Origin of the sequence: Pseudomonas sp. B2M1-30, assembly GCF_025447575.1 — a bacterium.
Classification (GTDB): Bacteria; Pseudomonadota; Gammaproteobacteria; order Pseudomonadales; family Pseudomonadaceae; genus Aquipseudomonas; species Aquipseudomonas botevensis.
Window position 1 is genome coordinate 1 of record NZ_JAOEJT010000002.1, and the last position, 56,774, is coordinate 56,774.

General features: G+C 62.1%; 53 protein-coding genes and 1 pseudogene (1 of these 54 running past the window's edge). 31 read left to right on the forward strand and 23 right to left on the reverse strand.

Annotated features, from left to right (window positions below):
- The coding region (locus tag N8H74_RS03655; RefSeq protein WP_262146248.1) for an aldose 1-epimerase family protein at positions 1-381 on the forward strand (381 nt) is incomplete at its 5' end.
- A gap of 1 nt (position 382) precedes the next feature.
- Here the strand turns inward: N8H74_RS03655 and N8H74_RS29325 are convergent.
- The 6 genes and pseudogenes from N8H74_RS29325 to N8H74_RS03685 all read right to left on the reverse strand — a co-directional run.
- Positions 383-481, reverse strand: a pseudogene (locus N8H74_RS29325) (hypothetical protein); the annotation flags it as partial.
- 65 nt (positions 482-546) lie between these two features.
- Positions 547-1,821 (reverse strand): FAD-dependent oxidoreductase, encoded by a 1,275-nt coding sequence (locus N8H74_RS03665; protein ID WP_262146249.1) that lies wholly within the window; start codon positions 1,819-1,821, stop codon positions 547-549.
- Positions 1,818-3,401 carry an aldehyde dehydrogenase (NADP(+)) gene (locus tag N8H74_RS03670; protein WP_262146250.1) on the reverse strand — a complete coding sequence of 528 codons (1,584 nt, stop codon included), beginning with the start codon at positions 3,399-3,401 and terminating at the stop codon, positions 1,818-1,820. Before N8H74_RS03670 ends, N8H74_RS03665 begins: the two co-directional genes overlap by 4 nt.
- Positions 3,402-3,499: 98 nt before the next feature.
- Positions 3,500-4,447, reverse strand: coding sequence for a dihydrodipicolinate synthase family protein (locus tag N8H74_RS03675; protein ID WP_262146251.1), 948 nt, complete (start codon positions 4,445-4,447; stop codon positions 3,500-3,502).
- A gap of 55 nt (positions 4,448-4,502) precedes the next feature.
- On the reverse strand, positions 4,503-5,429 hold the full coding sequence (locus N8H74_RS03680; RefSeq protein ID WP_262146258.1) for a 4-hydroxyproline epimerase: 927 nt from the start codon (positions 5,427-5,429) through the stop codon (positions 4,503-4,505).
- 22 nt (positions 5,430-5,451) lie between these two features.
- Positions 5,452-7,083, reverse strand: coding sequence for an APC family permease (locus N8H74_RS03685; RefSeq protein WP_262146259.1), 1,632 nt, complete (start codon positions 7,081-7,083; stop codon positions 5,452-5,454).
- Positions 7,084-7,316: 233 nt separating this feature from the next.
- Between N8H74_RS03685 and N8H74_RS03690 the strand changes: the two genes are divergently transcribed.
- From N8H74_RS03690 to N8H74_RS03700, 3 genes are all read left to right on the forward strand, one after another.
- Positions 7,317-8,087, forward strand: coding sequence for an AraC family transcriptional regulator (locus N8H74_RS03690; RefSeq protein ID WP_262146260.1), 771 nt, complete (start codon positions 7,317-7,319; stop codon positions 8,085-8,087).
- 51 nt (positions 8,088-8,138) lie between these two features.
- Complete coding sequence (locus N8H74_RS03695; RefSeq protein WP_262146261.1) at positions 8,139-8,414, forward strand: hypothetical protein; 276 nt, start codon at positions 8,139-8,141, stop codon at positions 8,412-8,414.
- Positions 8,415-8,493: 79 nt separating this feature from the next.
- Positions 8,494-9,417 (forward strand): bifunctional helix-turn-helix transcriptional regulator/GNAT family N-acetyltransferase, encoded by a 924-nt coding sequence (locus tag N8H74_RS03700; protein WP_262146262.1) that lies wholly within the window; start codon positions 8,494-8,496, stop codon positions 9,415-9,417.
- Between the two features lie 39 nt (positions 9,418-9,456).
- Here N8H74_RS03700 and N8H74_RS03705 read toward each other — a convergent pair whose 3' ends face one another.
- The 12 genes from N8H74_RS03705 to N8H74_RS03760 form a co-directional block, all read right to left on the reverse strand.
- Positions 9,457-10,212, reverse strand: a complete 756-nt coding sequence (locus N8H74_RS03705; RefSeq protein WP_217833360.1) for an ABC transporter ATP-binding protein — start codon at positions 10,210-10,212, stop codon at positions 9,457-9,459.
- Complete coding sequence (locus N8H74_RS03710) at positions 10,206-11,267, reverse strand: iron ABC transporter permease (RefSeq protein ID WP_217833359.1); 1,062 nt, start codon at positions 11,265-11,267, stop codon at positions 10,206-10,208. Before N8H74_RS03710 ends, N8H74_RS03705 begins: the two co-directional genes overlap by 7 nt.
- A complete protein-coding gene (locus N8H74_RS03715) occupies positions 11,264-12,451 on the reverse strand; it encodes an ABC transporter substrate-binding protein (protein WP_262146263.1) in 1,188 nt (395 codons plus the stop codon). The genes N8H74_RS03710 and N8H74_RS03715 overlap by 4 nt, the downstream gene beginning before the upstream one ends.
- Before the next feature lie 64 nt (positions 12,452-12,515).
- Complete coding sequence (locus N8H74_RS03720) at positions 12,516-14,930, reverse strand: TonB-dependent receptor (protein ID WP_262146264.1); 2,415 nt, start codon at positions 14,928-14,930, stop codon at positions 12,516-12,518.
- A 91-nt stretch (positions 14,931-15,021) separates the two neighbouring features.
- A complete protein-coding gene (locus tag N8H74_RS03725; protein WP_217833356.1) occupies positions 15,022-15,999 on the reverse strand; it encodes a FecR domain-containing protein in 978 nt (325 codons plus the stop codon).
- Entirely contained in the window at positions 16,000-16,515 is a 516-nt protein-coding gene (locus tag N8H74_RS03730) for a sigma-70 family RNA polymerase sigma factor (protein ID WP_217833355.1), read from the reverse strand. It lies immediately after the preceding gene.
- 84 nt (positions 16,516-16,599) lie between these two features.
- Positions 16,600-17,784 carry an aminotransferase class V-fold PLP-dependent enzyme gene (locus N8H74_RS03735; RefSeq protein WP_262146265.1) on the reverse strand — a complete coding sequence of 395 codons (1,185 nt, stop codon included), beginning with the start codon at positions 17,782-17,784 and terminating at the stop codon, positions 16,600-16,602.
- Between the two features lie 15 nt (positions 17,785-17,799).
- Positions 17,800-19,044, reverse strand: coding sequence for an MFS transporter (locus tag N8H74_RS03740; protein ID WP_262146266.1), 1,245 nt, complete (start codon positions 19,042-19,044; stop codon positions 17,800-17,802).
- A gap of 13 nt (positions 19,045-19,057) precedes the next feature.
- On the reverse strand, positions 19,058-20,911 hold the full coding sequence (locus N8H74_RS03745) for an IucA/IucC family protein (protein ID WP_262146268.1): 1,854 nt from the start codon (positions 20,909-20,911) through the stop codon (positions 19,058-19,060).
- A 47-nt stretch (positions 20,912-20,958) separates the two neighbouring features.
- A complete protein-coding gene (locus tag N8H74_RS03750) occupies positions 20,959-22,107 on the reverse strand; it encodes an NAD/NADP octopine/nopaline dehydrogenase family protein (protein ID WP_262146269.1) in 1,149 nt (382 codons plus the stop codon).
- A 28-nt stretch (positions 22,108-22,135) separates the two neighbouring features.
- Positions 22,136-23,179 (reverse strand): cysteine synthase family protein, encoded by a 1,044-nt coding sequence (locus tag N8H74_RS03755; RefSeq protein ID WP_262146271.1) that lies wholly within the window; start codon positions 23,177-23,179, stop codon positions 22,136-22,138.
- Positions 23,180-23,194: 15 nt separating this feature from the next.
- Positions 23,195-24,589: a Y4yA family PLP-dependent enzyme gene (locus N8H74_RS03760; protein ID WP_262146273.1), complete on the reverse strand. Its 1,395-nt coding sequence runs from the start codon at positions 24,587-24,589 to the stop codon at positions 23,195-23,197.
- Between the two features lie 295 nt (positions 24,590-24,884).
- On the opposite strand from N8H74_RS03760, the gene N8H74_RS03765 reads away from it, so the two are divergent.
- From N8H74_RS03765 to N8H74_RS03865, 21 genes are all read left to right on the forward strand, one after another.
- Entirely contained in the window at positions 24,885-25,109 is a 225-nt protein-coding gene (locus N8H74_RS03765) for a hypothetical protein (RefSeq protein WP_217833340.1), read from the forward strand.
- Between the two features lie 87 nt (positions 25,110-25,196).
- On the forward strand, positions 25,197-26,084 hold the full coding sequence (locus tag N8H74_RS03770) for a CoA ester lyase (protein WP_262146275.1): 888 nt from the start codon (positions 25,197-25,199) through the stop codon (positions 26,082-26,084).
- A 15-nt stretch (positions 26,085-26,099) separates the two neighbouring features.
- Positions 26,100-26,501, forward strand: coding sequence for a ParB N-terminal domain-containing protein (locus tag N8H74_RS03775; protein WP_217833336.1), 402 nt, complete (start codon positions 26,100-26,102; stop codon positions 26,499-26,501).
- A 170-nt stretch (positions 26,502-26,671) separates the two neighbouring features.
- Positions 26,672-28,876 carry a TonB-dependent siderophore receptor gene (locus N8H74_RS03780; RefSeq protein WP_262146277.1) on the forward strand — a complete coding sequence of 735 codons (2,205 nt, stop codon included), beginning with the start codon at positions 26,672-26,674 and terminating at the stop codon, positions 28,874-28,876.
- Between the two features lie 117 nt (positions 28,877-28,993).
- Positions 28,994-29,371, forward strand: a complete 378-nt coding sequence (locus tag N8H74_RS03785) for a fe2+ zn2+ uptake regulation protein (RefSeq protein WP_217833332.1) — start codon at positions 28,994-28,996, stop codon at positions 29,369-29,371.
- Between the two features lie 182 nt (positions 29,372-29,553).
- Positions 29,554-30,510 carry an AraC family transcriptional regulator gene (locus tag N8H74_RS03790; protein WP_262146278.1) on the forward strand — a complete coding sequence of 319 codons (957 nt, stop codon included), beginning with the start codon at positions 29,554-29,556 and terminating at the stop codon, positions 30,508-30,510.
- Positions 30,511-30,642: 132 nt separating this feature from the next.
- Positions 30,643-32,001, forward strand: coding sequence for a benzoate 1,2-dioxygenase large subunit (gene benA, locus N8H74_RS03795; protein ID WP_262146279.1), 1,359 nt, complete (start codon positions 30,643-30,645; stop codon positions 31,999-32,001).
- On the forward strand, positions 31,998-32,486 hold the full coding sequence (benB, locus tag N8H74_RS03800) for a benzoate 1,2-dioxygenase small subunit (protein WP_217833325.1): 489 nt from the start codon (positions 31,998-32,000) through the stop codon (positions 32,484-32,486). Before benA ends, benB begins: the two co-directional genes overlap by 4 nt.
- A 55-nt stretch (positions 32,487-32,541) precedes the next feature.
- Complete coding sequence (gene benC, locus N8H74_RS03805) at positions 32,542-33,555, forward strand: benzoate 1,2-dioxygenase electron transfer component BenC (protein WP_262146280.1); 1,014 nt, start codon at positions 32,542-32,544, stop codon at positions 33,553-33,555.
- A 52-nt stretch (positions 33,556-33,607) separates the two neighbouring features.
- Positions 33,608-34,369: a 1,6-dihydroxycyclohexa-2,4-diene-1-carboxylate dehydrogenase gene (locus N8H74_RS03810; RefSeq protein WP_262146281.1), complete on the forward strand. Its 762-nt coding sequence runs from the start codon at positions 33,608-33,610 to the stop codon at positions 34,367-34,369.
- A 69-nt stretch (positions 34,370-34,438) separates the two neighbouring features.
- Positions 34,439-35,776, forward strand: coding sequence for a hypothetical protein (locus N8H74_RS03815; protein ID WP_262146282.1), 1,338 nt, complete (start codon positions 34,439-34,441; stop codon positions 35,774-35,776).
- A 250-nt stretch (positions 35,777-36,026) separates the two neighbouring features.
- Positions 36,027-37,079 carry an isopenicillin N synthase family oxygenase gene (locus tag N8H74_RS03820; protein WP_262146283.1) on the forward strand — a complete coding sequence of 351 codons (1,053 nt, stop codon included), beginning with the start codon at positions 36,027-36,029 and terminating at the stop codon, positions 37,077-37,079.
- Positions 37,080-37,105: 26 nt separating this feature from the next.
- A complete protein-coding gene (locus N8H74_RS03825; protein WP_262146284.1) occupies positions 37,106-37,915 on the forward strand; it encodes a MetQ/NlpA family ABC transporter substrate-binding protein in 810 nt (269 codons plus the stop codon).
- The gene (locus tag N8H74_RS03830) at positions 37,912-38,712 is read left to right on the forward strand and encodes an ATP-binding cassette domain-containing protein (protein WP_262146285.1); all 801 of its coding nucleotides are present in this window, start codon (positions 37,912-37,914) and stop codon (positions 38,710-38,712) included. The genes N8H74_RS03825 and N8H74_RS03830 overlap by 4 nt, the downstream gene beginning before the upstream one ends.
- Positions 38,709-39,380: a methionine ABC transporter permease gene (locus tag N8H74_RS03835; RefSeq protein ID WP_279309263.1), complete on the forward strand. Its 672-nt coding sequence runs from the start codon at positions 38,709-38,711 to the stop codon at positions 39,378-39,380. The genes N8H74_RS03830 and N8H74_RS03835 overlap by 4 nt, the downstream gene beginning before the upstream one ends.
- A gap of 8 nt (positions 39,381-39,388) precedes the next feature.
- Positions 39,389-40,945 carry a sugar ABC transporter ATP-binding protein gene (locus tag N8H74_RS03840; protein WP_262146286.1) on the forward strand — a complete coding sequence of 519 codons (1,557 nt, stop codon included), beginning with the start codon at positions 39,389-39,391 and terminating at the stop codon, positions 40,943-40,945.
- Entirely contained in the window at positions 40,938-41,963 is a 1,026-nt protein-coding gene (locus N8H74_RS03845) for an ABC transporter permease (RefSeq protein ID WP_262146287.1), read from the forward strand. Before N8H74_RS03840 ends, N8H74_RS03845 begins: the two co-directional genes overlap by 8 nt.
- A 25-nt stretch (positions 41,964-41,988) precedes the next feature.
- A complete protein-coding gene (locus N8H74_RS03850; RefSeq protein WP_262146288.1) occupies positions 41,989-43,044 on the forward strand; it encodes a substrate-binding domain-containing protein in 1,056 nt (351 codons plus the stop codon).
- Positions 43,045-43,071: 27 nt separating this feature from the next.
- Complete coding sequence (locus N8H74_RS03855; RefSeq protein WP_262146289.1) at positions 43,072-43,737, forward strand: sulfite oxidase-like oxidoreductase; 666 nt, start codon at positions 43,072-43,074, stop codon at positions 43,735-43,737.
- Positions 43,738-44,131: 394 nt separating this feature from the next.
- Positions 44,132-46,519, forward strand: a complete 2,388-nt coding sequence (locus N8H74_RS03860) for a TonB-dependent receptor (RefSeq protein WP_262146291.1) — start codon at positions 44,132-44,134, stop codon at positions 46,517-46,519.
- A gap of 41 nt (positions 46,520-46,560) precedes the next feature.
- A complete protein-coding gene (locus tag N8H74_RS03865) occupies positions 46,561-47,988 on the forward strand; it encodes an APC family permease (RefSeq protein WP_262146292.1) in 1,428 nt (475 codons plus the stop codon).
- 66 nt (positions 47,989-48,054) lie between these two features.
- Here N8H74_RS03865 and N8H74_RS03870 read toward each other — a convergent pair whose 3' ends face one another.
- Positions 48,055-48,513: a DUF3574 domain-containing protein gene (locus N8H74_RS03870; RefSeq protein ID WP_262146294.1), complete on the reverse strand. Its 459-nt coding sequence runs from the start codon at positions 48,511-48,513 to the stop codon at positions 48,055-48,057.
- 397 nt (positions 48,514-48,910) lie between these two features.
- Here N8H74_RS03870 and N8H74_RS03875 point away from each other — a divergent pair, with 397 nt between their 5' ends.
- Positions 48,911-49,420 carry a hypothetical protein gene (locus N8H74_RS03875; RefSeq protein ID WP_217829641.1) on the forward strand — a complete coding sequence of 170 codons (510 nt, stop codon included), beginning with the start codon at positions 48,911-48,913 and terminating at the stop codon, positions 49,418-49,420.
- A gap of 69 nt (positions 49,421-49,489) precedes the next feature.
- On the opposite strand, the gene N8H74_RS03880 is transcribed toward N8H74_RS03875, so the two are convergent.
- The 3 genes from N8H74_RS03880 to N8H74_RS03890 all read right to left on the reverse strand — a co-directional run bounded on the left by N8H74_RS03880 (position 49,490) and on the right by N8H74_RS03890 (position 51,334).
- A complete protein-coding gene (locus N8H74_RS03880) occupies positions 49,490-50,080 on the reverse strand; it encodes an XRE family transcriptional regulator (RefSeq protein ID WP_262146696.1) in 591 nt (196 codons plus the stop codon).
- A gap of 53 nt (positions 50,081-50,133) precedes the next feature.
- Complete coding sequence (locus N8H74_RS03885; protein ID WP_217829642.1) at positions 50,134-50,295, reverse strand: hypothetical protein; 162 nt, start codon at positions 50,293-50,295, stop codon at positions 50,134-50,136.
- A gap of 127 nt (positions 50,296-50,422) precedes the next feature.
- Positions 50,423-51,334 carry an AraC family transcriptional regulator gene (locus N8H74_RS03890; RefSeq protein ID WP_262146295.1) on the reverse strand — a complete coding sequence of 304 codons (912 nt, stop codon included), beginning with the start codon at positions 51,332-51,334 and terminating at the stop codon, positions 50,423-50,425.
- Between the two features lie 103 nt (positions 51,335-51,437).
- On the opposite strand from N8H74_RS03890, the gene N8H74_RS03895 reads away from it, so the two are divergent.
- From N8H74_RS03895 to N8H74_RS03915, 5 genes are all read left to right on the forward strand, one after another.
- Positions 51,438-51,983: a carboxymuconolactone decarboxylase family protein gene (locus N8H74_RS03895; protein WP_262146296.1), complete on the forward strand. Its 546-nt coding sequence runs from the start codon at positions 51,438-51,440 to the stop codon at positions 51,981-51,983.
- 69 nt (positions 51,984-52,052) lie between these two features.
- Positions 52,053-53,123: an acyl-CoA dehydrogenase family protein gene (locus tag N8H74_RS03900; RefSeq protein ID WP_262146297.1), complete on the forward strand. Its 1,071-nt coding sequence runs from the start codon at positions 52,053-52,055 to the stop codon at positions 53,121-53,123.
- Entirely contained in the window at positions 53,120-53,956 is an 837-nt protein-coding gene (locus N8H74_RS03905; RefSeq protein WP_262146298.1) for an ABC transporter ATP-binding protein, read from the forward strand. The genes N8H74_RS03900 and N8H74_RS03905 overlap by 4 nt, the downstream gene beginning before the upstream one ends.
- Positions 53,922-55,121 carry an ABC transporter substrate-binding protein gene (locus tag N8H74_RS03910; RefSeq protein ID WP_262146300.1) on the forward strand — a complete coding sequence of 400 codons (1,200 nt, stop codon included), beginning with the start codon at positions 53,922-53,924 and terminating at the stop codon, positions 55,119-55,121. Before N8H74_RS03905 ends, N8H74_RS03910 begins: the two co-directional genes overlap by 35 nt.
- Positions 55,121-55,885: an ABC transporter permease gene (locus N8H74_RS03915; RefSeq protein ID WP_217829648.1), complete on the forward strand. Its 765-nt coding sequence runs from the start codon at positions 55,121-55,123 to the stop codon at positions 55,883-55,885. Before N8H74_RS03910 ends, N8H74_RS03915 begins: the two co-directional genes overlap by 1 nt.
- A gap of 70 nt (positions 55,886-55,955) precedes the next feature.
- Here the strand turns inward: N8H74_RS03915 and N8H74_RS03920 are convergent, their stop codons facing one another.
- Positions 55,956-56,774, reverse strand: the 3' portion of a protein-coding gene (locus N8H74_RS03920) for an NAD(P)-dependent alcohol dehydrogenase (RefSeq protein WP_262146301.1). 213 nt of this gene lie beyond the right edge of the window; only the last 819 of its 1,032 coding nucleotides appear in the window; the start codon falls outside the window, past its right edge; it ends in the stop codon at positions 55,956-55,958.

The window sequence follows — 56,774 nt, forward strand, 5'->3', positions numbered from 1 at the left end:
AACGTAGTGCCGTACGCCGATGCCAAAGGCGATACGTTGACCGTGTTGCATAACAAGGCCGGCAGCCTGGGCGTTTCGGTTGGCTTTAATACTCAGACACTGCCCGTGTTTTCCCTATGGAAAAACACGGATACCCAAGGCCAGGGTTATGTGACGGGGCTGGAACCGGGGACAAGTTTTTCCTACAACCGCCGTTATCAGCGGCCACTGAACCTGGTACCGACAATCGGACCGAAGGAACACAAGCAGTTCCGCATCCGCTACAGCTTGTTGGCGGATAAGGCGGCTGTAGATAAGGCCTTGAAGCAGGTGAGCGAGATTCAGGGTGGACGGGAGACTGAGGTGCGACAGACGCCATTGGTTGATCTGACCAAGGGGTGACATCGGCCAAATGTCCGCGTCTGATCCCGTCGGCCAGCTCAAGATCCGCCGGCGTGCGCGCGATCTTGAGCCGTCGATGGGCTGATCGCAACGACAGGGACTATCCGCTCCTAGCCTAAAGCAGCCAATCCCCAACGGCTGCTTTCAATCAGAAAAAATTACCTCTCAAAAGCGATCCAGGTTGTAGGCCTGGATCGCCGGCAGCCCGCCAACCCGATTACCAGCATCTGGCATCACCATCCCCCCAACCATCTCCGCAGTCACCGCCCCCTGCGTCAGCCCCAAATGCTGATGCCCAAACGCCAATAGCACCTTCCCCTCACAAACCCGATCAATCACCGGCAATGAATCCGGCAGCGAAGGCCGGAACCCCATCCACGTCGTAGCCCCGTCCACATTCAAATCCCTGCGAAACAACCCCTTGCTCAACCGATGCAACTGCCACGCTCGTTCCATGCTCGGCGGCCGCTCCAGCCCTGCAAATTCCACCGTCCCGGCCAGCCGCAACCCTTCAGTCATCGGCGTCATGATGAATTTGCGTTCCAGCGAGGTAACGGGGAAGGGCAGGCGGTCGTGTTCGTGGGGCAGCATCAGGTGATAGCCGCGTTCGGTGTCGAGCGGGACTTTTTTGCCGGTCAGTGCGGCGGTGAGTCTGGCCGAGTGGGCGCCGCAGGCGATGAGTACCTGAGAGGCCGTCAACCCACCGTTATCGGTGACGAGGGAAGCGCCGTGCTCGCGAACGACGCCGTCGCGAACCGCTTGTTTGACGAATTTCACGCCGGCAGCTTTTGCGGCGTTGACCAGTTCGCAAACCACAAGGTAGGGGTCGATAAAGTGCCCGGTGCTTGGGAAGAACAATCCGCCCTGAATCTGCTCGCTCAGTTGCGGCGCAGTCTCGCGTATCGTCCCGACCTGCCAATAATCCACCGCTACTCCCTGCTGTCGCATCCGGGCCTGCAAGGCGTCGATGGCTTGGCGGGATTCTGATCGTTCGAACACCAACAACGACCCCTCCACCTTGAGCAAATCCGCTCGCCCGATATCGTCGAGCAACCGGCGCCACGCATCGAGGCTGGCCTCATTCAGCACCCGCAATCCAGCCACCGTGCGCTGAAACGGCGCCGGGCGCAGGTTCAGCAGTAGCCGGGTGAACCACGGCAATGCGCGGGGCATGTATTTCCAGTCCAGGCGCAGTGGTCCCATCGGGTCCATGAGCATGGCGGGCAGGCGCTTGAGGATGGAAGTATCGGCGATCGGGAAGACTTGTTCGGTGGCCAGGTGTCCGGCGTTGCCGAAGGACGCGCCGTGGCCGGGTTCCTGTGGGTCGAGGACGATCACGCGTTTGCCCTGGCGCGCGAGGCGCAGGGCGCTGGCGACACCGATGATGCCGGCGCCGATGACCGCGATGTCGGCGTCGTGTTGGGAGGCGTTCTGGCTCATGCCTGGGTTTCCCGTTGGCCGTCGAGCAGGCGGCGAAGCTGTAAAGGGTTGTCGTGTTTCAGCGCGGCGGGCAGCAGGCTGTCGGGGAAGTCCTGGTAGCAGACCGGGCGCAGGAAACGCAGGATGGCAGCAGTGCCGACCGAAGTGCTGCGCGCATCCGAGGTGGCCGGGAACGGGCCGCCGTGAACCATGGCGTCGCAGACTTCGACGCCGGTGGGCCAGCCGTTGACCAACAGGCGTCCAGCCTTGCGCTCAAGGGTTGGCAACAGTGTGCGGGCCTGTTCCAGGTCAGCGTCATCCAGGTGCAGGGTGGCGGTCAACTGGCCTTCGAGGTGTTCGGTGACCTGACGGATTTCATCGTCGCTGGCGCATTGCACGACCAATGAAGCGGCGCCGAAGGCTTCGGCTTGCAGGGTGTGATCGGCGAGGAAGTCGCTCGCGTTGGTCATGAACAGATGGGCCTGACATTGATTCGGGCCGGTGCCGATCTGGCCGGCAGCCACAACCTGCGCCCGGGCGTTCTCGGCCAGTAAACTCACGCCTGCCTCATAGGCATTGAAGATTCCTGGCGTGAGCATGGTTTGCGCCGAGCAATCCTTGATGAGCCTGGCAGCGGCGGCCACGAAGCTGTCCAACGCCGGCCCTTGTTGGGCAATCACCAGCCCGGGATTGGTGCAGAACTGACCCGCCCCTAACGTCAGCGACGCGACAAACCCTTGGGCCAATGCCTCCGCGCGATTCTGCAATGCTGCCGGAAACAGCAACACCGGGTTGATCGAACTCATTTCCGCGTACACCGGAATCGGCTCGGGCCGTGCCTGCGCCGCTTGGCACAGCGCCAGACCACCACTGCGCGAACCGGTGAAACCCACGGCTTTGATACGCGGATCGGTGACCAGCGCAATCCCGACTTCGCGTCCCGAACCGTATAGCAGCGAGAACACACCTTCCGGCAAACCACAGGCCTTGACCGCCCGCGTCACCGCGCGCCCGACCAGTTCACTGGTGCCAGGGTGCGCGCCATGCGCCTTGACGATCACCGGGCAGCCAGCCGCCAGTGCCGAAGCGGTATCGCCGCCTGCCACCGAGAACGCCAGCGGAAAATTGCTCGCCCCGAACACTGCCACCGGCCCCAGCGGAATCTGCCGTTGACGCAGATCCGAACGCGGCATCGGCTGGCGTTGCGGTTGCGCCGGATCAACCCGCACATCCAGCCACTCGCCGGCACGCACGGTGCGGGCAAACATCCGCAGTTGCTGGCAGGTGCGCCCGCGCTCACCCGACAAGCGGGCGCGAGGCAGGCCGGTTTCGGCCATGGCGCGGTCTATCAACTCATCGCCGACGGCTTCGATTTCGTTGGCGATGGTTTCCAGAAACGCCGCCCGCGCACTCAGTGGTGTTTCGCGATAACCATCCAGCGCCGCCCAGGCCAGCGCGCAAGCCTGCTCGACATGTTCGGCCGACCCGCCGGCGTAGGCCGGTTCCAGCGCGGCATGGGTGGCCGGGTTGATCCCGTGAATGGCTTCACGGTTGCCCGCGAGGGTTTGCTGTCCGATCAGCATGTGGCCCGTCAGTGTCATGGTGTGTTCCTGATAAAAAGTGGCGGTCGCCCTGCATGGGCGCAGGGCGCGGCAGGCAAGAAAAAAAGATGCGAGGCACACAGCCCCGCATCGCAGGATCAGGCGAAGTTCTGTTCTGCCGACCAGTTCTCGTACCAGTGGCGGAACAGCGAATACTGCACCTCTGCATACCGCCGCTGGGAGTCACTCAGCGCGTCGGTTTCGTTGAAGTGCAGGGTGTATTCCTTGTCACCGTTGAGCACCATCAGGTGTTTGTAATACAGCACCAGATCGGTGCCTTCGTCGAACGACGACAGCACCGCCAGCGCCGATTCCAGCTCCCGTGCCTGGCGACGGGCCTTGGCATCACCCTTGGCCGCTTGCTTGCTCAGGGCCACCAGTTGCAGCACTTCGCGGGGCAGGGCGTTGCCGATGCCGGTGATGGCGCCGGTGGCGTTGCAGTTGACGAAACCGTGGACCACCTGGGTGTCGACGCCGACCATCAGGGTCACGTCTTCATCCTTGGAGGTGATGTTTTCGGCGGCGTAGCGCAGGTCGGCGCCACCGCCGAATTCCTTGAAGCCGATCAGGTTCGGGTACTCGCGGCGCAGTTCGAAGAACAGGTCGGCGCGGGTGGCGAAGCCGTAATAAGGGCTGTTGTAGATCACCGCCGGCAGCTTCGGCGCGGCTTGCAGAATCGCGGCGAAGTGAGCTTTCTGCGCAGCCGGCGAAGCACCACGGGACAGCACGCGCGGGATGACCATCAGGCCTTGGGCGCCGACTTTCGCCGCGTGAGCCGCGTGGGCCACCGCTTCGCGAGTGTTCACGGCACCAGTGCCGACGATGGTCGGAATGCCGGCGGCCACCAGCCGCGCCACGCCTTCCTGGCGCTCGGCTTCGGTGAGCAGCGGCCAGTCACCCATGGAGCCGCAGTAGACGACCGCACTCATGCCGATGTCGATCAGCTCGCGACCCTTGGCCACCAGGGCGTCGAAGTCCGGTTTGCGCTGGGCGGTGCACGGGGTCATCAGGGCAGGCATGCAGCCGGTGAAGATGTTGTCGCTCATTGTTCTAGCTCCTTGGAACGTTCAGTCGGATTGGGTGGAAAAGCAGCGCGGCGGCTCAGATGCCCCACGCGAACGGATCGGTTTCGTCGATCAGCAAGGTGCTGTCGGCGGTCATGTAGGCGCGGCCGGTGATGTACGGGCGAATGCGATCGCCTTCCCATTCGAAGCGGCCTTCGAACTGGCTGGCGGTGATGCTCGCCTGCACCCAGCGCTCGCCCGGTTGCAGCTTGTCGTCGGCAGCGAGGCAGGCGAGTTTGGCGCTGGTGCCGGTGCCGCACGGCGAGCGGTCATAGGCCTTGCCGGGGCACATGACGAAGTTGCGGCTGTCAGCCTTGGCGTCGTCGGCGAACAGTTCGATGTGGTCGATGACGGCATCGTCCTCGCCGAAAATGCCCTGGTCTTCGAGGGCCTTGAGCATCGCCCAAGTGTAGGCGGTGAGGTGCTCGACGTTGTCCATCGTCAGCGTCTGCCCGTGCTCGGACACCAGGAAAAACCAGTTGCCGCCGTAAGCGATGTCGCCGAACACTCGGCCATATCCCGGCACATCCACCGGCACCTGCTTGCGATGGCGGTAGGCGGGCACGTTGCCCAGGGTCACCGCGCCATCGTCATGCAGGGTGGCGCTGACCTGGCCGACCGGCGTGTCGATTTTGTGTATGCCCGGTTCGATCAAACCCAGATGCTGCAACGAGGCGATCAGGCCGATGGTGCCGTGGCCGCACATGCCCAGGTAACCGGCGTTGTTGAAGAAGATCACCCCGCAGGTGGCGTCCGTCGACACCGGCTCGCAATACAGCGCGCCGACCAGTACATCGTTGCCGCGCGGCTCCAGCAGGCAGGCGCGGCGCCATTGGTCGTGCTGGGTGCGCAAGGCATCGCGCTTCTCGGCCATGCTGCTGCCGGACAGATCGGGGAATCCCTTCATCACCAGGCGCGTGGGTTCGCCGCCGGTGTGCGAATCAATGACGTGTACTCGTTTCATGGACGTGTCCCGTTGCAAGGTTTCAGTAGGCGCCGGCAGGACGCGGGTTGGCGGTGGTGCCAGTGGATTGGGCAGCGACTTCGCTTTCATCCGCGTCGTCGTCCAGACGCAGCAGGTGGGCCGGTACGCCGGTGGCGGCGCCCCAGTAGTAGATGCCGGTGGCGAAAGCCGCGACGACCAGCGTGTCGAATGGGTGGGTGAGGATGCCCAGGCCGCCGAAGGTGCCGAGTTTCGACAGGACGATGGTCACCGCGTAGAACGCGATCAACCACGCCGAGGAACGCACTTGCTGGCCAAGATTCAGGTGCGCGGTCGGCACGAAACGGCCGCACAGCAGGTACACGACGAACATCAGGATTTGCAGGCCGAGCAGCCAGGACACGGTGCTCCAGCCCGACCAATAGACGATCAGCGCAGCGATGATGAACGACACCGGCCCGAGCAGGCCCATGGCCTTGACCCGGAACGGGCGTGGCATGTTCGGCGCGTTGCGGCGCAGGGCGGCGACGGACACCGGCGCCACCGCGTAGCTCAATACCAGCGCGGCGGAAACCACGTTGATCAACGCTTCCCAGGACGGGAACGGCAGAGTCCAGAACACCGACAGGGCGAAGGTCAGCCACAGCGCCGGGCGCGGGATCCCGGACTTTTCATCGATGCGGGTGAAGACCTTGAAGAAGGTGCCGGTCTGCGCCCAACCGTAGATCACGCGCGGCGTGGCGTTCATGTAGATGTTGCCGCAGCCGCTGGGCGAGATCACCGCGTCGGCGACCACCAGATACGCCAGCCAGCCCACACCGAGCGCCAGGGCGATGTCGCGGTACGGCAGGGCGAACTCCTTGTTGATACTGGCCCAGCCGTTGGCGAGCATTTCCGTCGGGATGCCGCCAAGGAACGCGGTTTGCAGCAGCACATAGATCGCAGTCGACAGCAGCACCGAGAGGATCAGCGCAATCGGGATGGTGCGCTGCGGGTTCTTCACTTCACTGGCCACTGAAATGATCGGGGTCAGGCCGAGGTAGGCGAAGATCACGCCGCCGGCAGACACCGCCATTTCGATGCCGGACAGGCCGAATGGGGCGAAACCCTGAACCTGGAAGTTTTCCGGTTTGAAGAAGGTGAACAGCACGCCGATCACCAGCAGCGGCACGATGAACTTGAACACGCTGACCAGGTTGTTGGCTTTGGCGAAGGTCTTCACGCTGCGGTAGTTGAGCAGGAAGAACACACAGAGCAGGCCGAACTGCACCAGCCAGCCCAGCGCCGTCGGGTCGCCGCTGCCAGCCTGGGTCAGGCCGGGGAACCACGCCGCCGCGTATTGCCGCGAAGCGACCACTTCGATGGCGACCAGACTGGAGAACGCGATCAGGGTGATGAAGCCCATCAGGTAACCGAGCAACGGCCCGTGGGAGTAGACCGGGTAACGCACCACACCGCCGGCCCGGGGCAGTGCCGCCCCTAACTCGCAGTAAACGATGCCCAGCAACAACACGGCGAAACCGCCCAGCAGCCAGGAAAAAATCCCCGCCGGCCCGGCGATGGCGGACACGTGGCTGGCCGCGAACAGCCAACCCGAACCGAAGATCGCGCCGAGTCCGATAAACGTAAGGTCTATCAATGAAAGTTGTTTCTTGAACTTGCCTTGGCCTGACATGGCATCGCCTTCTTGTGAGTTATTGGATAGGCAGTAGGTGTCAATCGACGGTCCAGACTTTGAACTCAACGGCAGCGGCGCGATTGATGTTTTGCGGTCGGATCGATGACGAAATCGGCACAGTTGCGCAGATAAAACGCGGCCCTCGACAGGCTCCCGTCGTTGCTGCAATCTGCACGCGAACGCCCCGGCGCGGGGACCTGGCCGAACTATCAGCAGGGGACAACTCCACGATGCACGACGCGTTTTCGATCCTGTGCCAAGGCAGTGAAGCCAATCGTCCGCAGACCCTCGAAGGGTTGTTGGCCGGCGTTGCGCCGCTGTTGCCGCTGCTGGACGTGATCCCGAATGCGGCGATTTTCATCAAGGATGTCCAGGCGCGTTACGTCATGGCCAACAGCACCCTGGTGCAGCGTTGCGGTTTGAAGGACCTGCGCCCGCTGCTTGGCAAGACCAGCGCGCAGGTGTTCCCGGCGCAACTGGGACCGGGCTACACCGAGCAGGATCGGCGGGTGCTGGAGGAGGGGTTTGTGCTGGAGGATCAGCTCGAACTGCACCTGTACGGCAGTCGCGAACCGGGCTGGTGCCTGACCCACAAACGGCCGCTGTACAACCGCGACGGCGAGATCATCGGCCTGGCCGGGATTTCCGTAGACCTGCAATCGGCCAGCGAAACCCACCCGGCGTTTCAGCGTCTGGCCGCTGTCGACGAACACATCCGCCGCCATTTCAACCGCCGGGTCACCCTTGGCGAACTGACCCGCATCGCCGGGATTTCCGTGGCGCAACTGGAGCGTTACTGCAAACGGGTCTTCCACCTGACCCCGCGGCAGATGATCCAGAAAGTGCGTCTGGAACACGCCCATCGCCTGCTGCATACCGACCTGCCGATCACTGAAGTCGCATTGCAATGCGGCTACACCGATCACAGCGCCTTCACCCGCCAGTTCAAGGCATCGACCGGGTTTACCCCACGGCAGTATCGACAGGCGACGGAACAGTGATCGCGACTAGACTGTGAGAGGTCATAGCCCCCTTGTGTCAGGTGAAACGAGATGAGCGGAATAGCCTCGCGTTGCTGCTTTCTGAGCCTGATCGCATGCAGCCTGATCCTCAGTTCCGGCTGTTCAAACAAAAAACACTATCCGCCATCAGGCGTCGGCGACAGTTGTTACGCCAAAGCGCTGCCGACGGTGGGCGAAGGCGGTCTGGCCTGGGGTTCCAGCCTGAACATGGCACGCAAGAAATCGATGGATAACTGCATGCGCTACGCCGGGCGTTCGGGCGGGACACCAAATACCTGTCAGGTGGTTTTGGCGAAGTGCAGGTAGCCGTTCATCGACGACGAGATTGACATGGTTGCCTTAGGCAAATATATAGTTGCTTTAAGCAATCAATTGAGTACCCGTCATGTCCACCCCTGAGCTCGTCGAACAAGCTGACCTCATCCGCAGCTTCAACCGTTTCTACACCCACCAGATTGGCGTGTTGCAGGAGCATCTGCTGCAAAGCGATTACTCGCTGACGGAGATCCGCGTGCTTTATGAGCTGGGCGCGCGCGGCGATCTGACCAGCGCCGACCTGCGGCAGATGCTCAGCCTGGACGCCGGCTACATGAGCCGGATCGTCAGCGGATTCGAACGCAAAGGCTTGATCCAGAAGGTGCGCTCGGAAACCGACGGTCGAGCCGCGCTGCTGCACCTCACTCCCCTTGGGCGTGCCATTCTGGCGCCGCTGGAGAAAACCACGCGCGAGCAGATCGTCGCCATGCTTGAACGCCTGTCCGAACCGCAGCAACAGCAACTGATCGAGGCCATGGCGCTGATCCAGAAACTGCTGAGCGGCAACCGAGATTCAACCTGGGTCCTGCGCGATCCCCAGGCCGGAGACATGGGCACCGTGGTGCAGCAACAGTCGGCGCTCTACACCCGTGAGTACGGCTGGAACTGGGAATTCGAAGCACTGGTGGCGGAAATCGTCGCCAAGTACCTGCGCGAGTTCGACCCCGCTTCCGAGCGCTGCTGGATCGCCGAAAAGGACGGCAAGGTGATCGGTTCGGTGTTCATCGTCAGGCACGACGAAACCACCGCCCAGTTGCGCATGCTCTACGTGGATGCCAGCGCCCGAGGGCTGGGCATCGGCAATCGTCTGGTCGAAGAGTGCCTGCGCTTTGCCCGTCAGGTCGGCTACAAGAAGATGATGCTGTGGACCACGAGCATCCTCACCGATGCTCGCAAGCTCTACCAGAAGGCCGGGTTTGAATTGATCGACGAGGAGTCGATCCACAGTTTTGGCAAGGATCTGGTCAGCCAGACCTGGGCGCGCGAGTTGTGAGGGGCGGCGGGTTTGACCGCGCAAATACTCAATCCGCCGTCACACGATATCGTCAATCAGAATATGCCGATGCCCACGACTGCATCGCTCGATCCGCGCCTCGACCTTGTACACCTTGCGCAGCATCGATTCGGTGATGACTTCATGGCTCGGGCCGCTGCCTTGTGTGGTGCCATCGGCAATGACCAGCACCTGATCGGCGAAGCGCAGGGCCTGGTTCAGATCGTGGATGGCGATGAATACGATCACCTCGCGCTTGCGCGCCAGGGTGCTCATGAAGTTCAGCACCTGCACCTGGCGGTGCATGTCCAGCGCGCTGGTGGGTTCGTCCATCAGCAGGATTTCCGGTTCGCGCACCAGGGTCTGGGCGATCGACACCAGTTGCTGTTGGCCGCCGCTCAGTTCGCCGAGGTTGCGAAAGGACAGTCCGGTGATGCCCAGGGCATCGAGGATGTCGTCCACCAGTTTCAGTTCATCGTCATGAACCGACCAGCCCGGCGTCAGTTGCTTGCGCGCCAGCAGCACCGACTCGTAGACCGTCAGGCGGGCGCTGGCGTTCAGGCCCTGGGGCATGTAGCTGATGCCCTGAGTGCCTTTTTTCGAGTCTTGCAGAATGACTTGCCCCGGCCCGTCGATCAGTCCGGCCATGCGTTTGAACAGCGTCGATTTGCCTGCCGCGTTGGGTCCGACCACGGCCACTACCTGACCGCCGCTGAAGGTCGCGGTGCTGACACCGGCAATGATCTCGCGCTGGCCGTAGCGGGCGCCGAGGTTGTCGAGCTGGATCTTCACCATGAGTTTTTCTTCCCGTTGAGAATCAGAGAAATGAAGAACGGCACGCCGATCAGGGACGTGACCACGCCGATGGGAAAAATCGCCCCGGGGATCAGGGTTTTGCTGACCACCGAGCTGGCGGACAGGATCAGCGAACCGGTCAGCAGCGAGGCCGGCAGGAAGAAACGCTGATCTTCGCCGATCAGCATCCGGGCAATGTGCGGCCCGACCAGCCCGATGAAACCGATGGTGCCGACGAACGCCACCGGGAACGAGGCGAGCAGGCTGACCATGATCAGCGTCTGAAAGCGCAGACTGCGCACGTTGATGCCGAAGCTGGCGGCCTTGTCGTCGCCCAGGCGCAGGGCGGTCAGTGCCCAGGCGCGTTTGGCGAAGATCGGCAGGGTGATCAGGATCACCACGCAGATCACTCCGAGTTTCGGCCAGGTGGCTTTGGTCAGGCTGCCCATGGTCCAGAACACCACGGCGGCCACAGCCTGTTCGGTGGCGAAAAACTGCACCAGCGCCAACAGCGCATTGAAGGTGAACACCAGGGCAATGCCGAGCAGCACGATGGTTTCGGCGGTGACTCCGCGCCGCATGCTCATGAAGTGGATCAGCAGCGCCGAGAGCATCGCCATGACGAATGCATTGAGCGGCACCATGTATTGCGCCGCCAGCGGAAACAGCGCCACACCGAAGGCCAGGCCCAAGGCGGCACCGAACCCCGCCGCAGCGGAAATGCCCAGGGTGAAGGGGCTGGCGAGGGGGTTGTTGAGGATGGTCTGCATCTGCGCTCCAGCCAGCGACAATGCCGCGCCCACCGCGACCGCCATCAGGGCCACGGGCAGCCGGATATCCCACATCACCACCCGCACTTGCGGCGAGGCGCTGTCAGGTGAAAACAGCGCGCCGAGGACTTCGCCGAGGCTGTAACTGGCAGGTCCCAGGGCCAGGTCGAGCAGCACGCTGAACGCCAGCAACACCGCCAGTCCAGCGAGGATCAGGCGCTTGCGCAGCACCAGCCGCCGGTAGGTTTCGCTCTGCGCGATCTGCGCTTCGCCCAGCGAACTCATGGCTTCACCTCGGGTTTTTGCAGGCTGACGAAATAGCCCGGCTCGTACGGCACCGGCAGGAAGCGCTCGTGCATCTCGCGGAACGCAGCATCGGGATCAAGGTCGGCGAACAGTTCCGGGTGGAACCACTTGGCGAACTGTTGAATCGCCACGAACTGGTAAGGGCTGTTGTAGAACTGATGCCAGATCGCGTGAAACGCCTGCGTGTCCTGGGCCTTGATGCCGGCATAGGCCGGACGGTGGGTGTACCACTGGAGTTTGCGGCGGGCTTCGGCGAGGTTCGCGCCCGGGCCGACACCGACCCAATGACCACCGGGCGCAAAGGCTTCCCAGTCGGCGCTGGTGACCACGACGTGGTCGGGATTGGCGACGATCACCTGTTCCGGGTTCAACTGGCCGAACGTGCTGGGGATGATGCGTCGGGCGATGTTGTTGCCGCCGGCCATGTCGACGAACAGGCCGAAGTTCTCGTTGCCGAAACTCAGGCAGCAATCATCGGTGTAGCCGCCGATGCGCTCGATAAACACGTTGGGCCGGGCAGGGTGTTTCGCCTCGATCACGTCAGTGACCCGACGGATCTGCCGGTTGCGAAAATCGATGAACGCTTCGGCACGTTCTTCCTTGCCGAACAGTTTGCCGAACAGGCGCATGGTCGGCTCGGTGTTTTGCATGGGGTTGTTGCGAAAGTCGACGTACACCACCGGGATGCCGAGGGCGTCGAGTTTTTCGATGTAGCGCGCATCCTCGGTGGCGTGCTGCGCTTCGATGTTGAGGATGATCACGTCGGGCTTCTGCGAAATCGCCTGCTCGATGTCGAAAGTGCCGCTCTCGAATCCACCGAAGGTGGGGATCTTCGCGATATCGGGGAATTTTCGCAGGTAGGCGTTGTAGGTGTCCGGGTCCGACTGGATCAGATCCTTGCGCCAGCCGACGATGCGTTCGATCGGATTCTCGGTATCCAGCGCCGCGACCAGATACAACTGGCGACCTTCACCGAGAATCACCCGTCTGACCGGCAGGTGAACCTTGACCGTGCGGCCTTGCAGGTCGGTGACGCTGGCCAGCGCCGGATCCGGCTCGGCAGCCTCGACACGATCCGGCGTCAGGGCGGACAGCGACAAGCCCAGCAGGCCGGCGAACAGCAGCGCGGTGAAGGTCTGACGGCGGCGAAAAACGTTAACCATGGTGTATGCCTTTACAAAAGCCGGGCCGGGCAACGACGACAGCCGTCGCACCGGAACGGACGTTTCAGAAGTCGACGGTGGCGGAGAGCAGCAGAGTGCGGGGTGAGCCTTGGGAAAACGCCCCGTAGGAGGCGACGCCCGACCAATATTCACGGTCGAGCACGTTCTGTACGGTGGCGCGGAAAGTGGTCGGGCGTTCGGCGATTCGGGTGGCGTAGCGCGCCCCGACGTCGAAGCGGGTCCAGGCGTTCAGTTTCTGTGTGTTGGCCTGGTTCACGTACTGGCTGCCGGTGTAGATGGCGCCGCTGGTCAGCGTCAGGTCTTCGATACTTGGCGTGTCCCACTCGGCCCAAAGGTTGGCCTGCACCTCGGGAACGCCGACCGGCCGGTTGCCGCGATTGGCCGCCACGCTGCTGCGGGTCAACTCGCCATCGAGCAGGGTCACACCGCCAAGCAAACGTGTACCCGGTGCGACTTCCCCGGCCATGTTCCATTCCACGCCACGGTTGCGTTGCTCGCCCTTGACCGAAAACACGCCCGAGGCCAGTTCACCGCTGGGCTTCTCGATCTGGAACAGGGCCAGGGTCGACATGAAGCTGCCGTAGTCGACCTTGGCGCCGATTTCCTGCTGCCGGGAAACATACGGCGAAAAGATCTCCCCGGCATTGGACGCGGCGGACGGCGCCACGTCGCCCTTGCTCAGGCCTTCGACGTAGTTGTAGTAGAACGAAACGTGATCCCAGGGCTTGGCGACCACGCCGAACAACGGCGTGGATTTGCTTTTGTCGTAGGCCGTGGTGACGATGCCGGCCGCGTTGTAGTTGTGCGACTTGATGTTCTGCTGGCGCATGCCGACGGTGACCTGCAAGCGCTCGTCGAGTACCGACAGGGTGTCGGCGAGGGCTACGCCGGACAGTTCGCTTTCCGAGACTTTCGGTGTATCCGGTTTGGCAATCGCCGGTTTCGGTCGATCGGTCGGGTGGTAAATGTTCGACAGGATGGCCGGGGCGGACAGAATGCCTCTGGACAACTCGTCACGATAACGGGTGACTTGAAGTGCGGTGCTGTGGCTGATCGGGCCGGTGTCGAAACGCAGGCGCGCACCGGCGTCGACGGTGTAGCGCTGGACTTCGAACTTGTAATAGCCGGGGATCGACGAGGTGTCGCCTGCTTCGTTGATGATGGTCGGCGTCTGGTCGGACATGCGCGCGACATCCGATTTGCCGCCACCGGCGTGGGCGAACAGCGTCAGGTTATCGCTCAGGTCGTACTCGCCACCGAGCAGCGCCGATTTGTCACGGGTTTCCGACCAGCCCCATTCCTGGCTGACGCTGGTGCGTCCGTTGGCCGCCGAAGGGATCTGCACGCCGGTGGCGATCAGGAAGGGGCGGGAGGCGGCGTCGAAGGTTTCTTTCTGGTTGATCAGGTCGAGGCTGGTGCGCAGACGCTCGCCCTGATAGTCGAGGGAAATCGCGCCGATGCCGACCTCCCGGGACTGGTTTTCGATAGCCGTGTCGCCCTGTTGCACGCTGCCGTTGATCCGCACCCCGAAGCGTCGTTCCTCGCCAAAGCGGCGGCTGACGTCGAGGTGGCTGCCGAACTGCGAATTCAAGGCATAACTGGCGGTGACCCGGGTCAGGTCTTCATCCAGCGAACGCTTGGGCACCACGTTGATCACCCCGCCGACGCCGCTGTTGGGCGACATGCCGTAGAGCAGGGCGGCGGGGCCTTTGACCAGTTCGATGCGCTCGGCGTATTCGGTGAATACCCGGTAGTTGGAAGCCACGCCGTACACGCCGTCGAACGCCAGTTCACCGAGATTGCCTTCACCGACCGGAAAGCCACGGATGAAGAACGAGTCGACAATCCCCCCGGTCTGGCCAGTGGAGCGCACCGAAGAGTCACGTTCCAGCAGGTCGCCCACGGTCACGGCCTGTTGATCCTTGATCAGTGTCGAGGTGTAGTTGCTGACACTGAACGGCACGTCCATCACGTCGCGGTTGCCGAGAATGCCGAGACGCCCGCCACGGGCCACCTGACCGCCCGGATACACCGGCGGCAGGCTGCCGCTGCGCTTGTCGATGCCATCGACCTGGGTTTCGTCCAGGGTGACCCTGCGCACCACCAGCGTGTAGGTGCCATCGCTGCGCGCGACCATTTCCAGGCCACTGCCGGCCAGCAGGCGGGTGACCGCTTCCAGGGTCGAGTACGAGCCGGAGAGCCCGGGGCTGACCAGACCTTCGGTGATCGACGGCTGGAACGACAAGGCAATGCCGGCACTCAAGGCGAAGCTCGATATCGTCACCCCGAGTGGTCCGGGAGGGATCTGGTAGCCACGCACGCTGACGCTGTCCAGTTGCACCGGCACCGCCGCCACGGCGAACGAGCCCACGGCCAGGCTCACGGCGACGCTGAGCAACACACGGCGAACAACGGGCTTGAGCGGGCGATCCGGACACAGGGGCCGTACAACGAGCATGAATGGGTGACCCTATGGACGAGGTGGAATGGTTGTTCCTTTCATTGCCAGCCGAGATCGAAAAAAGTATCACCGCTGCGGTGATTTTTTTTCAGGCCGCCGAAAGCGTGACCCAGTAACCGCTCAAATGCCCGGTGACGAGCACGGGATAGGTCTGCACCAGCATGTTCAACGAGCGTTGGGTGTCGCTGATGGGAAAGGCTCCGGAAATACGCAGATCGGCAATCGCCGGATCGCAACGCACGAAGCCCCGGCGATAGCGCGCCAGTTCGCTGACGAAGTCCGCCAGACGCATCTTGTCGGCCATCAGCATGCCTCGGGTCCAGGCGCCGACATTGCTGTCGGTCGGGTTCAACTGGCCAAAGGCCTGGGCGGAAAAGTCCGTGCGCTGGCCGGCGTTGACGATGATCGGTGCGGTCTGGCGACCGTCAGCCAATTCAACCTGTACGGCACCTTCGAGGACCGCAAGCTGGGTGCGTGGCTCCAGTTCGCGAACGGTGAACCGCGTGCCGAGGGCCTGCATCCGGCCTTCGCGGGTGCTGACCAGAAACGGCCGGGGCTGCGCCGATGAGTCCGGCGCGGTCTGCACCAGAATCTCCCCTGCGCGCAGGTTGATCAGGCGCTGCCGGGTGTCGAACAGTACGTCGATGGCGCTATCGGTATTGAGGGTAATGCGCGAGCCGTCGGCCAGGGTCAGTTCCCGGCGTTGGCCGACGGCGGTGTGGTAGTCGGCAGACCATTGCTGCGATTGCGCCAGTTTCCAGGTGCCCCAGCCGGTGGGCACCGCCGCCAGCAGCAAGGCCAGTTTGCCGAGGGCCGCGCGGCGTTCCGGGTTGCTCGGGCGATCCAGCGTCGACATCGCCAGCGCAGGCGGCAAGCCGCCGAACTTGCTTTGCAGCAACTGTGCCCGGGACCACGCGCGACTGCGCTCGGGGCTGCTGACTTTCCAGCATTCCCACTCCGCGCGTTCGGTATCGGTGAGATCGTGTTCGCTCAGACGCATCAGCCAGTCGGCAGCTTCTTCGAGGATGCTCGGATCGAGCGGCGGTTCAGCGCGACGGGTGAGCATTCATTCCACCAGCATCAGGCACTGTACGAACGCCTGCTTCATGTAGCGTTTGACGGTGATCAGCGAGACGTCCAGTTGCTCGGCGATGTCCTGGTATTTCAGCCCGCCGATCTGCGACAGCAGGAACGCGCGCTTGACCAGCGGCGGCAGCGTGTCGAGCATCGCGTCGATTTCGTGCAGGGTTTCCAGGACCACGAAACGCAGCTCCGGCGACGGTACTTCCGGCGCCGGCAGGTGCGCGAGGGCATCGAGGTAGGCACGTTCCAGTGCCTTGCGCTGATACCAGTTGACGAGAATGCCCTTGGCCACGCAACTCAGGTAGGCCCGGGGCTGCTCGATGGCGGTGACCTGGGAGGCGAGGATCCGGGTGAAGGTGTCCTGGGCCAGATCCGCCGCATCCATGGCGTTACCCAGTTTTTTCTTCAGCGTGGCGTACAGCCAGCCATGATGGCCGCTGTACAGCGCTTCGATCACACGCAGATGATTGTCGTTGTTCGCGGAAAGGGATTCGCTCATGGCTGCAGTTTTTTGCAATTGAGAAGTATTCCCAATGCTAGATTACAAAGAGCCTGCGACGCAAGCGCGATTCGGTGTGCGTTTTCAGGCGTCGGCCATTCCCGCCAGCGCTTGCACCATGGCCTCTATTTCGGCCTCGGTGTTGTAGGCGTGGAGCGAGGCGCGGCTGACTTCCGTGAGGTCGCGTTGCTGCATGTCGAGCATCGTTGAGCGGTACGTCGAGGTGGTGACGTTGATGCGTTTTTCCTGGCTGGCGAGCCATTGCTGCACCTGCGTGGCGCTGGCGTCCCTGCAGGTGAAGGTGACGATGCCTGACTTGATGCTTCCCGCATCCCGGGTAGTGACGCCCGGCACCTCGGCCAGGCGATTGCGCAAATGTTCCGCCAGGCGCTGGATTCGCTGCCACATCGACTCGATGTCTTGCGCCATGGCGTAGTCGGCCGCCGCGCCCATCCCCAGTTTCGCCGCCACGTTGCACTCCCAGTTTTCGAAGCGTCGGGCGTCGCCGCGAATGCTGAAGGTGTCGGGTGTCAGCAATGCCGCCGAATGCAGATCGAGAAACGCCGGCTGCAGGCTTTCGCACAACGACTTCTCAACGTAGAGAAACCCCATGCCCCGAGGGCCGCGAAGGTATTTGCGACTGGTGGCGGCGAGCATGTGACAGCCGATCCTGGCCACATCGATCGGCATCTGCCCGACGCCCTGACAGGCATCGAGCAAGAACAGCACCCCGGCGGCACGGGCGAGGGCGCCGATCTGCTCGATCGGCTGCACCGGGCCGCCGTTGGTGGCGATCACCGGCAGCGACACCAGCGCCACCCGGTCATCGTCGAGCATGCCCCGCAGTGCCGTCAGCGACACCTGGCCGTGCTCGTCGTTGGGAATGACCTTGATCTCGATGCCGCGCTGCTGCTTGAGTTGCAGATAGGGAATGAAGTTGCCGGCGTATTCGGTGGTCGACGTCAGCACCACATCGCCGGCGCGTAGCGGCAACGAGTAGAACGCCATGTCCCAGGCGCGGGTTGCGTTTTCGATCACTGCGATTTCTTCGGGGCGCGCGTTGATCATGCGCCCGATGGAGCTGTAGACATTCTCCAGCGCCTGCGCCTGTTGCGTGGCGGCTTCATAACCGCCGATCCGCGCTTCGAGTTGAAGGTGACCGGTCATCACCTCGATCACCGGGTCGGGCATCAGCGCCGCGCCGGCATTGTTGAAGTGAATCAGTTGCTCGACGGCCGGTGTGTCGGCGCGCAGTTGTGCAAGGTTCAAAAGCAGGCTCCTTGATCAGTCCCCAGGCGGGATCTGGCTCGGTTGCATGACCATCGGCCGGTAACGCAACGCGACGATGGGAATCAATGCGACGACGTACGCCAGGCAAACAAACAGGTAGGTGTATTGCAAACCATAGACCTGGCTGAGCAATCCGCCCGCCGAGATGCCGGCGATGGAGGCAAATTGCGCGGTGCTCTGGGCGATACCCAGCACGTAACCCTGGCGCGAGCTGTCGGCGGTCTTGGAGATCAGGGCCATCAGCACCGGCGTGGTCGCCCCGAGCAAGACGCCCCAGATGAAGTAGGCGATGACGAACACGATCGGATTGCGGGTGACCCCGGCCAACGCGGTCAGGGCGATGCAGCCGGCAACCACATAGGTCATGCGTTGCAGGGTGTCCTGCTGGTTACGGTGTTCGAAGTAGCGTGACCACGCGGTGGCCGACAGAATGAAGCCCAGCGCGAGCAAGCCGTAGCACAAGCCGACCACCGAGTTGCTGACATCGAACACTGAGCTGACATACAGCGAGAACGACGTCTGCGGCAGCATCCGCGCCAGCAACAGAATGCCCATCACCCCCAGCAGAGAGAGCAGGGGCGTGCCTTGCCAGACACTGCCGGTGTGGCTGACCGGCGTCGCCTTGTCGGCCACGGGCGCCTTTTTCACCGGAGGCACATCCGGCAAGGTCACCGCCGCCACGAGGGTGCAGATCGCGCACAGCACGGCGGCGATCATGTTGATCCAGAAGAAGGTCGCGTAATCGAGAATCAGACCGCCAACCACCGCGCCGAGCAGTGAGCCGACGTTGGTGGAAATCTGCAGGATCGCAAACAGCCGCGCCCGCCGCGAAGGCGCTTCGATACTCACGCCATACGCCTGGGCCGGGGCGATGTAGCCGGCGAACGCGCCTTGCAGGAAACGCAGGATCAGGATCACCCAGATGTCACTGCAAAGGGCCAGCCCAAGCTGGGTCAACGACAGACCGGCGAGGGCGCGGATCATCATCAACTTATGGCCGTAGCGGTCGCCGATACGGCCCCAGAATGCACTGGTCAGAATAATGCCCAGCATCGGCCCGACGTAAACGGCGATGCTGGCGAAGCTGAAAAGCGAGTCCGAAGACGTCAGCCTACGCAGGTGGACGGGCCAGAACGGCCCGCTCATTTCCATTGCGCCCATCGAGATGAGCTGGATGGCGAACAGAAGATAAATCAGGATTCTGACGCGCGAACCCTCGATGACACCGGCGTGGGACATGACTCTGCCTCGGTTATTGAACGACGTTGAGCGGGTTGGTCAGGGTGTGCTGAATCCGATAGTTGGTGTACTGCATCAAGTGCATGCGCAACAACGAACGGGTCGGCCACGGATCCTCAACGAACGCCTTGCGCTCGACTTCCCACAACTGCGGATCGACACGCCCGCGCACCGCCGCGAAGGCCAGCTCGGTTTCTTCACGCAGGATGTCCCACATCCGATGGCTCTGCAGTGCGTATTCTTTGGTCAGCCACAGGGCCATTTCATGCAGGTGCGTGAGGAACGCCGCGTCCAGCACGAACATGCGCACCGGCTCGATATCCCCGGTGAACACCGTCGGCAGAATACCCGGCTGCACATGCGGTTGCAGGCTGTAACCGCGCTCTTCCAGCAACGGCGCGTAGGTCCGGCCATCGCCGAAGTCGCGGATCAGCAGACTACGTGCTTTGCCGTCGGGAGAAAACAGCACCATGGTGTTTTGCTGGTGCGCCTCAAGTCCGATGCCGTACATCAGATAGATCGCCACCACCGGATGGGTAACCACTTTGGCGTACTGGCGGAACCAGGTTTCAACCTGTGCGGCACTGGCGCGAGCGCCATCGCGTTCGATCAGTTCGGTGAACAGCGGTCGGCCATTGCCGGGCAGGCGCGTGAACAGCGAAGCCACGGTAATCGGCAGGCATTCGTCATCACGCTCGAACGCTTGCTGGCTGGCGCGGAACACCACCGACAGGTGCCGGCCCGGCGCATCGTCCTGGGTGATCGCGTTGCGGTAGCGCACGCCGATTTCCTCGGGGAAGATTTCCAGCCGCTGTTCGAAACCGTCCTCGGTCTTGAGGATTTTTTCGATGACCGTGCTGATACGCGGCCCCATGTGAATCGACTTGGCCTGCAGGCTGCGCAACTCGCTGGTCATCCACACGGCGATCGGCAATTTGATCAGCGGCGCGGCCTCGTCCAGCACCGGCATCATGGTGCGGTAGGACATGGTCGGCAGGGTCTGGATGTCCGGCCCGTCGGTGATCAGGATCCCGTCTGCGATTTCCGCCGCGAAATGCTTGAGCACATAGGCCTGCAAATGCCAGGCGTGAATCGGCAGCGGCAGCCACTGGGACTCGTCCAGGCCCTTGCTGTTGAGCGAGGCCTTCCATTGTTCCCATTGCGTCGGGAAGTGGCTGGCGAACCAGGTCCGGTAATCGGTGACGTGGGGCATGCTTTCGCTTTTCGCCATGTCGGCGCGCAGGGCGGCAATGCGCAGCGGCACCTGGGCGTTGAACTCCGGCGACAGTTGCTCGACTTCGGCATCGCTCAGGCCCGGACGGGACTTCCATGTTGGGTAGTAAGGATGGCCCTCCAGCGAGCCCCACTGATCGAGGAGGATGGCGGCGTCCTTGGTGCTGGCGGTGCGGCGCAGGTAGTCGGTCAGGCTGTCGAGGCCCTGATCTTTCGCGGCGGCGGCCAGTCGCGCGTTCCATTGCTGACGATACTGACGGGCATGCGCGTCGTTCATCAGACTGTTTTCCATGTCCGACTTGAGGCCGGCCACGCCGTCATCGGTCGGCTCGAAGTCGAAGCTGTCGCGCAGCACATCCAGCAAGTCCTGATGACTGTGAATCACCTGGCGGACGCCTTCGTCAGTCACCAGCACCACGTCGCCGTCATTCACCAGGGTGTCCGCCGGGTTCATGGCGATGTTGGAGAAAAACACATGGGAGCGCGCGTTTTTCAGCGGGTAGGTGGCCTGGGTTCCGCTGGCGGAGAAAACCAGCGCCGAGCGATCCAGAATGTTTTCCGCAAACAGGCAACGCACGAGGCGGCGCATGGCGTTCTTGCGGGAGTAGGCGATCAGTGTCTTGAAGTCATCCATATCAGCTGTCTGCTCTTCGAAAATAGTGGAAGCGTTGAACCCGCCGCTCATGCCGTGCGCGGCCAGTGGCGGGGGAAGTAGTCGAGCGCCGAGTCGCGCAGACCCTGCATGTAGGCGACGCTCCATTGCAGGACTTCCTCGATGTAGGGGACCTTCAATTCAAAGCGCCGGGCCATTTCCACCAGCAGCACCAGGCCGTAGGCGACGTCTTCGTTGAAGGCCCGGCTCTCGCGTTCGATCACGTAGCCGGCGCGGTTGTCGGCGGCGGGCACCATCGGCGCGAGGATGTCGTTGTAAGCCTGGTTGGTACGCAGGATCGACAACATGCTGCTCTGGTCGCGGATCTGCTCGCCGTAGGCCTCGACGATTTCCTGTTTGAGGGACTTGACCGAGGACAGATCGATGCCCATGCGCTGGCTGATCACCGCGCACAGTTCCTGGCTTTCCTGATCCATGCGCTCGAGGAAATAGGCGCCCAGTTCAGGGCATTCGGTCCACCAGCACATGCGTTGCGGGAAGATCTTGCGATGCCATTGGCCGTAGGGGCCGATCAGCCCATAAATCACCGAGCTGTGCATGATCGGGTTGCCGGGTGTCAGGGTGATTTCCAGGTAGTTGTCGAGCATTGTCACGCACGGGCCGTACAGCGTGGTGAGGATTTCTTCCAGATGTTGACGCGATGCCAGGGTTTCCCGGGCGTGAGTGGCGACATACAGCTGACTTTTGCCGCCACCCATCTTTACCGACACGCCCGGCTTCAGGTCGAACGCGGTGTGCGGCACATCCTTCATGCCCCAGATCACCAGGTTCGGGCGGTCGGCCAGCGTTGCCTCGGCCAGCCAGTCGAAACCGCAAAATCCAGGGATCGCGCCGATGTAAACCGGTTTGCTCGAACTTAAGTGCGGGGCGATGGTCTGCAGGGTTTGCGGTCGGGCGTGGGCCGGCACGGTGATGATCACGATGTCGGCGTCCGCCACCACAACGCTGGCGTCGGTGCTGACCCGGTCCGGCCGCGCGCTCAGCGTCGAGCCGTCCGGCAGCAACGCCTGGAGGGCGATGTTGGCGGCGTGTTTCTCGAGAACCTCACGGTTGTTGGTGAGCATCGAGACGTGAACGTCGGGTAACTGTTTGAACAGGATGGCATTGAGATGACCGGTCCTGCCTGCGCCGCAGATGGCGACTTTCAGCGGTTTCATACAGAGGCTTTCCTGTGTGGGAGGCGCGTCAGGCGACACTCAGTTGCAGAGGCGTGGCGTCGGACTCCAGCCAGCGGGTCTTGCCCAGCCAGTTGTCCAGTTGCGCGGCGACGCCCGGCTCCAGAAGGTCGCGTTCCTCCAGCCACTTGTCGTCGAACACGGTATGCAGGTACTTCTCGCCGCCGTCGGCGATGGGCACCACGACGTTGCCGGTCAAAGTGCCTTTGTGGATCAGTTCCAGCGCCTTGTAGATCGCACCGCCGGTCGAACCGCCGACCAGCAGCGCCAGATTGCGGGCGATATAACGCGCGGTTTCGAACGCCTGGGCGTCGGTGACTTGAATGCCCATGTCGATGCAGCTGTAGTCGAGCACCAGGCCCACGGTGTCGCCGGCCGGGGTGCCGGTGCCCGACTGGTAATACGGATAGCCGGGATGGCCGAAGACGATCGAACCGGCCGGCTCCACGGCGACGGTGACGATGTCCGGGTTGTGCAATTTCAGGCCACGGGCGATTCCGGTCATCGAGCCACCGGTGCCGACGCAACCGACATAGGCGCCGATCTGGCCGCCGGCCTGGGCGATGGTTTCGCGCACGAAGTCGCTGTAGCCGCCGGCGTTGGCGGCGTTGTCCGACTGGTTCATGAACACCGAGCCGGGGATCTGCGAAGCCAGTTCGGCAGCCAGACGCTGGCGCTCGACCACGGCCACTTCGTCTTCCCGGTAGGTGCCGGCGACAAAACGGATTTCGGCCCCCAACGCCTTCATCACCGCAATCTTGTCCTGGGCGGCATGGTGATCGACCACGGCGATGAAATGCAGGTCGAACTCGACAGCTGCCATCGCCAGGCCAATGCCGGTGTTGCCGGACGACGACTCGATCACCACACCACCGGGTTTCAACCTGCCGGACTTGAGCGCCGCCAGCACCATGTTGCGTGCCATGCGGTCTTTGATACTGCCACCGGGATTGTTCTTTTCTATCTTGAGCAAGAGTCTGGCGTTGGTTCCCGGAACATCGATGCCCAACATTGGCGTATTACCAATAAGATCCGAAACTTTATTCAATATCATTTGGAAGTATCCCCTTCAGTAGTCAGGTGAAAACGTGTAATTACCTTCCGTACAACAAGTCGCCATCAATCGTTTGGGTAATGGGTGGCGATGAAATTCGTTTTCCAGCAAGTCCATCTGATAGCCGGCCGTGTTGGCGTAAACCAATAAGTCGCCCGCTTGTGGTGAAGTATCGAAGTTGATCAGGCGATGGGTGATGACGTCATCGTCGAGACAACTATGTCCGGCAATATAGGCTTGCATCGGTTTGTCGGGTAATTGTTGTCCGGATATCAGGATCGGATCGACAAGGTATTCCGAAGCGAACCAGGTTTCGCAGGCGCTGAAACTGCTGCCTTCCACGAAAATTACAACTTTGTTGTCCGCCAGTTGCTTGGTGCGGGTGACGCGGAATACTGAAATGGCGGCTTGGTCTACAAGGCTTCGTCCCGGTTCGAGTCCCAACTTAATATTGCGTGACCTCAAGTAGCCAGCAATGGAAAGTTGCGGCGAATGTTCAGATTCGAGGAACAGTTCCAGCCACTGGCAAGCCGTCAGCGCACTGCCGTAGGGATAAAAAGAGTTGGGCACTCGACGATGTTGATAATGAGCTGGATTGTTTTCATTTTGCAGAAAACTGTTGTAAGCCTCGGGTTGCACATAGCGCATCGGCAGGCCGCCACCGATGTCGATCATGAGCGGGTCGAGTCCGATTTCCCTGGCCGCATCGACGAAGCCGGTCACCTCACGGAACGCCTGGACGCGGGTTTCGTAACCGTATCCGCCGAGGTGGAAGTGGAAGCCTTCAAAGTGGAAAACCTCCCGTTGTTCGGTCAGCGAACGCAGGCATTCAAGCAGGTCATCCTGACCCATGCCGAACCGGCTCGCCGGGCAACTGTGGGGCCGGTAACGCAGTAAAATCCGGGCTTTGGCGGGTGAGGGGAAGGTGTCGAGCACGCCTTTGAGATGCGCGAACTCCTCCAGCGAGTCCACACAGATCAGCGAGCCGCCCTGTACCAAGGCGCGATGAAACGCTGCGGTTTTCGCCGGGCCGGTCGCGCACAAATGCTGCGCCGAGGCCCCGGCGCGCAAGGCCGCTTCCAGTTCGTGAATGCTCGACACGTCAACGCCAATCCCCGAAACCGAGGCCGAACCCAGCAGGCCTTGCGATTTGTTGGCCTTGGCCCCGTAGAAAATCGAGTAGTCGACGTTGTGCCGTTTCAAGACCGCTTGCAGCGCATCGGCATTGGCTTCAAAGGCGTGCGGCCATACCAGATTCAGCGGTGAACCGTATTGAGAGACCAGTTCGATCAGTGTGCCGGGAGAACGCTCAAGAAGATTTTCAATAACAGGGTCGAGTAACGGTTTCAGCACTTTTGGGTATTTGGACTTTGTTGTTTCTGAAACTTCATATGCATTTAAATCAGGCATAGAAAACCCCTGACGATGGAAGATCGTCATGCGTGATTTGATAACTAATCGTTATCGGTCAATGTCTTTTGGCTTGGCGCCAATACTGAAAATCAAATAAGCGGAGGCGGATGAAACACCCGGTCGCACAATCGATCAGTGGTTTTTGATTTAACAAAAATTTCACAAGTCAGTTTCATGTAAACCCCACTCCTTAAGGTTTAAGCAGGCAAAAAGATGGCCAGTGTTTATGGTCGACATACTTTTCGAGTGCCAATGAATGACATTTAAATGACATCACTGAGATGAACTTTTCATGAATGAATTCTCCAGTCTTGAATTGAGCATTGCCCCTCTCGACGGCGAGAACAATATTGCCAACGCGAACGATTATCAAGTAAGGTTTTCAAATATTTTTGAATTAACACACTCGACAGGGGAGTGCGAAGTCGCTTATTCGCACGCTCGTGGAAGCGTTCGTCCGTTGAATAAAAAGACCGTTAATTGCTTGAAGAATAAGGCGTTAACGGTTGATTCATGAAGGCGACGCAAGCCTCGGATTTTCTCTGTCGCAGGTGCCTGAATTTTTTCTGAAAACCACGACCGCAGCACACCCAGGAGAGTCCCAATGACTGTTCGTCACAGCACCGCAGCGACGCTTCCCATCAGCTACCTGTTCGTTCCCGGCAACCGGCCGGAGCGCTTTTCCAAGGCGGTCGAGGCCGCGCCGGATGCGATCATTCTGGATCTCGAAGACGCCGTTCATCCCAACAGCAAAGCCGTCGCCCGCGCCTCGATCTGGGCCTGGCAAGAGAGCACGCCGGTCACCGCTTGCCAGCGCTACATCCGGCTCAACAGCGTCAGCAGTTCGTTGTTCCGCCAGGACATGACCTGGCTCGGCGACATGCGCTACCCCAAGCGTTGCGCGGGGATTTTTCTGCCCAAGGCCGAGTGCCCGCAAAGCCTGGCCGGCGTGGTCGAACGCCTGCTGGAATGGCATTCCGGGTTGCAGATCGTCGCGATCATCGAGACCGCCAGAGGCTTGCAGCAGGTCGAGGAAATCGCCGCGATTCCCGGTCTGGCGCGGCTGGCATTCGGCTCGCTGGATTTCTCCCTGGACATCAACTGCAGCCAGATCCCGGAAGCGTTTCTGCTGGCACGCAATCGCATCGTCCTCGCCTCGCGGGTGGCCGGTTTGCCAGCGCCGATCGATGGCGTGACCCCGGCAATCAGCGACATGGCGGTGGTCGAGCAGGATTCACGCTACGCCCGGTCGCTGGGGTTTGGCGCCAAGTTGTGTATCCACCCCTCGCAACTGCGCACGGTGCAGCACGCTTTCCTGCCCAACGCGCGCCAGTTGGCGTGGGCCGAGCGGGTGCTCGATGCCGTGGCCGGGGGCAGCCATGCGGTGCAGGTGGACGGCGAGATGGTCGATCTGCCACTCATCGAACAGGCCCAGCGTCTGCGCGACATGGCCAGCCAGTACGCCGCGCCGGCCAAGGCCGATGCCTGCTGAAACGGGAGACGGATCATGGAACATGGCTATCAGATTGCCCTGCGCCCGCTGTGCGACGTGGTGCAATCCGAGCAGGTCGACCCGCTCAACGTGCAGCGCCTGCGCGAAGCGATCATCGAGGCCGGGCACTGGCTGGAACCGATCATCGTCGAGCGCTCGCGGGGCATCGTGATGGATGGCAATCATCGCTTCAACGCGGCGCGGGCGCTGGGTCTGAAACGGGTGCCGTGTATCCAGCTCGACTACGCGGACCCTCGGGTGCGGGTACGTCACTGGCAGACCGGACAAGCGTTCGAGGTGGCGCGGATTTTCACCACGATCGAGCGCGGCGAGCTGTTCCCGTACAAGACCACGCGACATGCGTTCGATCCCGCGCTGCCGGTGATTTCGATCCCGCTGCAATGCCTGTATGACTGACCGCGCCTGACCCGCGCAGCCCGAGGCCGGAGGGAAGGGCGACAGGCTCACCCTCCGGCCGTTTGCTCCTCGCTGAAAAAAACTTTCCCCGGCGCTGATACTTTTTCGCAAGTCGACTGGCAAATAGGAGTCATTACCATTTTCCCAACTTCGAAAAAGGCTCCGTCGTCATGTCCGTTGCAAGTCGATCCTGCGGTGAAAACGCGTTAACCCTGGCTATTCGCACCGCGATGCTGAGTTCAATCCTGGCTGCAGGAAGCGCCACCGTCTGGGCCGCCGAGCCCGAGCTGAAGGATCAACAGGACGCTGTCGCCACCGAGGGCCTGACCCTCGACACCACCAACGTCACCGGCCGCTACAACGGCGCGACCGCATTGCCCGAGGCGCTGGCCGGCGGTCAGGTGGCACGCGGTGCGCGTCTGGGGATGATGGGCAACAAGGACGTGATGGACACGCCGTTCAGCGTGACCAGTTACACCGCTAAGACCCTCGCCGATCTGCAAACCGTGACGGTCGCCGATGCGCTGGAGCGTGATCCTTCGGTGCGCTCCACCGGGCAGACGGGCGGCATCGTCGATTCGTTTTTCATCCGGGGTTTCGCCATCGGTGAAGGCAACCTGGGTGAGCTGGCCTACGACGGCGTGTACGGCGTGGCCCCGAACTACCGGGTGTTCACCGAATACGCCGAGCGGGTCGAAGTGTTGAAAGGACCGGGCGCGCTGATGTACGGGATTTCACCCAACAGCGGCGTGGGCGGGGTGATCAACATCGTGCCCAAGCGGCCACTGGCCGAAGACCTGACCCGCTTCACCACCAGTTACGCCTCGGACTCCCAGGTGGGCGGCCATCTGGACGTCAGCCGGCGCTTCGGCGAGGAAAATCAGTTCGGCGTGCGCTTCAACGGCAGCCTGCAGGGCGGCGACACGGCGGTGGATCATCAGAACCGAGACTTGAACATCGGCGCCATCGCGCTTGATTACCAGGGCGACCGTTTGCGCTTGAACCTGGATTTCCTCAGCCAGAAAGAGAGCTTTGAGGCGGCATCACGGCCGTTCACCATCGCGCCGGGTGTACAGGTGCCGTCCGCCGCCAATGGTCGCACCAACCTGCCGCAGGACTGGGGCTGGTCGGACACCAAGGAGCAATCGGCGCTGCTCGGCGGCGAGTATGACCTGAGCGATGCGGTGACGGTGTTCGCCCATGCCGGTGGCGGCCGCTCGGACGTCAAGCGCCTGTCGGACCAGGTGCCGCGAATCCTCAACGATGCCGGCGACACCAGCAACATTCCCGGCTACTACAAATTCAACGTCGACCGTTCGACGGCCGACGTCGGCATGCGCGCGATTTTCGCGACCGGCCCGGTCACGCACACCACCACGGTGATGGCGACCCGTTATCAGGACGAGTTGTCCCGAGGCATCAACAACGGTACGGAAATCCGCTCGAACATCTACCACCCGGTGGACGTGCCGCGTCAGTACATCAACTCGCCGAAGGTGCTGCGCGTTTCCGAGTCGGAACTGTCCGGCGTGGCGTTGACCGACACCTTGTCGGTGCTGGACGACCGCATCCAGTTGACCCTCGGCGTGCGTCGCCAGGACATCGAGTCGCGCAACTACAGCGCGAACGGTTCGGTCAGCTCCCGTTACGACGACAGCGCCACCACACCGCTGGTGGGCGTGGTGGTCAAACCGTGGGACGACGTTTCGCTTTACTACAATTACGTTGAAGGCTTGAGCAAGGGCGACATCGCGCCCGGCACGGCGGCCAACTCCGGCGAAACCTTCGCGCCCTACGAGTCCAAACAACACGAAATCGGCGTGAAGTATGAGCACGGGACGTTCATGACCACCCTGGCGCTGTTCCAGATCGAGAAGCCCAGCGGCGAAATCGGCGCCGGCAACGTGTTCTCGGTGCAGGCCGAACAACGCAACCGTGGCGTGGAGCTGAGCATGTTCGGTGAAGTAGCGCCGGGCACCCGTCTGATGGGCGGCGTGACCCTGCTCGACGGTGAACTGACCGATTCGGCGACAGCCGCCAACCGGGGCAATAAACCGGTGGGTGTGCCGGATGTCCAGGCCAACCTCTGGGCCGAGTGGGATACGCCGTGGATCGAGGGCTTCACCCTTACTGGCGGCGCGATCTACACCGACAGCCAGTACGTCAATCAGGCCAACACTCAGGAACTGGACTCCTGGACGCGGATCGACGCGGGCGCCCGCTACGCGACCAAGATTGAAGGCCGGCCGACGACGTTCCGCGCCACGGTGCAGAACGTGTTCGATCGCGAGTACTGGTCGGGCGTCGCTTCCTACGGCGCGTTCTCTCCGGGCTATCCACGCACGCTGCAACTGTCGGCCACGGTGGATTTCTGATGGACGGGGCGCAGCGTGACGGAGCGTTCAGCCGATCGTCTGCGCCTTCTTATATATAGAAGCGATTCAATCGCCGCTGTTGAGCAGCGCAAACGTTCATGGAAAAGGAGTATTTGAATGTTGACCCGCCTTGCACCGACCACCGCTGAGAGGCCGTTGCCGATCCCGACGGCCAACGATCAGCGGGCCTTCGATTTCGAGCGCAGCGCCAACGAGCATATCCGCGAGCTGCTGCATTATTACGGGCTGCGCACCAGCCTGATCCGGATCAAGGTGATCGACGCCTTGCTGGTGGCCGCGCGGGAGGACCGCACCATTGGCGGTCGCGGCGTGCATGGCTACCTGCAACCGTTTATCAGCGAATTGCAGTTCATCAGTGTGCGCGAAGTGCTCAAGCGGCTGTGCGAGGAGGGCGTCATCGTTTTTCAGTCGGACAAGACTTATCGCTTTACCGACGAAGCATTGGCCGTGCTGGAGCAGCACGGGAACCGCTGAAATCGGATGCTGTGGGCTCCCTCCAAAACCATCTGTTTAAGCGCAGGTGGTTTTTTTTCGCCGGCCTTTCGATAAACCGTTCGATTATCGGTCGGCCAAATTGCCCGTCCCGGCGCTCAAGCGTAGTGTGACCGGAGATTGCCCCGTGATCACATAACAACGACAAGATCGAGTGCCGCCCCATGGACACCCACCTGCTGAGCGACCGCAGCAGCGTGTTTCGCCACGCTGATCCTTACGCCGTCTCCGACTACGTGAACCAGCACGTCGGCCAGCATTTCATCGGTCTGTCCAGGGCCACCCATCCGCAAGCCAGCCTCAATCACCGCAAGCTCGCCGATCTGGATCTGTGCCGCATCAGCTATGGCGGCAGCGTTCGGGTCACCTCGCTGGCGCTGGAAACCGTTTATCACCTGCAAGTCCTGCTGCAAGGCAATTGCCTGTGGCGCGGGCATAAGCGTGAGCATCATCTGGTGCCCGGCGAGCTGCTGTTGATCAACCCGGACGATCCGGTAGACCTGACCTACTCGCAAGATTGCGAGAAATTCATCCTCAAGGTGCCTGTCGGCGTGCTGGAGTCGGTGTGCGACGAGCAGCGCTGGCAGCATCCCGCAAGTGGCATCCGGTTCCTGCGCAATCATTACCGACTGGATGAACTGGAAGGCTTCACCAGCCTGCTGGCGATGATCTGCCAGGAGTCCGAGGCCAGCGACCCGTTGCTGCGCGTGCAGGAACACTATGCGCAGATCGTCGGCAGCAAACTGATTTCGCTGATGAACACCAATGTCAGCCGCGAGTGCCTGAGTGCGCCGAACGTCAGTTTCGAGCGCATCCTCGATTACATCGAACGCAACCTGACGCTCGATCTGCCCGCCGAACACCTGGCGGTGCAAGCCAACATGAGCTTGCGTTCGCTGTACGCATTGTTCGAACGCCAGCTCGGCACCACCCCGATGCAATACATCCGCCAGCGCAAACTGGAGCGTATCCACGCCTGTCTGAACGACCCGTGTTGTCCGGTGCGCAACCTCACCGAACTGGCCCTGGATTACGGTTTCCTGCATTTGGGCCGTTTCTCCGAAAGCTACCGCCAGCAGTTTGGTGAGCTGCCGTCGCAGACCTTCAAGCGTCGCCACTGAGTTCCCGCCGATAAATCGCCTGCCGCGCCGTCCTGCACAAAACGGATAGCGATCTGCAGGATTCGGCTATTGCCCGCCGTATCGCCTCCCTAATCTGACCTGGCCTGAACAATAACAATGGAGGCCCCGGCCATGTTCCTGGGAATCGACTACCTCAATGCCATGCTTGAAGAAGACAAAGAGAAGGGCGCCTACCGCTGCAAGCGGGAGATGTTCACCGATCCGCGTCTGTTCGAACTGGAGATGGCGCACATCTTCGAAGGCAACTGGATCTACCTTGCCCACGAAAGCCAGATCCCCAACAACAACGACTTTCTGACCACCACCATGGGGCGCCAGCCGATCTTCATCGCGCGCAACAAGGACGGTGTGCTCAATGCCTTCCTCAACGCCTGCAGCCACCGCGGCGCCATGCTTTGCCGACACAAGTCCGGCAATCGCGCCAGCTACACCTGCCCGTTCCACGGCTGGACGTTCAACAACAGCGGCAAACTGCTCAAGGTCAAGGACCCGGCCGAGGCCGGTTATCCGCAAGGCTTCAACTGCGAAGGCTCGCATGACCTGACCAAGGTGGCGCGTTTCGAGTCCTATCGCGGCTTCCTGTTCGGCAGCCTCAACGCTGAAGTGAAATCCCTGGCCGAGCATCTGGGCGAGTCGGCGAAGATTATCGACATGATCGTCGACCAGTCGCCGCAAGGCCTGGAAGTGCTGCGTGGTTCCAGCTCCTACATCTATGAAGGCAACTGGAAACTCACCGCCGAAAACGGTGCCGATGGCTACCACGTCAGCTCCGTCCACTGGAACTACGCCGCCACCCAGAACCAGCGCCAACAGCGCGAAGCCGGCGAAGAAATCAAAACCATGAGCGCCGGCAGCTGGGCGAAGAAGGGTGGTGGTTTCTACTCCTTCGACCACGGTCATCTGCTGCTCTGGACCCGTTGGGCCAACCCTGAGGATCGCCCGGCCTACGAGCGTCGTGACGAACTGGCCCGGGACTTCGGCCAGGCCCGCGCCGACTGGATGATCGAAAACTCGCGCAACCTGTGCCTGTACCCCAACGTGTACCTGATGGATCAGTTCAGTTCGCAGATCCGCATCGCCCGGCCGATTTCCGTCGACAAGACCGAGATCACCATCTACTGCATCGCACCGAAAGGCGAGAGCGCCGAGGCCCGGGCCAAACGCATTCGCCAGTACGAAGACTTCTTCAACGTCAGCGGCATGGCGACGCCGGACGACCTCGAAGAGTTCCGTTCCTGCCAGACCGGTTATGGCGCTGGACGCGGCTGGAACGACATGTCCCGAGGCGCCACTCACTGGATCGAAGGCGCCGACGCCGCCGCCGAGGAAATCGACCTCAAGCCACTGCTCTCCGGCCAGCGCACCGAGGACGAAGGCCTGTTCGTGCTGCAACACAAATACTGGCAGGAAACCCTGCTCAAGGCCGCCGCCACCGGGCAACAGCTGATTCCCGTGGAGGCCGTGCAATGAGCACTCTCTACGACACCGTGCGCGACTTTCTTTATCGCGAGGCGCGTTATCTGGATGACGGCCAGTGGGATCAATGGCTGGAACTCTACGCCGCCGACGCCAGTTTCTGGATGCCCGCCTGGGACGACAACGACCGCCTGACCGAGGACCCGCAAAGCGAGATTTCGCTGATCTGGTACGGCAACCGTGGCGGCCTCGAAGACCGCGTGTTCCGGATCAAGACCGAGCGCTCCAGCGCGACCCTTCCGGACACTCGCACCTCGCACAACCTGAGCAACATCGAGATCGTCGAGCAGAGCGACGGGCAGTGCCGGGTACGGTTCAACTGGCACACCCTGAGCTTCCGCTATCAGGTCACCGACAGCTACTTCGGCAGCAGTTTCTACACCCTCGATCTGCGCGGCGAGCAACCGCTGATCAAGGCCAAGAAAGTCGTGCTGAAAAACGATTACGTCCGTCAGGTCATCGACATCTACCACATCTGATCGAGACGGCGGCGAGCGGCTGTCTGCGCGTTCGACGCTGTGCGCGAGGTGCAACATGAGTTTCCAGATCGCACTGAATTTCGAGGACGGGGTGACCCGTTTCATTGAGGCCAACGGCCATGAAACCGTCGCCGACGCGGCGTATCGCCAAGGCATCAACATCCCGCTGGACTGCCGCGATGGTGCCTGCGGCACCTGCAAGTGTTTTGCCGAGGCCGGGCGCTACGCCATGGGCGACAACTTCATCGAAGACGCCTTGAGCGAAGAAGAACTGGCCCAGGGTTACGTCCTGACCTGCCAGATGCGCGCCGAAAGCGATTGCGTGGTGCGGGTGCCGGCGGGCTCGCAAGTGTGCAAGACCGCGCAGGCGAATTTCCAGGCAGCGATCAGCGCTGTCCGGCAGTTGTCCGAGAGCACCATTGCCCTGTCGGTCAAGGGCGAATCCCTGAGCCGACTGGCGTTTCTGCCGGGGCAGTACGTCAATCTGCAAGTGCCGGGCAGCGAGCAGACCCGGGCCTATTCCTTCAGTTCGTTGCAGAAGGATGGCGAGGTCAGTTTCCTGATTCGCAACGTGCCGGGCGGCCTGATGAGCAGCTTCCTCACCGGGCTGGCGAAGGCGGGCGACAGCCTCAACCTGGCCGGGCCGCTGGGCAGTTTTTACCTGCGCGAAATCAAGCGGCCGCTGCTGTTGCTGGCCGGCGGTACGGGGCTGGCGCCGTTCACCGCGATGCTGGAGAAAATCGCCGAGCAGGGCAGCGCGCATCCGGTGCATCTGATCTACGGCGTGACCCATGACTTCGATCTGGTGGAACTGGATCGCCTTGAGGCTTTCGCCGCACGGATTCCCGGTTTCACCTTCAGTGCCTGCGTAGCCAGTGCGCAGAGCCTGCACCCGCTCAAGGGCTACGTCACCCAGCACATCGAGCCACGCCATCTCAACGACGGCGACGTCGACGTGTACCTGTGCGGCCCGCCGCCGATGGTCGAAGCGGTCAGTCACCACATCCGCGAGCAGGGCATCACCCCGGCCAATTTCTACTACGAGAAATTTGCGGCCGCCGCTGCCTGAAACCGATCTTTTTGGGGCTGCGCATGGCCCCTTTTTTTCTTCCGAGGTTGTCATGAACAACAGATTTTCCAAGCAGGTCGCGCTGGTCACCGGCGCGGCGCAGGGCATTGGCCGTCGGGTGTGCGAGCGGCTGCTGGCCGAGGGTGCGCAAGTCGTTGCCGTCGACCGTTCCGAACTGGTTCACGAACTGCAAGGCGAGGGCGTCCTGACCCTGACCGCTGACCTGGAACAGTACAGCGATTGCGCGCGTGCCATGGCGGCGGCCATCGATGCCTTTGGCCGGCTCGATGTGCTGGTCAACAACGTCGGCGGCACGATCTGGGCCAAGCCGTTCGAGCACTATGAAGTCGAGCAGATCGAAGCCGAGGTACGCCGTTCACTGTTCCCGACCCTGTGGTGCTGCCACGCGGCATTGCCGTACATGCTCAAGCAGGGCCGGGGCGCCATCGTCAACGTGTCGTCGATTGCGACCCGCAGCCTGAACCGCGTGCCCTATGGCGCGGCCAAGGGCGGCATCAATGCACTGACCGCCTGCCTGGCCTTCGAGAACGCCGAGCGCGGCATTCGCGTCAACGCCACCGCACCGGGCGGCACCGAAGCACCGGCGCGGCGCATCCCGCGCAACGGTACCGAGCAGTCCGCGCAGGAGAAAGCCTGGTATCAGGAAATCGTTGCGCAGACCCTCGACAGCAGCCTGATGAAACGCTACGGCACCCTCGACGAGCAGGTCGGCGCGATTCTGTTTCTGGCCTCGGACGATGCCTCGTACATCACGGGTGTGACGTTGCCGGTTGGAGGTGGGGATCTCGGCTGATCAGTGTGGCGGCAAGGCCCTGCATTTTTTTCAGCCTCTGCTAGCGTAGTAGCTTGATCGTCACGCGCCATGGGTGACATCAGCCAGGAGGCGGCGTTGCTCCGGCTCATCAATCAGTCGACAAGGAAGAAGGCCATGAGCCAGAGAACAACGCTGTGTCTTGTGAATGTGAGTGGACACAACATCACCGACATGAAAGTCAGTGCCGTCAGCGGTTTTGAAAAGGGTAACGACCCTTCCGTTTTTATTCATGGCAAGCTTGCGCAAAATTCGTCGATCGGTGGTTATGTCGAACTGCTCAGCGCTTCGGAGCCTGCCTTGTACAGCGTTGAGCTGACGTTCTCCGACGGCACCACCCTGAGCTTTTCGGACAATCAGCAAAACGCGATAAACAAGCATGTCGGGACACTCGCGCATACCGGCACGGCCCAGGGCCTGGAGGTCTGGCGCAGTTCCGGCGGCGATGTGGGGTCCACCAGTCACGGCACCAACGGCGTCTACATTCGTTCGAGCGCGGTGCCCGACCATTCCACCTGGATGGGTGATCTGCAACAGCGCAAGCCGGGTATCCTGCTCAGCGATATTACCCTGCCGGGCAGTCATGACGCCGGTATGTACGAGACTCACGATTATCCCTTGGGTGGCGGCGGCGAGTGGGCCAAGACCCAAAGTCTGTCCACCCTCGGTCAACTACAGGCAGGCTCTCGCTACTTCGATATTCGGGTTTGCTGGCGTGGCGACGAGTTGTCGACTTATCACGGCACCACGGGCTACGGTGCCTATGGCGCCAGTCTGAGCAGCATCCTTGAGGATGTGCAAACGTTCCTCAACAGCGACGCAGGCAAGGATGAAGTGGTGATCCTGAAGTTTTCCCACACCTACACAAATACGGTCAGCAGTATCATCACCGAAGTGAAAAAACTGGGCGAACGACTGCAAATCCCGAAGCCTGCCGGTGGTGCGACCAATCTCGCGCAAACGCCGCTGAGCGACATGAAGGGCACGGTCGTCGCGGTATTTGCTGATGAGTTCGAGGCGTACTGGGATCAGGAGCAAGGCATCTGGCCCTATTTCGATACAGAGGAGCATCCGTCCTCCATCAACGGCACGAATCTGACGGTCTACGATCATTACTCGAACGTGGGCGTGTACGAATCCATGGCCCATGATCAGATGGGCAAGCTTGGCAAATACGGTGGCCGGGGCCACAGCTATCTGTTCCTGCTGTCATGGACGCTGACCGGTGGTGGTGCGGTGTTAGACATCGAAGTGCTGGCCGGCATGGCTAACCCGTGGCTGCCTGGAAAGCTGGCAAGCAGGGCTGTGCAGGAGGGTCATCGACCCAATATCGTCTACCTCGACTTTATCGACCCCTGGTTATGTGGGGTTGCCATCGGCTTGAATTAGCCGGATGCAAAAAAACGCTCGCCGACCGCGAGCGTTTTTCGTTGTGCAACCGGTCTTGCGGGAGGTTTTGCCTGTGGCATTCCCGACCTAAGCTAATGCAAAAAAGGTATTTGTTCGGAGTTTTTAATATCGTTTAGTTTTGGTTCCAAGACGAATCAAAGCATCAAACCGATAGACCTTCCGATTGCCATGACGGCACACGCTGAATCGATCACGGGCTCTTCAGGTTTGATTCACACGGGAGTGAATCATGCCGCATACCCTGGATATCACCGCATTACCGACCCTGGACCTTTCCTTGCTCGACGGCTCGGCGCAGCAGCGCCAAGGCTTTCTCGAAGACTTGCGCCATGCCGCGCGGGACGTCGGATTTTTCTACCTGACGGGCCATGGCATCGATGCCGGGCTGCTGCGCCAGGTGCAAGACCAGGCCCGTCAATTCTTTGCCCTGCCTGACAGCGAGAAAGCTGCTGTCGGCATGATCAACTCGCCGCATTTTCGCGGTTACAACCGTGCGGCGTCCGAGATCACGCGCGGCAAACCCGATCAGCGCGAACAGTTCGATCTGGGGGCCGAGCGTGAGGTCTTGCCGTTACGGCCGGACAGTCCGTTGTGGGCGCGCCTGCAAGGGCCGAATCAATGGCCGCAGACGTTGCCGCAACTCAAGCCGCTGCTGCTCGATTGGCAGCAAGCCATGACCCGCATGTCCCTGCGTCTGCTGCGTGCGTTCGCGGAAGCGTTGTCGTTGCGCGCTGACGCGTTCGACCGCTTGTACGGCGACAAACCCAACGAACACATCAAGCTGATGCGCTATCCGGGGCAGTCCGCCGCAGACAGCCATCAAGGCGTCGGTGCGCACAAGGATTCGGGGTTTCTGAGCTTCCTCTTGCAAGACCAGCAGGCCGGTCTGCAAGTCGAGGTCGAGGAGGGCCGCTGGATCGATGCACTGCCTCGGGACAATACCCTGGTGGTGAACATCGGCGAATTGCTGGAGCTGGCAACCAACGGCTATCTGCGCGCCACGGTGCATAGGGTGTTGTCGCCAGCGCAGGGCCGCGAGCGCTTGTCCATCGCGTTCTTCCTCGGCGCGCAACTGGACGCCGTGGTGCCGCTGTACCCGTTGCCGACCGCGTTGCTGCGCGAGGCGCGCGGGCCGGCCAGCGATCCGCTCAATCCGTTGTTTCGCGATGTCGGCCAGAACTATCTCAAGGGCCGTTTGCGCTCGCACCCCGATGTCGCCCGGCGTTTCTACGCCGACGCCCTGGCTCCACAAAACCCACTGCCCAAAGCCGTCAACGCCTGAGTGCCACTCGATCAAGGAGCTTCACCATGCTGAAACAAACCGGATTGACCCTGGCCGTGCTCGGCGGGCTGCTGAGCGCTTTCAACGCCCTCGCACTGGAGCCGCTGCGCGTGGCCGCCGACCCTGTGCCCCATGCGCAGATTCTGGCGTACATCCAGAAAATCGACCCGCAACTGAACCTCAAGGTCATCGAGATTCCCAACGGCGTGAACTCCAACGAACTGCTGGTGCATGGCGATGTGGACGCCAACTACTTCCAGCACCTGCCGTACCTCAAATCCCAGGAGAAAGCCCTCGGCGAGCAACTTGCGGTGGCGGCCACGGTGCATATCGAGCCGTTGGGGATTTACTCGCACCGCCACAAAACCCTCGCCCAGGTGCCGGAAAAAGGCACGGTCGCCGTACCCAATAACGTGACCAACCTGAGCCGCGCGCTGTACCTGTTGCAGGACAACGGCCTGATCAGACTCAAGCCCGGTTTCAATGACCCGGCCGCCGATCAGGCAACACCCAAGGACATCGCCGAAAACCCGAAACAGCTGAAAATCCTCGAAATCGAATCACCGCAACTGCCTCGGGCGCTGGATGACGTCGATCTGGCGGTGATCAACGGAAATTACGCGCTGGAGGCCGGTCTGGTGCCGGCCAAAGACGCGCTGGGGCTGGAGAAGGCCGAGCACAATCCCTACGCCAACATCCTGGTGACCACGCCAAAACTGGAGAGCGATCCACGCATTCAGCAACTGGCCAAGGACCTGACGTCGCCGCAAGTCGCCAAGTACATCAGCGAGAACTTCAAGGGCTCGGTGATCCCGGTGGCGGATGCCAAGCCATGATCCTCGTCGAGCAGTTGCGCAAGACCTATCCCACGGCGTCGACTCCGGCGCTGGACGGGGTGTCCCTGAACATTCCCGACGGCGCGGTGTTCGGGATCATCGGGCGCAGCGGCGCGGGCAAGTCAACGCTGCTGCGTTGCCTCAATCTGCTCGAACGCCCGGATTCCGGGCGCATCGTGCTGGACGGCCAGGACCTGACAACCCTGTCCGACAGCGAGTTGCGCCGGCAACGTCAGCGCATCGGCATGATCTTCCAGGGCTTCAACCTGCTGCACTCGCGCAACGTCTTCGACAACGTCGCCGTGCCGCTGGAGATCGCCAATGTGGCGAAACCCCAGCGTCAGGCGCGGGTTCGGGAGCTGCTGGAACTCGTAGGCCTGAGCGACAAGGCCGAGGCCTTTCCCTCGCAGTTGTCCGGCGGCCAGAAACAACGGGTGGGCATCGCCCGGGCTTTGGCGGCGCGTCCGGCGTATCTGTTGTCGGACGAAGCCACCAGCGCCCTCGATCCGGAAACCACCGCGTCGATTCTCGACCTGTTGCGCGACATCAACCGCCAACTGGGCCTGACCATCGTACTGATTACCCATGAGCTGGACGTCGTCCGCTCGATTTGCGATCACGCCGCATCCCTTGCTCACGGCCGCTTGGTCGAAGCCGGGCCGGTCGCCCGACTGCTGGCGGATCCCGATTCGTCGCTCGGCGCTGCGCTGCGACCCAGTTGCGGATTGCCGCTGGGCCACGATGCGCCGGGCCTGAGTTTCCTCAAGCAATACGGCGTACGGGCGGCTCACTCATGAACCGCACGATCCATTGGGATGAAATCCTGCAACTGCTGCTCAACGCCACGGGCGAGACTCTGTACATGGTGTTGCTGGCGGGGCTGTTCACGCTGCTGATCGGCTTGCCCCTGGGCGTGCTGCTGTTTGTCAGTCGCCGCGAGGGGCTGTACCCGCTGCCCCGGTTCAACGCGGCGCTGGGAGCGCTGGTCAATTTGGGCCGTTCGCTGCCGTTCGTGGTGATGCTGATTGCCCTGATTCCGCTGACCCGGCTGGTGGTCGGCACCACCCTGGGCAGCACCGCCGCCGTGGTGCCGATCACCATTGGCGCGTTTCCGTTCTTCGCGCGGATCGTCGAGAACGCGCTCGACGAAGTCGAGAAGGGCCGGATCGAAGCGATCCTCGCCATGGGCGGTGACCTGCGCCATGTGATTTTCAAAGTGCTGTTGCCCGAAGCACTGCCGGCGTTGCTGGCGGGAATCACCCTGACGCTGGTGATGCTGATCGGGTTTTCTTCCATGGCCGGGGTCATCGGCGGTGGCGGGCTGGGGGATCTGGCGATCCGTTATGGCTATCAGCGGTTCAACAATGAAGTGATGGTCGCCACGGTGGTGGTGCTGGTCATCCTCGTTCAGGGCGTGCAAAGCCTGGGCGATCGGCTGGTGCGTTCGCTGGCTTACCGACGTTAAGGAATTTTATGAGTACACCTGTCGCCGTGGCCGTCGAGCCGCTGATTCGGGTACGTGAACTGAGCAAGACCTTTGGCTCCAACCGGGCGCTGGAGCGCGTCAGCCTGACGATTTATCCCGCCGAAGTGGTGGCGCTGCTCGGCGCCAACGGGGCGGGTAAATCGACGCTGGTGAAGATTCTCGCCGGCAGCCAGAGCGCCGATGGCGGCGAGATTGCGGTCGATGGTCAACCGCGGCATTTCGGCTCGCCGCTGTCGGCGCGTCGGGTCGGGATCGTCGCGGTTCATCAGCAGATCAACGAGGGCATCGCGCCGGGTTTGAGCGTGGCGGAAAACCTGCTGCTCGATGAGTTGTGCCGCCCCGATGCGGACTTCTGGCTCAATCGCAAACGGCTGCTGGAGCGCGCCGCGAACATCGCCGCCGGCCTCGGACTGGTGCTGCCGCTGGAGGCGCCAATCGAACAGCTTGGTCAGGCCGAACGGCAATTGGTGGTGCTGGCGCGGGCGTTTGCCTTGCAGCCGCGCTTGCTGATTCTCGATGAACCCACGGCAGCCTTGTCGGATGCCGAGGCCCAGCGTCTGTTCGGTTTGATCGACACCTTGCGCAGCCGGGGCGTGGCGATTCTGTACATTTCCCATCGCTTGTCCGATCTGCAACGGGTAGCCGACCGCGCCATCGTCCTGCGGGATGGAAAACTGGCCGGCGAGTTCACCGCGCGGCAATTGCCCCAGGCGGTGCAAGCGATGTTGGGGCAGGCACTGCAAGACCACGTCTACACGCCGCGAGCGGCGGGGCGCAAGGTGCTGGAACTGCGTGGGGTGAAAGTCCTGCCGCGCACCCGGCCGTTCGACTTGAGCCTGCACGAAGGTGAAGTGGTGGTGCTGACCGGTCTGCTCGGCGCCGGTAAAAGCGAGATCGCCGAGGTGCTGTTCGGCCTGCGCAAAGCCCTTGCGGGCAGCGTGCTACTGGACGGCGCCGACTGGTTGCCAGGCTCGCCCCGGGAGGCGATTCGCAGCGGCGTGTTCTTCGCCGCCGAAGATCGCGCCAGCCAATCCCTGGTGCCTGATTTTTCCCTGCGCCGCACCCTGACCCTGCCATTTCTCGAACGCTTCACCCGGGGCGGTTTTATCCGCAATCGCGCCGAAGCGGCGGCGGTCGAGGTGCAGGTCGCGGCGCTGGGTATCAAGACTGTCGGCATCGATGTACCGATGTCCGCGCTGTCCGGCGGCAATCAACAGAAGGTCGTGCTTGGGCGCTGGCTGCTCGGGGCAGGGCGGGTGTTGGTGCTCGACGAGCCGTTCCAGGGTGTCGACGTGCGTGCCCGCCGCGAGATCGGCCAACTGCTGCGAGACAGCGCCGACGGTCGCGCCACGCTGGTGATCTGTGCCGACGTCGACGAAGCCCTGGAAATTGCCGACCGCATCCTGCTGGTGCGCGATCACGCGGTGGTCGCCGAGTACCCACGCGCCAGCCTTGATCGCGCGACGCTGGTGGCCGCGCTGGCGGGCACCGATGCCGATCCCATTCCCCTGCATGCCACGCCAAGGAGTAGAGCGAGTGCCTGATTCGAATTCGCTGTTGTCGCCCGTTTCCGCCACCTCGGAGCGCGCCGTGCAGGCGCTGATCCGCTACGGGTTGCTGTGGGTGCTGGCGTTGATCGTGGTGTTTTTCAGTGTCGCGGAACCGGCATTCCTGCGCGTCGGCAACCTGTTCAGCATCTTGCAGTCGGTGTCGATTGTCGCGCTGCTGGCCCTCGGCGTGACGCTGACCATGGCGGTGGGCGGGCTGGACCTGTCGATCGGCGCGGTGGCGGCCATGAGTCTGATGATCGCCAGTTACGTGATGGTGGTGCTCGGCTGGGGCGCGGTGCCGGCGGTGCTCATCAGCCTCGCGGGCGGCGCGTTGGTCGGGCTGCTCAATGGCTGGCTTATTGTGAAGATGCGCGTGCCGGACATTCTGGCGACGCTGGGCAGCATGTTTCTGGTGATTGGCGTGCAACTGATTCCAACCGGCGGACGCTCGATTGCAGTGGGCATGACCCTGCCCAACGGCGACGAAACCGAAGGCTCATTCAGCGCGCTGTTTCTCGCGCTCGGGCGGGGACGATTGTGGGACATCGTGCCGATTCCGGTGCTGATCACCGCTGTGGTGGCGGTGGCGGTGTGGCTGTTTCTCGAACGCACGCGGGTCGGCCGGTTGTTCTATGCCATTGGCGGCAACGAGCAGGCCGCGCGGCTGGCGGGTGCGCCGGTGCAGCGGTTCAAGTTGCTCGCCTACGTCTTGTCGGCGCTGCTGGCCTCGCTCGGCGGGTTGCTGCTGGCGGCACGCTTGGGGCGCGGCGACGTCAGCTCGGGCAACGGCCTGGTGCTGGACGCGCTCGGCGCCGCGCTGATTGGCTTTGCCGTGCTTGGCGCGAAGAAGCCCAACGCCTTCGGCACGCTGGTCGGCGCCTTGCTGGTGGCCGCGTTGCTCAACGGCCTGACCATGCTCAACGCGCCTTATTACGCGCAGGATTTCGTCAAGGGACTGGTGCTGGTGCTGGCCCTGATGTTCACCTTCGGCCTCGCGCATCGGGCGCGCTGAGCCGTTTTCGTCCAAGGAAAGCTGTATGCACGGTTCAATCAAGCAGTTCGCACGCCATTGCCTAGCCGGTGCCTTGCTCTCGGCGCTGGCGCTGAGCGCCCAGGCCAAGGCACTTCCCGGTGCCCCGGCGCCGTTCGACAAGGGCCAGGTGCAGATCGCCCTGGTCGGTTATCTGTTTTCCGGGGACTTCCCCGAAGCCTACTTGCGTGGCGTGGAGAAACAGACCGAAGCGCTCGGCGCCAACCTGCGGGTGTTCGATGCCCGGCAGCAGGCGGCGAGCCAGAGCGAGATGATCGATCAGGCGGTCGACCTCGGCGTCGACGGGATCATCGTCCAGTTGGGCCTGGCGGAAACCCTCAAGGGACCGATCGACCGGGCCATCGCCAAGGGCATCAAGGTCGTTGCGTTCGACGTCGACCTGAACAGTCCGCAAGTGACCCAGGTCGAGCAGGATCACCATGCACTGGCGCGTCTGGCGCTGGATCAGGCGCTCAAGGACAACGGCACGCGCTTCGACGCCGGCTACGTGTACATCAGCGGTTTCACGCCGATGGAGCGTCGCGACGAGATCTGGAGTCAGGTCAAGGCGAGCAATCCGGGGATCGTCGAGAAGGCACGGTTCGGCACGCTCAACCCGCCGATTGCCAACTCGGTGGCCGATCAGGCCAGCGCCGTGCTGCGGGCCAATCCGGGCATCAGCGTGATCTTCGCGCCGTTCGACGAGTTCGCGAAGGGCGCGAAAATCGCCGTCGACGAAGCCGGTCTGGCGCGCAAGGTGAAGATCTACAGCGCCGATATTTCCACCGCCGACATCCAGATCATGAAAGAGCCGGACAGCGCCTGGGCAGCCACGGCGGCGGTCAATCCGCAAGTGGCCGGAGCGATCAGCGTGCGCAGTCTGGCGATGTTGATCGCCGGTGAGAATCCGGGGCACAAGGTGCTGGTGCCACCCACCCTGATTACCCGCCAGCAGTTGCTCGATCTGGACGTGAAAAACGTCCGCGACCTCGGCCAGAAACTCCCGGCGTTCGGCGACTCCGCCAATGTGGCGCGGGCGGAGTGGATTCCGTTGGCGAATTGAAGCAACGCATTCCAAGTGGGAGCAACCATGCACAACAAAGCCGCGCGCCTGCGCAAAAGCCGTTCGCCGAAAGCCGATCCGCTGTTCGGTGAACGCCTGCCGCCGGGGCAGGTGTTGACCCAGCGCTTCCCGATCCTCCATGAAGGCGCCGTGCCGGACTATGACCTGGCAACATGGTCGCTGCGGCTGTTCGGCTCGATCGACAACCCGGTCGAGCTAAGTTACGCCGACCTGCAAGCGCTGCCGCAACGCCAACTTACCTGCGACATCCATTGCGTCACCCGCTGGTCGAAGTTCGATACCCGCTGGAGCGGGGTACATGTGCAGGATCTGTTGCAGGCGTTGGACATCCAGCCGCCCACGGCTTTCGTCATGGCCCACGCCGATCACGACTACCAGACCAACCTGCGACTCGAAGACCTGCTGCACCCCGACAGCCTGCTCGCCACCCACTACGACGGCCAGCCGCTGACCGCGCAGCACGGTTGGCCGTTGCGGCTGGTGGTGGCGGGGCGGTACTTCTGGAAGAGCGCCAAGTGGCTGCGCGGTCTGGAGTTCGTCGCCGAGGAACAAGCGGGCTTCTGGGAGCGCAACGGCTTTCACTTGCACGCCGATCCGTTTACCGAACAGCGCTTCAGTGGCGACGCACTGGACATCGCAGAAGATGCCTGGCGGGAAAAAGACTTCGACTAAGCCTTTCCGGTTTCTATAAGTAACCCAAGTAATCAGTAACTCCATGTTAAATATCTGGAGCGTATTTTTGTGCCTGATTACTTTTTATCTAGTTGCACTTTGATGTTGTTGGATAAACAGCGCTGTTGCTCTGGCAACACTCCATTCGTCGGGCATAACCTAAGTGTTAATGGTTCTTTTGCACCGATAGGCTGGTCATCTAGCATGGGTTTCAGGGGAGTCTGTACTAACTTTGGGGGTCGTCTACTCAACTGCTTTTGCAGTTCTAATCGCTTTACCAGCCTTCGCTGCCTTTCTTGAAAATCAAAACTACAGCAGACATTGCCGCGCATTGACTGCCGACTTTTATCGTCGGCGGCGGCCGGGTATCAGCTGCGATAAAAGGAGCTGTCTCATGTATCACCGTTCCCGTTCATTACTGGCGATCGCTGTTGTCAGCGCAATCTGGCAACTTCCCGCGCACGCCGAAGAAACCTCCGCACGCGTCGACGATGACACACGGCTGGGCACCGTGCTGGTCACCGGCACCCGGGGCACCGCCCGTACGGTGCTGGATTCCCCGGTGCCGGTGGACGTACTGACCGCCGAAGACCTCAAGACCGCCGGCGCCAGTGGCGGCGAGCTCGGCCAGGCGCTACAGACGCTGTTGCCGTCATTCAGCTTTCCGCGTCAGTCCAACTCCGGCGGCGCCGACCATGTGCGCGCCGCGCAATTGCGCGGCATGAGCCCGGATCAGGTATTGGTGCTGGTCAACGGCAAGCGCCGGCACACCTCGGCGGTGGTCAACGACTCGTCGAAAATCGGTCGCGGCACGGCACCGATGGACTTCAACTCGATCCCGATCAGCGCAATCAAGCGCATCGAAGTGCTGCGTGACGGCGCTGGCGCGCAATACGGTTCCGACGCGATTGCCGGGGTGATCAACATCATCCTCGACGACGCCCCCGAGGGCGGTGAAGTGTCCACCAGTTATGGCGCCTACCACACCCATCAGGACGCCATCGGCCGAACCACCACCGACGGCCAGAACAGCGTGACCACCGCGAAGATCGGCACACGGCTTGGCGAGGAGGGCGGCTTCATTCGCGGCGGCACCGAGTACAAGGACCGCGACCCGACCAACCGCGCCGGTTTCGATGGTTTCGCCGACACCCCCGGCCAGCGCAACTACGTGATGGGCGACGGCATCGCCCGGGATGTCAACGCCTGGTTCAACGGTGAACTGCCGCTGGCCGGCGGCAAGGCCTACAGCTTCGGCACCTACAACGAGCGCCACACCACCGGCGCCGAGTTCTACCGTTACCCGTCCGAGCAGCCGCAGTTCTATCCCAACGGCTACCTGCCGCAATCGCTGGGCGACAACACCGACATCTCCGCCACCGCCGGTTTCAAGGGCCTGATCGGCGATGACTGGGATTTCGACAGCAGCATCACCCACGGGCGCAACCGCTTCGAATCGGCGACCCGGCGTACCCTCAACGTCAGCCTCGGTGCGGATTCGCCGACCCGTTTCGACACCGGCGATTATGAGTTGCGCCAGACCACCACCAACCTCGATTTCAGCCGCGAACTGCGCCTGGGCGGTCGCTCGTTCGTGCTCGCCGTGGGCGGCGAATACCGCTACGAAAACTACCTGACCTTCGCCGGTGACGAGGCTTCCTACATCGGTTCCGGCGCTGATGGCGCCAACGGTCTGCGCCCCAGCGAAGAGTCGGATCTGGATCGCAACGTATTCGGCAGCTACGCCGAGTTGTCCGGCGATCTCACTGATCGCCTGTTCGTCGATGCCGCCACGCGCTGGGAACATTACGACGATGCCGGCAGCAAACTCACCGGCAAACTCAGCGGCCGCTACAAGTTGAACGAACAGTGGGCGGTGCGCGGCGCGGTGTCGAACAACTTCCGCGCGCCATCGCTGGCCCAGAGCGGCTTCCAGAACACCACCAGCAACTTCGGTACGGGTGGCACCCTCACCGACATTCGCGTGCTGTCGGTCAACGACCCGATTGCCCGTGCCCTCGGCGCGGAGAAGCTCGATCCGGAAACGTCGAAAAACTTCAGCCTCGGTCTGACCGCGCAACTGAGCGACCGTTTCGACGCGTCCTTCGACGTGTTCCGCATCGACGTCAAGGATCGCATTACCCTGTCCCAGCGCATCGGCAGCGATGCCCTGGAGAACTACATCAACAACAATTTCGGCGTGCCGGGCGTCCATGACGTCAACTTCTTCACCAACGCCGCCGACACTCGTACCGATGGCGCCGAACTGGTGCTCAACTATCACCAGCCGTTGTACGAAGGACAATTGGGCCTGACCACGGCGTACACCTACAACCACACCAAAATCACCAAGACCAAGGGCACGCCATCGCAATTGACGGCGCTGGGGATTGGCAATGACGCGCTGGTGGGCGTCGAGGAACGCAATACCCTGACCGACGCCGCGCCCAAGGATCGCTTCGTGTTTTCCGCCAACTGGGCCAGCGAGCATTGGGGCCTGCTCGGTCGTCTGACCCGCCAGGGCGAGACCACCCGCGTGTTCGATTTCGGCGACTCGCAACCGGAGCAGACCTACGGCGCGGTCTGGCAACTGGACGCCGAGGTGACCTACAAATTCACCCCGAAATTCAGCATCGCCCTGGGCGGCAACAACCTGACCGACAACTACCCGGAACGCTCCGGTTCTGCCATCAACTACGGCGGCAACCTGCCGTATGACGTGCTGTCGCCAATCGGCACCAACGGCGCTTACTACTACGCCACCGCCACCTACGGCTTCTGAACCCTGCCGCCATGGATGGCGGATCACCTGCGAAAAATCCTATGACCCAAGCCAACGGCCCCAAGCGCCATTTACCGGTGCTGCAAGCGTTGCTGATCACGCTGGGCATGGTGATCACTACCGATATCCTCAAAACCGCGCCGACCGTGGCACTGAACGTCGGGCCGGAATATTTCTACGGGGTCTGGGTTCTCGGCGGATTGGCGTCGATGGCCGGGGCCTTGTGTTTTGCCGAGATGGCCACCGCGTTTCCCCATCCGGGCGGTGACTATCACTTTTTGCGCACGGCCTATGGCGAGCGCATGGGTTTCCTGTTTGCCTGGTCGCGCTTCTCGGTGATGCATACCGGATGGATTGCCTTGTCGGCGTTCATGTTTGCCGATTACTTCAACGCGGTCGTGCCGCTGGGCGAACATGGCTCGGGGCTGTTTGCCGGTGCGGTGATCGCGGCGCTGGTGCTGCTCAATCTCACCGGGAAGCACATAGGTTTCATTACCCAGACCTTGCTGGTGGGACTGCTTGCCCTCGGCTTTTTGAGCATCGCCAGCGCCGGTGTGTGGCTGGCCTGGCAGGGGATTGAGGCGCCCGTACCGGTCAATCCGCCGACGCCCGAGAACACCGGTATGGCCGGGTTTTCGGCGGCGATGATTTTCGTGTTCCTGGCCTTCGGCGGCTGGAGTGACGCGGCGACGCTGTCGGCGGAAATCCGCGATGGCCGCCGCGGGATCTTCATCGCCATGCTCGGCGCCCTGACGGTGTTGATGGCGATCTATCTGGCCCTGAATTGGGCGTTCGTTCGCGGGTTGGGTTTCGCAGGCCTGGCGGCGAGCAATGCGCCGGCAGTGGAATTGCTCAACCGCGCGTTCGGCGCGCCGGGGGTCATGCTGATTCTGTTGATGGTCGGCATTGCCGCCATCGCCACCATCAACTCGACCTTGCTGGTCGGCGCCCGCACCACCTACGCCGCCGCGCGGGATGTACCGCAGTTGCGGCGCTTCGGCGAATGGGACGAACGCCACGGCGTACCGCGCAAGGCCTTGCTGGCCGAAGGCGCGGTGGCGCTGTTGCTGGTGTTGTTCGGCAGCTTCACCCAGAGCGGGTTCAACACCATGGTCGAGTACCTGACGCCGGTGTACTGGTTGTTTCTGAGCTTGAGCAGCCTGGCGCTGATCATCCTGCGCCGACGTTTTGCGCAGGTGCCTCGGCCGGTCAGGGTGCCGTTCTACCCGTGGCTGCCGCTGCTGTTTTTCGGGTTGTGCCTGTACATGCTGTATTCCAGCGTGACAGTGGTCGGGTATGGCGCATTTCTGGGGATCGGGGTGTTGGGGGTGGGGGCGTTGTTGCTGGCGGGGTTGGGGCGTCTGACGCAAGTCCCTCAGCCCAGCCCTCCCGAAACGTCGGACCGCCCAGGTGGGGAGGGGGGCGACCGACTCGATTATGGATTCAACGCCGATCGTTCAAGTCGGTGAAATTTTCCAATATCCCCCAATCAGCTCCCTCTCCCTTTGGGAGAGGGCCAGGGTAAGGGCTGGCGATCAGAAGGACACCACCGCCGGTTGCGACAAACGCAACACCGACAAATCCCCCGTAATCCGCTTGAACGCCAGACGAATCGCTTCGATATCGGCGTCATGTTTCGCCGTGTTCTCGTGCAGGATCACGATCACCTTGGTCGCCAGCCGCTCCGGCTCTTTGGCCCCGTGATCCCGCCACTGACCATAGGCATCGAACACACTGAAACCGTCCGGAAACCGCGACGTCACTTCCTGATCGAGAAACTCGCGCCAGCGCGCGGGACTGACCACACCTTCCTTGCCTTCCAGCGGCCCCACCGAGAAATACAGCTCGGTGCGGATCCACTGTGCCTGCGCCGGCCGTGTGGGGTCGCCTTGCAGGGTGGAACTGGCAGGATCTTTGGTATGAACGGAGGCGGGCGGCGTGGCACAACCGGCGATGGCGAGAAACAGCGCGGCCACGACAAGGCTTTTTGGCATGGAACTTCCCTTTTATTGATGAGGTGCAGGCAGAGGCACATTATAAAGGGCAGGGTTAATAGCGATAAAAGATTAAAAAGTTTCCATCGACAAACTTATGGAATAAGAAAGCCTGCGGAAAATAAATCAGCCTGGTTAGAACGATTATTTCTGGCGGTTATTTAAATAGATGCGGCAGGCATATCCATAACCTGTATTTAATTGCTCTGACTACCTGTTTGTCTGCAATAACGTCCATAAGGAAGCTAAAGCATTAACAAGTCGATCGGCCACGACACTATTGCAGTTCCCGCACCGTTTTTTGCTGCTCGGCCATCATCTTGTTGTCCCCCCGGCAATCCTTAGAATCGCTCCCATCAGCTTTGTCCGACTCTTCAATCCTTCAGGGAGCTCCACCATGATGAACGCCATGCAGATGCAAATGCCGATGAACGCCAACATGCCAATGATGCCGATGATGGGCATGCCGATGATGATGGCGACCATGAGCTGCGAAATGATGGACGACGGCATGATGTGCAAGATGATGCCGGCCGCTGGCATGGACATGGCCATGTTCAAGAACAGCGCTGAAATGATGCAGATGATGATGAACTGCGGCATGCCGATGATGATGCACTGCGGCAACATGAGCATGATGTGCATGTCCCAGGCGGCCATGGCCATGCCGATGATGAACATGATGATGCCAATGCCGATGATGGGCATGCCGATGCCGTCGATGAAGTGCGTTATGGAATGCACCATGATGGCTGACGGCATGATGTGCAAAATCATGCCGATGGCCGGCATGAACATGGACATGATGAAGAACTGCTGCGCCCTGATGATGAAGATGATGAACGACTGCAGCATGCCGATGATGATGAGCTGCAACGGCATGCCGATGATGTGCTGCACCTGCTGATTCACGGAATTTCGTGAACCACGCAAAAGCCCCCGAGGCCATGGGCCTCGGGGGCTTTTTCATTGCCGGTCAGTCCAGGCGTTCGGGGTAGGTGACCACCAGGTAGGCCACCGCTTCGCTGTCGGCAGGGTTGCGGTAGCGGTGGGGCTGGTCGGCGTAGAACAGGATCGAATCGCCGGTCGACAACAGATAGCGTTCGTCATTGACGCTGATTTCCAGCACGCCCTGGGCGACCACCAGGTTCTCCTGAACACCGGGGCCATGGCCTTCGGAGTGATCCTCGCCCAAGGCACTCAGGCGCAATTCATAGAATTCCGACTGACGCGCCACGTCGAACGGGAACAGCGCGCGGCTGATGAAGGCGCCATTGGCACTCACCAGCCGTTTGCTCTGGCTCGCCGACAACACGGCCACCCCTTCAAAGGCGCGGTGTTCGAGAAACGCGGCCACCGACACCTTCAGCCCTTTGGCGATCTTGCACAGTACCTTGATCGACGGCACGCTGCGCCCGGATTCGATCTGCGCCAGCATCGCCCGGCTCACGCCGCACTGGCGGGCGAGTGCATCGAGCGACAGGTGACGCTTGCCGCGCAGGCGTTGCAGGTTCTGCGCGACCCGCTCGCAGATCGGGTCTTCTTCCAGTGATTCGAGGTTGTTCAAGTCCAGCACAGGTTCGTCGGCGCTCGCCAGAAAGCGCGAGGGTTCGTGCGCGTTCACGCTTGCCGGGGCTCGTTCGAACGGGCGGTCTGCACCCACTGAAAGGCCTGGTAGCCGGCATTGCGCGCATACATTTCCCACATGGCCCGCGCCCGTTGCTGGGCCTGGCGGCGTTTGCGGTAGCTGGCGAAGTCGATCAGGTTGTCAGTTGGCTTCATGGCGCACTTCACTGTGTTCAATGACGGGATGGAGTGAGAGTACGCGGATATTTTTATAACGATAAATACTGATTTTGTATTTATTAATTCTTTTTTGTTCTTTGCTGCGCTGCCCGGATTTTCTCCCTTATCGCCCCTCATGCTGCTTGCGAAACGCCCCCGGCTGCACGCCCACCGCTTTGGCGAATGCTCGGGTAAACGCCGCGATCGATTGATAGCCGACAGCCGCACACACCTGCTCGACCGTGTGATTGGCCTTGAGCAACTGGCAGGCGTGGCGGATGCGCAGCGCCAGCAATACTTGCCCCGGCGACTGGCCGGCCAGTTCATTGAACCGCTTGAAGAACGCCGAACGCGAAAGGCCAATGCATTCGGCCATGCTTTCCAGCGACCACGGCAATTGTGGTTGCGCGATCAACTGATCCAGCAGCGGCGCGAATTGCGGATTGCGCGCCAGCGCCACCAGTCCGCCCAGCGACGGGTTGTCCGTCATTTGCTGGCGCAGCACGTAGAGAAACAGCAAATGACTCAAGCGCTCGAGCAACGCCGAGGAGGGCGCCGGCAGGCGTTCGCATTCTTGGAGAATCAGTTCGAACAAGGCCCGCGCCGCACTCGAGGCAGGGTCCCCAGCACGCAGAATGATCCAGCCCGGCAGGCCTTCGATGATCAGGGACGACAATCCTGACTTGAAATGGAAGAAGCCGCAGACCAGTCCGACGCCGTCTTCGGCCTGGGCGTCCAGGCTGGTCATTGCCATACGCGGCACTGCGTGCGCGGTCTGCACATCCTCGGCGCTGGACAGCCGGTAATCCAGATCGCGCAGCAGAAACACCGCATCCCCGGCATTCAGGCGCAGCGCCTGGGCCTGCCCGTCGATATGCAGCCAGCAATGCCCTTGCACGATCAGGTGGAAACTTGCCCGCGCCAGGCCGTGGGTGCTGGCATGCCAGCCGCCGCAATAGCGCCCGATGTGGAACAGGCTGGCGTCGAGTTCGAGGCTTTCTAATAACCAATCAACCAGTGGGCTGGACGAAATCATCTAATGGAAACACTCAGGAGCAAGTAATCGCTACTTTAGAATATGGATCGGAATTCTTATAACCAACAGACTTGCCGGACACCCCATCGCAGGAGTCCATCCCATGTCACGCGTCACTCTACACACCCTGCAAAGCGCTCCCGAAGCGGCCCGGCCGTTCCTGGAAAACGCGCAGAAGAATTCTGGATTCATTCCAAACCTGCTGGCCGTCCTGGCCAATGCGCCGGCGGCGCTGGAAACCTACGTTACGGTATCGGCGCTCAATGGCAAAGCCGAGCTGAGCCTGGCCGAGCGCGAAGTGGTGCAATTGATCGCGGCCACTCACCACGGCTGCGATTTCTGTGTCGCAGGTCATACCGCCGTCGCGCTGAATAAGGCAAAACTGCCGCCGGAAGTGGTCAGCGCCCTGCGTGAGAAAGCCACCGTGCCGGTGGAAAAACTCGAAATCCTGGCCGCGTTCGCCCGTGAAGTCATCGCTACCCGTGGCAACGTCAGCGAGCAGACCTACCAACAGTTCAAGGCCGCCGGTTACACCGAAGGCAATGCGCTGGAAGTGATCCTCGGCGTGAGTCTGGCGACCTTGTGCAACTTCGCCAATGTCTTCGCCGATACACCGCTCAACCCGGAACTGGCGCCGTATCGCGCGTGACCGGCCCGACAACGATTCAAGCTGCGTGGTCTATGGTTGACGCTGCGCACGGACAAGGAGAGACACGACATGCTCAATCCGGCATTGAGTCAATGGCTGGACAGCCACGCCCAGGCACTGGATCTGGGTGACAGCGATCCGCAGCAGGTGCTCGCGCAACTGGCCGCTGCCGACGTCTTGCGGATCGGTTTCGATGCGCACCTGGGCGGCAGTGGCGGCAACGTCACGGACGCCGTGGAAGTGCTGGCCGAGGTTGCCAGCCATTCGTTGGCCGCCGCGTTTGTGTTCTGGGGTCAGCGGGCGTTCATCGAGTACCTGCTGCAAAGCCCTAACGCAGACCTGCGCGAACGCCTGCTGCCGTCGCTGCTCAGCGGCGAGCTGGCCGGGGCGACCGGTTTGTCGAACGCGATGAAGTTCCTCTCCGGGATCGAATCCCTGCAAGTCCGCGCCCGGGCCGAAGCCAACGGCTGGAGCCTGAGCGGGCGGCTGCATTGGGTGACCAATCTGCGCAAGAGCGGCTTTGTGGTCGCGGCCGCCATCGAACGCGGGGAGGGCGGTTCGCCGTTTGTCCTGGCGATTCCCGGTGACGCCAATGGCGTGCATCGTTCGGCGGATTTGCAATTGATGGGCTTGCAGTCGAGCAACACCGCCGCCATCGATTTCGCTCAGGTGCAGGTCGACCGCCAATGGTTGCTGCATGACGATGCGCGGACGTTTTTGCCGGCGGTGCGGCCAGCGTTTCTCGGCTTGCAGTGCGGCATGGCGATCGGTCTGGCGCGGCGTGCGCTGGCGGAGGTGGAAAGTCATTTGCAGGACGGTCGCTCGATCTTGCTGGAACCGTTGCGCGAACAGCGTCAGCAGTTGGTGCAGGCCGTGGATACGCTCAAGCAAGGCCTGCTCGACGGGCGATTCCTGGCGAAACCGGCGGCGCTTTTCCAGGTGCGCATCGCCCTCGCCGAATCGGCGGCGAACGCTGTGCAACTGGAGCTTCAGGCCAGTGGCGGCAAAGCCTACCTGAGTGAGCATGGCAGCGGTTTTGCCCGTCGCTGGCGCGAGTCGGCGTTCGTGCCGATCGTCACGCCGAGCCTGGTGCAACTGCGTGCCGAACTGCAGCGGAAAAAGCAGGAAGCGGCGGTATGAGTCTGTTGCACGCCCGCGACATCAGCCTTGGCTATCCGCGTGCCGAGGGTTGGCACACGGTTCTGGAGGCATTCGATTTACGCTTGCAGCCGGGGGAGGTGGTGTCGATCCTCGGCCCCAGCGGCGTTGGCAAATCCAGTCTGTTGCGGGTGTTGGCCGGCCTGCAACCGCCCCGGCAGGGCAGCGTCAGCCTCAATGGCGAGGCGCTGGCCGGCCCGCATCCTCGGGTCGCGGTGGCGTTTCAGGATCCGAGCCTGTTGCCCTGGCTGACCCTGGAGAAGAACGTCGCCTTCGGCCTGGACTTCGCCCGACAGCCGCACTTGAGCGCGGAGCAACGCAAGGCCCGGGTCGACCACGCCATCGCGGCGGTCGGCCTCGAACACGCCCGGCAGTTTCACCCGGCGCAGTTGTCTGGCGGCATGGCCCAGCGCACGGCGCTGGCCCGTTGCCTGGCGCGGCAGCCGCAGGTGTTGTTGCTCGATGAACCCTTCGGCGCTCTGGATGAAATCACCCGTGCCGACATGCAACAGCTGTTGCTGCAATTGATTGCCGAGCACCACACCGCGGCGGTGTTGATCACGCATGACATTGACGAAGCCCTGCTGCTCTCCGAGCGGATTCTGCTACTGGGTAACAGCCCGGCGCGGATCCTCGGCGAGTGGCGCGTCGACCTGCCTCAGCCTCGCGCGGAGCTGGTGGACGAACTGGGCGCACTGCGTATCGAGATTCTCAAAACCCTTCGGCGGGCGAGCCGCAATCCACTTTCCCCACCATTGCCCGAACCGTCGGAGATTGACCATGTGCCTGGACGACTTCACTCACACACGTCGTGACTTCCTCAAACTCAGCGCATTGCTGACCGCTGGCGGTGCCTTGCCGCTGCTCAACAGCCTCAACGCGCGGGCGGCGTCGGAGCCGAATGCGCCGGTGCGCATCGGCTATTTGCCGATCACCGACGCCACGCCGCTGTTGGTGGCGCATAACAACGGGCTGTTCGAAGCCGAGGGCATCCAGGCCGAGCGTCCGGTGCTGCTGCGCAGCTGGGCGCAAGTGATCGAGGCGTTTCTGTCCGGGCAGGTCAACGTGATTCACCTGCTGTCGCCGATGACGGTCTGGGCGCGTTATGGCAGCAAGGTGCCGGCCAAGGTCGTGGCCTGGAACCATGTCGGCGGTTCGGGCCTGACCGTCGCGCCGGGCATCACCGACGTCAAGCAACTGGGCGGGCAAGCGGTGGCGATTCCGTTCTGGTACTCGATCCATAACGTGGTGGTGCAGCAACTGTTCCGTGATCACGGCCTGGAGCCGGTGAGCAAACCGGCCAGCGCCGCACTGGCGGCGAACGAGGTCAATCTGCTGGTCTTGCCACCGTCGGACATGCCGCCGGCACTGGCGAGCAAACGGATTGCCGGCTACATCGTCGCCGAGCCGTTCAACGCCCTGGCCGAAGAACTCAAGGTCGGCCGGGTGCAGCGTTTTACCGGCGACGTCTGGCGCAATCACGCCTGCTGCGTGGTGTTCATGCACGAGCAGGATCTGAACAACCGCCCCGAGTGGTCGCAGAAAGTGGTCAACGCCATCGTCAAGGCCCAGGTGTGGACCCGTGAGAATCGCGCCGAGGCGGCGAAATTGCTGTCCAAGGACGGCGACAATCGCTACACCCCGCACGCCCAGACCGTGTTGAACCGGGTGCTGGCGCCGGCTGCGGCGGATCGTCAGCAATATGTGGCGAGCGGCGCAATCCGGCACAGCCATTGGGACGAGCAGCGCATCGACTTCCAGCCGTACCCGTTCCCCAGCTACACCGAGGAACTGGTCAAGCGCCTCAAGGACACGCTGATCGAGGGTGACAAGGGTTTTCTCGCCAACCTCGATCCGCAACACGCCGCCCAGGACCTGGTGGACGACCGCTTCGTGCGCAATGCAATCGCGGCGGTCGGCGGCATGCAGGCGTTCGGCCTGCCCGAAGGCTTTGAGCGCAGCGAGGAGTTCAGTCTCTGATGAGCAAACCGACCTCAACGCTTGTCCATGGCGCGCTGGGCGCAGCAGGGCTGTTGGCCCTGTTGCTGCTGTGGGGGCTGGGCGTGCATCTGGCCGGTGGCGGCGAAGGGCTGGCGGCGCGTTTTTCGCCGCAAGCCACGTTGACGAGTCTGATTGAACTGCTCGGTCGTGCCGAGTTGTACGAGCATGTGCTGGTCAGCCTGAAGCGAATCGTCGTCGGTCTGCTGCTGGCGTTGCTGATCGGCGTGCCGCTGGGGCTGATGATCGGCAGTTACCGCCACCTCGAAGCGGCAACCACTCCGGCCTTTCAGTTTCTGCGGATGATTTCGCCGCTGTCGTGGATGCCGGTGGTGGTGATGCTGATGGGCGTTGGCGATCAACCGATCTACTTCCTGCTGACCTTCGCCGCGATCTGGCCGATCCTGCTCAACACCGCGGCCGGCGTGCGACAACTCGATCCACGCTGGCTGCAATTGAGCCGCAGCCTCAGCGCGACCCGCTGGGAAACCCTGCGCAAAGTCATCCTGCCCGGCGTGGTCGGCCATGTGCTGACCGGCGTGCGGCTGTCCATCGGCATTCTGTGGATTGTGCTGGTGCCGTGCGAAATGCTCGGCGTCAGCGCGGGGCTGGGCTATTTCATCCTCGATACGCGGGATCGCCTCGCGTACTCGGAGTTGATGGCGATGGTGCTGTTGATCGGCGTGCTGGGATTCGCTCTCGATGCGCTGGCGCGTGGGCTGCATCGGCGCTGGGCACCGGCCTGAACGGTTGCAGATAAAGTTGCGGTCATCGATGCAAAAACGGCGCGAGGCTTCCAAACCTCGCGCCGAATGCTTATTTACTGGCGTTCAACACAATCCGATACCGCGCCTTGCCGCTGCGCAGGTGATCCACGGCTTCGTTGACCCGGCTCATCGGGAATTCCTCGACCTGCGGCAGAATTTGATGCCGGGCGCAGAACTCCAGCATGGTCGCCGTGGTGCCGGGCGAGCCAACCGGTGAGGCGGACAGGCTTTTCTGCTGCGGAATCAAATTGAACACATGCACCGGAATGGCATCGGGCACCACGCCGACAAAGTGCAGGCGGCCCTTGCCGCGCAGGGTGGCGAGCATTGCCGTCCAGTCGAGGTTGGCGTTGGCCGTCACCAGCAGGAAGTCCAGGGTGCCGGCAATGCGTTTCAGCGCATCGCTGTCGGTGGAGGCGACCACGTTATGCGCACCGAGGCGTTTGGCTTCCTCTTGCTTGCTCAATGACGAGGTGAAGGCGGTGACTTCACAGCCCCAGGCGTTGAGGAAACGCAAGGCCAGATGCCCCAGCCCGCCGATGCCGACCACACCGACCCGGTCGGTTGGTTTGATGCCGAACTGCACCAGCGGATTGAACACCGTGGAGCCCGCGCAGAACAGCGGGCCGGCCTTCGCCGGGTCCAGACCGTCGGGAATCGGCGTTGCCCAGGCCCAGTGCGCACGCACGTGATCGGCGAAGCCGCCGTTGCTGCCAATGATCGTCGGTTGCACCGTGGTGCACAGGTGATGGGAACCGCCCATGCACGAAGAACAATGCATGCAACTGCCCTTGTACCAGCCGATGCCGACCCGCTGGCCGACCTTGAGTCCGCGCGCCTGCGGGCCGATGCGCACGATGCTGCCCAC

Excerpts from the sequence above, each read along its gene's own strand:
- N8H74_RS03665 (WP_262146249.1), bottom strand. The coding sequence starts at position 1,821 with ATGAGCCAGAACGCCTCCCAACACGACGCCGACATCGCGGTCATCGGC.
- N8H74_RS03670 (WP_262146250.1), bottom strand. The coding sequence starts at position 3,401 with ATGACACTGACGGGCCACATGCTGATCGGACAGCAAACCCTCGCGGGC.
- N8H74_RS03675 (WP_262146251.1), bottom strand. The coding sequence starts at position 4,447 with ATGAGCGACAACATCTTCACCGGCTGCATGCCTGCCCTGATGACCCCG.
- N8H74_RS03680 (WP_262146258.1), bottom strand. The coding sequence starts at position 5,429 with ATGAAACGAGTACACGTCATTGATTCGCACACCGGCGGCGAACCCACG.
- N8H74_RS03685 (WP_262146259.1), bottom strand. The coding sequence starts at position 7,083 with ATGTCAGGCCAAGGCAAGTTCAAGAAACAACTTTCATTGATAGACCTT.
- N8H74_RS03690 (WP_262146260.1), top strand. The coding sequence starts at position 7,317 with ATGCACGACGCGTTTTCGATCCTGTGCCAAGGCAGTGAAGCCAATCGT.
- N8H74_RS03695 (WP_262146261.1), top strand. The coding sequence starts at position 8,139 with ATGAGCGGAATAGCCTCGCGTTGCTGCTTTCTGAGCCTGATCGCATGC.
- N8H74_RS03700 (WP_262146262.1), top strand. The coding sequence starts at position 8,494 with ATGTCCACCCCTGAGCTCGTCGAACAAGCTGACCTCATCCGCAGCTTC.
- N8H74_RS03705 (WP_217833360.1), bottom strand. The coding sequence starts at position 10,212 with ATGGTGAAGATCCAGCTCGACAACCTCGGCGCCCGCTACGGCCAGCGC.
- N8H74_RS03710 (WP_217833359.1), bottom strand. The coding sequence starts at position 11,267 with ATGAGTTCGCTGGGCGAAGCGCAGATCGCGCAGAGCGAAACCTACCGG.
- N8H74_RS03715 (WP_262146263.1), bottom strand. The coding sequence starts at position 12,451 with ATGGTTAACGTTTTTCGCCGCCGTCAGACCTTCACCGCGCTGCTGTTC.
- N8H74_RS03720 (WP_262146264.1), bottom strand. The coding sequence starts at position 14,930 with ATGCTCGTTGTACGGCCCCTGTGTCCGGATCGCCCGCTCAAGCCCGTT.
- N8H74_RS03725 (WP_217833356.1), bottom strand. The coding sequence starts at position 15,999 with ATGCTCACCCGTCGCGCTGAACCGCCGCTCGATCCGAGCATCCTCGAA.
- N8H74_RS03730 (WP_217833355.1), bottom strand. The coding sequence starts at position 16,515 with ATGAGCGAATCCCTTTCCGCGAACAACGACAATCATCTGCGTGTGATC.
- N8H74_RS03740 (WP_262146266.1), bottom strand. The coding sequence starts at position 19,044 with ATGTCCCACGCCGGTGTCATCGAGGGTTCGCGCGTCAGAATCCTGATT.
- N8H74_RS03745 (WP_262146268.1), bottom strand. The coding sequence starts at position 20,911 with ATGGATGACTTCAAGACACTGATCGCCTACTCCCGCAAGAACGCCATG.
- N8H74_RS03750 (WP_262146269.1), bottom strand. The coding sequence starts at position 22,107 with ATGAAACCGCTGAAAGTCGCCATCTGCGGCGCAGGCAGGACCGGTCAT.
- N8H74_RS03755 (WP_262146271.1), bottom strand. The coding sequence starts at position 23,179 with ATGATATTGAATAAAGTTTCGGATCTTATTGGTAATACGCCAATGTTG.
- N8H74_RS03760 (WP_262146273.1), bottom strand. The coding sequence starts at position 24,589 with ATGCCTGATTTAAATGCATATGAAGTTTCAGAAACAACAAAGTCCAAA.
- N8H74_RS03765 (WP_217833340.1), top strand. The coding sequence starts at position 24,885 with ATGAATGAATTCTCCAGTCTTGAATTGAGCATTGCCCCTCTCGACGGC.
- N8H74_RS03770 (WP_262146275.1), top strand. The coding sequence starts at position 25,197 with ATGACTGTTCGTCACAGCACCGCAGCGACGCTTCCCATCAGCTACCTG.
- N8H74_RS03775 (WP_217833336.1), top strand. The coding sequence starts at position 26,100 with ATGGAACATGGCTATCAGATTGCCCTGCGCCCGCTGTGCGACGTGGTG.
- N8H74_RS03780 (WP_262146277.1), top strand. The coding sequence starts at position 26,672 with ATGTCCGTTGCAAGTCGATCCTGCGGTGAAAACGCGTTAACCCTGGCT.
- N8H74_RS03785 (WP_217833332.1), top strand. The coding sequence starts at position 28,994 with ATGTTGACCCGCCTTGCACCGACCACCGCTGAGAGGCCGTTGCCGATC.
- N8H74_RS03790 (WP_262146278.1), top strand. The coding sequence starts at position 29,554 with ATGGACACCCACCTGCTGAGCGACCGCAGCAGCGTGTTTCGCCACGCT.
- benA (WP_262146279.1), top strand. The coding sequence starts at position 30,643 with ATGTTCCTGGGAATCGACTACCTCAATGCCATGCTTGAAGAAGACAAA.
- benB (WP_217833325.1), top strand. The coding sequence starts at position 31,998 with ATGAGCACTCTCTACGACACCGTGCGCGACTTTCTTTATCGCGAGGCG.
- benC (WP_262146280.1), top strand. The coding sequence starts at position 32,542 with ATGAGTTTCCAGATCGCACTGAATTTCGAGGACGGGGTGACCCGTTTC.
- N8H74_RS03810 (WP_262146281.1), top strand. The coding sequence starts at position 33,608 with ATGAACAACAGATTTTCCAAGCAGGTCGCGCTGGTCACCGGCGCGGCG.
- N8H74_RS03815 (WP_262146282.1), top strand. The coding sequence starts at position 34,439 with ATGGGTGACATCAGCCAGGAGGCGGCGTTGCTCCGGCTCATCAATCAG.
- N8H74_RS03820 (WP_262146283.1), top strand. The coding sequence starts at position 36,027 with ATGCCGCATACCCTGGATATCACCGCATTACCGACCCTGGACCTTTCC.
- N8H74_RS03825 (WP_262146284.1), top strand. The coding sequence starts at position 37,106 with ATGCTGAAACAAACCGGATTGACCCTGGCCGTGCTCGGCGGGCTGCTG.
- N8H74_RS03830 (WP_262146285.1), top strand. The coding sequence starts at position 37,912 with ATGATCCTCGTCGAGCAGTTGCGCAAGACCTATCCCACGGCGTCGACT.
- N8H74_RS03835 (WP_279309263.1), top strand. The coding sequence starts at position 38,709 with ATGAACCGCACGATCCATTGGGATGAAATCCTGCAACTGCTGCTCAAC.
- N8H74_RS03840 (WP_262146286.1), top strand. The coding sequence starts at position 39,389 with ATGAGTACACCTGTCGCCGTGGCCGTCGAGCCGCTGATTCGGGTACGT.
- N8H74_RS03850 (WP_262146288.1), top strand. The coding sequence starts at position 41,989 with ATGCACGGTTCAATCAAGCAGTTCGCACGCCATTGCCTAGCCGGTGCC.
- N8H74_RS03855 (WP_262146289.1), top strand. The coding sequence starts at position 43,072 with ATGCACAACAAAGCCGCGCGCCTGCGCAAAAGCCGTTCGCCGAAAGCC.
- N8H74_RS03860 (WP_262146291.1), top strand. The coding sequence starts at position 44,132 with ATGTATCACCGTTCCCGTTCATTACTGGCGATCGCTGTTGTCAGCGCA.
- N8H74_RS03865 (WP_262146292.1), top strand. The coding sequence starts at position 46,561 with ATGACCCAAGCCAACGGCCCCAAGCGCCATTTACCGGTGCTGCAAGCG.
- N8H74_RS03870 (WP_262146294.1), bottom strand. The coding sequence starts at position 48,513 with ATGCCAAAAAGCCTTGTCGTGGCCGCGCTGTTTCTCGCCATCGCCGGT.
- N8H74_RS03875 (WP_217829641.1), top strand. The coding sequence starts at position 48,911 with ATGATGAACGCCATGCAGATGCAAATGCCGATGAACGCCAACATGCCA.
- N8H74_RS03885 (WP_217829642.1), bottom strand. The coding sequence starts at position 50,295 with ATGAAGCCAACTGACAACCTGATCGACTTCGCCAGCTACCGCAAACGC.
- N8H74_RS03890 (WP_262146295.1), bottom strand. The coding sequence starts at position 51,334 with ATGATTTCGTCCAGCCCACTGGTTGATTGGTTATTAGAAAGCCTCGAA.
- N8H74_RS03895 (WP_262146296.1), top strand. The coding sequence starts at position 51,438 with ATGTCACGCGTCACTCTACACACCCTGCAAAGCGCTCCCGAAGCGGCC.
- N8H74_RS03900 (WP_262146297.1), top strand. The coding sequence starts at position 52,053 with ATGCTCAATCCGGCATTGAGTCAATGGCTGGACAGCCACGCCCAGGCA.
- N8H74_RS03905 (WP_262146298.1), top strand. The coding sequence starts at position 53,120 with ATGAGTCTGTTGCACGCCCGCGACATCAGCCTTGGCTATCCGCGTGCC.
- N8H74_RS03910 (WP_262146300.1), top strand. The coding sequence starts at position 53,922 with ATGTGCCTGGACGACTTCACTCACACACGTCGTGACTTCCTCAAACTC.
- N8H74_RS03915 (WP_217829648.1), top strand. The coding sequence starts at position 55,121 with ATGAGCAAACCGACCTCAACGCTTGTCCATGGCGCGCTGGGCGCAGCA.